Origin of the sequence: Actinoplanes sp. NPDC026619 (genome assembly GCF_040638295.1) — a bacterium.
Classification (GTDB): Bacteria; Actinomycetota; Actinomycetes; order Mycobacteriales; family Micromonosporaceae; genus Actinoplanes.
In genome coordinates this window covers 56200-113870 of the sequence record NZ_JBEZYA010000009.1, presented here as the reverse complement: position 1 = coordinate 113870, position 57671 = coordinate 56200, and the positions used below count along the sequence as shown (strand labels likewise).

The 57671-nt window shown below is 68.5% G+C and carries 47 protein-coding genes and 1 tRNA gene (1 of these 48 running past the window's edge); 36 read left to right on the top strand and 12 right to left on the bottom strand.

Going from position 1 to position 57671, the window contains the following annotated elements:
* Positions 1-226: 226 nt before the first annotated feature.
* Together AB0E90_RS21045 and AB0E90_RS21040 are read left to right on the top strand one after the other, a co-directional pair.
* On the top strand, positions 227-2251 hold the full coding sequence (locus tag AB0E90_RS21045) for an L-lactate permease (RefSeq protein WP_360407870.1): 2025 nt from the start codon (positions 227-229) through the stop codon (positions 2249-2251).
* 21 nt (positions 2252-2272) lie between these two features.
* Positions 2273-3046, top strand: a complete 774-nt coding sequence (locus AB0E90_RS21040; RefSeq protein ID WP_360407867.1) for a hypothetical protein — start codon at positions 2273-2275, stop codon at positions 3044-3046.
* A gap of 2 nt (positions 3047-3048) precedes the next feature.
* Here the strand turns inward: AB0E90_RS21040 and AB0E90_RS21035 are convergent, their stop codons facing one another.
* Both AB0E90_RS21035 and AB0E90_RS21030 read right to left on the bottom strand, forming a co-directional pair.
* Positions 3049-3786, bottom strand: a complete 738-nt coding sequence (locus AB0E90_RS21035; protein WP_360407864.1) for a hypothetical protein — start codon at positions 3784-3786, stop codon at positions 3049-3051.
* Between the two features lie 78 nt (positions 3787-3864).
* Positions 3865-6753, bottom strand: coding sequence for a beta-galactosidase (locus AB0E90_RS21030; protein WP_360407861.1), 2889 nt, complete (start codon positions 6751-6753; stop codon positions 3865-3867).
* Positions 6754-6873: 120 nt separating this feature from the next.
* Between AB0E90_RS21030 and AB0E90_RS21025 the strand changes: the two genes are divergently transcribed.
* The 5 genes from AB0E90_RS21025 (at position 6874) to AB0E90_RS21005 (ending at position 12732) form a co-directional block, all read left to right on the top strand.
* Positions 6874-7722: a serine protease gene (locus tag AB0E90_RS21025; RefSeq protein WP_360407858.1), complete on the top strand. Its 849-nt coding sequence runs from the start codon at positions 6874-6876 to the stop codon at positions 7720-7722.
* A gap of 182 nt (positions 7723-7904) precedes the next feature.
* Positions 7905-8363: a hypothetical protein gene (locus tag AB0E90_RS21020; protein ID WP_360407855.1), complete on the top strand. Its 459-nt coding sequence runs from the start codon at positions 7905-7907 to the stop codon at positions 8361-8363.
* 181 nt (positions 8364-8544) lie between these two features.
* The gene (locus AB0E90_RS21015; protein ID WP_360407852.1) at positions 8545-10566 is read left to right on the top strand and encodes a cellulose binding domain-containing protein; all 2022 of its coding nucleotides are present in this window, start codon (positions 8545-8547) and stop codon (positions 10564-10566) included.
* A gap of 59 nt (positions 10567-10625) precedes the next feature.
* Entirely contained in the window at positions 10626-11234 is a 609-nt protein-coding gene (locus AB0E90_RS21010) for a CPBP family glutamic-type intramembrane protease (RefSeq protein WP_360407849.1), read from the top strand.
* A 454-nt stretch (positions 11235-11688) separates the two neighbouring features.
* The gene (locus AB0E90_RS21005) at positions 11689-12732 is read left to right on the top strand and encodes a helix-turn-helix domain-containing protein (protein WP_360407846.1); all 1044 of its coding nucleotides are present in this window, start codon (positions 11689-11691) and stop codon (positions 12730-12732) included.
* Here AB0E90_RS21005 and AB0E90_RS21000 read toward each other — a convergent pair.
* From AB0E90_RS21000 to AB0E90_RS20990, 3 genes are all read right to left on the bottom strand, one after another.
* On the bottom strand, positions 12729-13718 hold the full coding sequence (locus tag AB0E90_RS21000) for a fatty acid desaturase (RefSeq protein WP_360407843.1): 990 nt from the start codon (positions 13716-13718) through the stop codon (positions 12729-12731). The genes AB0E90_RS21005 and AB0E90_RS21000 overlap by 4 nt on opposite strands.
* Positions 13719-13823: 105 nt before the next feature.
* Positions 13824-15281: an RICIN domain-containing protein gene (locus AB0E90_RS20995; protein WP_360407840.1), complete on the bottom strand. Its 1458-nt coding sequence runs from the start codon at positions 15279-15281 to the stop codon at positions 13824-13826.
* Positions 15282-15337: 56 nt separating this feature from the next.
* Entirely contained in the window at positions 15338-16756 is a 1419-nt protein-coding gene (locus AB0E90_RS20990) for a pectinesterase family protein (protein WP_360407837.1), read from the bottom strand.
* Between the two features lie 283 nt (positions 16757-17039).
* Here AB0E90_RS20990 and AB0E90_RS20985 point away from each other — a divergent pair, with 283 nt between their 5' ends.
* From AB0E90_RS20985 to AB0E90_RS20965, 5 genes are all read left to right on the top strand, one after another.
* Positions 17040-19067: a sigma-70 family RNA polymerase sigma factor gene (locus tag AB0E90_RS20985; protein WP_360407834.1), complete on the top strand. Its 2028-nt coding sequence runs from the start codon at positions 17040-17042 to the stop codon at positions 19065-19067.
* A 111-nt stretch (positions 19068-19178) separates the two neighbouring features.
* Entirely contained in the window at positions 19179-19751 is a 573-nt protein-coding gene (locus tag AB0E90_RS20980; RefSeq protein WP_360407831.1) for a DUF4956 domain-containing protein, read from the top strand.
* Positions 19748-20476, top strand: a complete 729-nt coding sequence (locus tag AB0E90_RS20975; RefSeq protein ID WP_360407828.1) for a polyphosphate polymerase domain-containing protein — start codon at positions 19748-19750, stop codon at positions 20474-20476. Before AB0E90_RS20980 ends, AB0E90_RS20975 begins: the two co-directional genes overlap by 4 nt.
* An 81-nt stretch (positions 20477-20557) precedes the next feature.
* On the top strand, positions 20558-22282 hold the full coding sequence (locus tag AB0E90_RS20970; protein ID WP_360407825.1) for a carbohydrate-binding domain-containing protein: 1725 nt from the start codon (positions 20558-20560) through the stop codon (positions 22280-22282).
* A 140-nt stretch (positions 22283-22422) separates the two neighbouring features.
* Entirely contained in the window at positions 22423-23301 is an 879-nt protein-coding gene (locus tag AB0E90_RS20965; protein ID WP_360407822.1) for a fructosamine kinase family protein, read from the top strand.
* Between the two features lie 361 nt (positions 23302-23662).
* Here AB0E90_RS20965 and AB0E90_RS20960 read toward each other — a convergent pair whose 3' ends face one another.
* Positions 23663-24367 (bottom strand): alpha/beta hydrolase, encoded by a 705-nt coding sequence (locus AB0E90_RS20960; RefSeq protein WP_360407819.1) that lies wholly within the window; start codon positions 24365-24367, stop codon positions 23663-23665.
* Between the two features lie 506 nt (positions 24368-24873).
* On the opposite strand from AB0E90_RS20960, the gene AB0E90_RS20955 reads away from it, so the two are divergent.
* A complete protein-coding gene (locus tag AB0E90_RS20955) occupies positions 24874-25689 on the top strand; it encodes a hypothetical protein (RefSeq protein WP_360407816.1) in 816 nt (271 codons plus the stop codon).
* Between the two features lie 1297 nt (positions 25690-26986).
* Here the strand turns inward: AB0E90_RS20955 and AB0E90_RS20950 are convergent.
* Together AB0E90_RS20950 and AB0E90_RS20945 are read right to left on the bottom strand one after the other, a co-directional pair.
* On the bottom strand, positions 26987-27538 hold the full coding sequence (locus tag AB0E90_RS20950; protein WP_360407813.1) for a cysteine hydrolase: 552 nt from the start codon (positions 27536-27538) through the stop codon (positions 26987-26989).
* Positions 27535-28713: a hypothetical protein gene (locus AB0E90_RS20945; RefSeq protein ID WP_360407810.1), complete on the bottom strand. Its 1179-nt coding sequence runs from the start codon at positions 28711-28713 to the stop codon at positions 27535-27537. Before AB0E90_RS20945 ends, AB0E90_RS20950 begins: the two co-directional genes overlap by 4 nt.
* 711 nt (positions 28714-29424) lie before the next feature.
* Between AB0E90_RS20945 and AB0E90_RS20940 the strand changes: the two genes are divergently transcribed.
* The 22 genes from AB0E90_RS20940 (at position 29425) to AB0E90_RS20835 (ending at position 48828) form a co-directional block, all read left to right on the top strand.
* Positions 29425-29793, top strand: coding sequence for a DUF6284 family protein (locus tag AB0E90_RS20940; protein ID WP_360407807.1), 369 nt, complete (start codon positions 29425-29427; stop codon positions 29791-29793).
* A 123-nt stretch (positions 29794-29916) separates the two neighbouring features.
* Positions 29917-31029 carry a hypothetical protein gene (locus AB0E90_RS20935; protein WP_360407804.1) on the top strand — a complete coding sequence of 371 codons (1113 nt, stop codon included), beginning with the start codon at positions 29917-29919 and terminating at the stop codon, positions 31027-31029.
* A gap of 90 nt (positions 31030-31119) precedes the next feature.
* Positions 31120-31299, top strand: a complete 180-nt coding sequence (locus AB0E90_RS20930) for a hypothetical protein (protein ID WP_360407801.1) — start codon at positions 31120-31122, stop codon at positions 31297-31299.
* Between the two features lie 12 nt (positions 31300-31311).
* Positions 31312-31500, top strand: coding sequence for a hypothetical protein (locus AB0E90_RS20925; protein ID WP_360407798.1), 189 nt, complete (start codon positions 31312-31314; stop codon positions 31498-31500).
* 10 nt (positions 31501-31510) lie between these two features.
* Entirely contained in the window at positions 31511-31963 is a 453-nt protein-coding gene (locus tag AB0E90_RS20920; protein ID WP_360407795.1) for a DUF3307 domain-containing protein, read from the top strand.
* A 77-nt stretch (positions 31964-32040) separates the two neighbouring features.
* Positions 32041-32250, top strand: coding sequence for a hypothetical protein (locus AB0E90_RS20915; protein ID WP_360407792.1), 210 nt, complete (start codon positions 32041-32043; stop codon positions 32248-32250).
* 12 nt (positions 32251-32262) lie between these two features.
* Complete coding sequence (locus AB0E90_RS20910) at positions 32263-32928, top strand: DUF4097 family beta strand repeat-containing protein (RefSeq protein WP_360407789.1); 666 nt, start codon at positions 32263-32265, stop codon at positions 32926-32928.
* 14 nt (positions 32929-32942) lie between these two features.
* Positions 32943-34637 (top strand): TraM recognition domain-containing protein, encoded by a 1695-nt coding sequence (locus tag AB0E90_RS20905; protein ID WP_360407786.1) that lies wholly within the window; start codon positions 32943-32945, stop codon positions 34635-34637.
* Positions 34638-34659: 22 nt separating this feature from the next.
* Positions 34660-34872, top strand: coding sequence for a hypothetical protein (locus AB0E90_RS20900; protein WP_360407783.1), 213 nt, complete (start codon positions 34660-34662; stop codon positions 34870-34872).
* A gap of 14 nt (positions 34873-34886) precedes the next feature.
* Complete coding sequence (locus AB0E90_RS20895) at positions 34887-35510, top strand: hypothetical protein (protein ID WP_360407780.1); 624 nt, start codon at positions 34887-34889, stop codon at positions 35508-35510.
* A gap of 88 nt (positions 35511-35598) precedes the next feature.
* A complete protein-coding gene (locus AB0E90_RS20890; protein ID WP_360407777.1) occupies positions 35599-36054 on the top strand; it encodes a hypothetical protein in 456 nt (151 codons plus the stop codon).
* Between the two features lie 3 nt (positions 36055-36057).
* Complete coding sequence (locus AB0E90_RS20885) at positions 36058-38244, top strand: cell division protein FtsK (RefSeq protein WP_360407774.1); 2187 nt, start codon at positions 36058-36060, stop codon at positions 38242-38244.
* 136 nt (positions 38245-38380) lie between these two features.
* The gene (locus AB0E90_RS20880) at positions 38381-38701 is read left to right on the top strand and encodes a hypothetical protein (protein ID WP_360407771.1); all 321 of its coding nucleotides are present in this window, start codon (positions 38381-38383) and stop codon (positions 38699-38701) included.
* Positions 38702-38728: 27 nt separating this feature from the next.
* Positions 38729-39004, top strand: coding sequence for a hypothetical protein (locus AB0E90_RS20875; RefSeq protein WP_360407768.1), 276 nt, complete (start codon positions 38729-38731; stop codon positions 39002-39004).
* Between the two features lie 133 nt (positions 39005-39137).
* Positions 39138-39518 (top strand): hypothetical protein, encoded by a 381-nt coding sequence (locus tag AB0E90_RS20870; RefSeq protein ID WP_360407765.1) that lies wholly within the window; start codon positions 39138-39140, stop codon positions 39516-39518.
* Positions 39515-39832 (top strand): hypothetical protein, encoded by a 318-nt coding sequence (locus AB0E90_RS20865; protein WP_360407762.1) that lies wholly within the window; start codon positions 39515-39517, stop codon positions 39830-39832. Before AB0E90_RS20870 ends, AB0E90_RS20865 begins: the two co-directional genes overlap by 4 nt.
* On the top strand, positions 39826-41619 hold the full coding sequence (locus AB0E90_RS20860) for a DNA cytosine methyltransferase (protein WP_360407759.1): 1794 nt from the start codon (positions 39826-39828) through the stop codon (positions 41617-41619). The genes AB0E90_RS20865 and AB0E90_RS20860 overlap by 7 nt, the downstream gene beginning before the upstream one ends.
* 457 nt (positions 41620-42076) lie before the next feature.
* The gene (locus AB0E90_RS20855; protein WP_360407756.1) at positions 42077-43033 is read left to right on the top strand and encodes a bifunctional DNA primase/polymerase; all 957 of its coding nucleotides are present in this window, start codon (positions 42077-42079) and stop codon (positions 43031-43033) included.
* Positions 43030-44613: a hypothetical protein gene (locus AB0E90_RS20850; protein WP_360407753.1), complete on the top strand. Its 1584-nt coding sequence runs from the start codon at positions 43030-43032 to the stop codon at positions 44611-44613. The genes AB0E90_RS20855 and AB0E90_RS20850 overlap by 4 nt, the downstream gene beginning before the upstream one ends.
* 478 nt (positions 44614-45091) lie before the next feature.
* Positions 45092-45439, top strand: a complete 348-nt coding sequence (locus tag AB0E90_RS20845; protein WP_360407750.1) for a helix-turn-helix domain-containing protein — start codon at positions 45092-45094, stop codon at positions 45437-45439.
* A gap of 33 nt (positions 45440-45472) precedes the next feature.
* On the top strand, positions 45473-46945 hold the full coding sequence (locus AB0E90_RS20840) for a hypothetical protein (RefSeq protein WP_360407747.1): 1473 nt from the start codon (positions 45473-45475) through the stop codon (positions 46943-46945).
* A 1118-nt stretch (positions 46946-48063) separates the two neighbouring features.
* A complete protein-coding gene (locus AB0E90_RS20835; RefSeq protein WP_360407744.1) occupies positions 48064-48828 on the top strand; it encodes a DNA-processing protein DprA in 765 nt (254 codons plus the stop codon).
* A 341-nt stretch (positions 48829-49169) separates the two neighbouring features.
* Here the strand turns inward: AB0E90_RS20835 and AB0E90_RS20830 are convergent.
* The 4 genes from AB0E90_RS20830 to AB0E90_RS20815 all read right to left on the bottom strand — a co-directional run bounded on the left by AB0E90_RS20830 (position 49170) and on the right by AB0E90_RS20815 (position 57305).
* A tRNA-His gene (locus AB0E90_RS20830) sits at positions 49170-49245 on the bottom strand.
* Between the two features lie 100 nt (positions 49246-49345).
* Entirely contained in the window at positions 49346-49936 is a 591-nt protein-coding gene (gene orn, locus AB0E90_RS20825; protein ID WP_360407741.1) for an oligoribonuclease, read from the bottom strand.
* A gap of 277 nt (positions 49937-50213) precedes the next feature.
* Positions 50214-55508 (bottom strand): hypothetical protein, encoded by a 5295-nt coding sequence (locus AB0E90_RS20820; RefSeq protein WP_360407738.1) that lies wholly within the window; start codon positions 55506-55508, stop codon positions 50214-50216.
* A 144-nt stretch (positions 55509-55652) separates the two neighbouring features.
* Entirely contained in the window at positions 55653-57305 is a 1653-nt protein-coding gene (locus AB0E90_RS20815; RefSeq protein ID WP_360407735.1) for a copper resistance protein CopC, read from the bottom strand.
* 114 nt (positions 57306-57419) lie between these two features.
* On the opposite strand from AB0E90_RS20815, the gene AB0E90_RS20810 reads away from it, so the two are divergent.
* Positions 57420-57671, top strand: the 5' end (the start) of a protein-coding gene (locus tag AB0E90_RS20810; RefSeq protein ID WP_360407732.1) for a sigma-70 family RNA polymerase sigma factor. 285 nt of this gene lie beyond the right edge of the window; the window shows 252 of its 537 coding nt (coding positions 1-252); it begins with the start codon at positions 57420-57422; the stop codon falls past the right edge of the window.

Here is a 57671-nt window from a genome sequence, read left to right as displayed (position 1 = left end):
CCGCGAGCGGAGGGCCCGAAATCCTGAAAGTTGGTGTCTCGGCGCGAGCGGAGGGCCCGAAATCCTGGGAGTTGGTGTCTCGGGCACGAGTCGAGGCCCCGCAATTCCGGAAATAGGGATGGAACTGCCGACGGGCGACTCTGATGCTCCAGGGCCTGACCCCTTACCTATGACGCCGGTCACAGGTAGATTCCGGGAAAGAGATCGATAGATCTGGATGGTCAACATGGTGGATCAGTTCCGCATCGTGACCGACCCGGTGGCCGACTCGATCGGGGCCTCCGCGATCTTCGCGGCGCTCCCCCTGCTCACTCTCTTCGTGCTGCTCGGCGCGCTGCGCATGCGTGCCTGGCTCGCCGGGGTCATCTCGCTCGTGGTCGCGCTCGTGGTGGCGATCGTCGTCTACTCGATGCCGGTCGGCCAGTCGCTGCTGTCGGCCACCGAGGGCGCGGCGTTCGGGTTCTTCCCGATCCTGTGGATCGTGCTCAACGCGATCTGGGTCTACAACCTGACCGTGGTCAGCGGCCACTTCGACGTGCTGCGCCGGTCGATGGCCCGGGTCAGCCCGGACATGCGCATCCAGGCGATCATCGTGGCGTTCTGCTTCGGCGCGCTGCTCGAGGCGCTCGCCGGCTTCGGCACACCGGTCGCGGTGACCGTGGTCATGCTGATGGCGCTGGGCTTCCCGCCGATCCGGGCCGCCGCCGTGGCGCTGATCGCCAACACCGCCCCGGTCGCGTTCGGTGCGCTCGCCACCCCGATCACCACGCTCGGCACGGTCGCGTCCGGCGCCGGTGACGATCCACGCCTCAACGCCGACACGCTCGGCGCGATGGTCGGCCGGCAGACCCCGCTGCTGGCGGTGATCGTCCCGCTGATCCTGGTCGCGGTGATCGACGGCCGCCGCGGCATGCGCCAGACCTGGCCGGCCGCCGCGGTCGCCGGCGTGGTGTTCGCGGTGGCGCAGTTCCTGGCCTCCAACTACATCTCGGTCGCGCTCACCGACATCATCGCCTCACTGTTCGCCGCGGCCGCGGTCGTCCTGCTCCTGCGCGTCTGGCAGCCCGCCGAGATCCCGCCGCTCCACGCGGAGGCGACCGCCGAAGAACGAGGCGCCGCAACCGCCGACACCGGAGCAGCCAGCAACGCGAGGGCCGGCAGCGCCGAAACCACCAACGCGAAGGCCGGCAGCGCAGGAGCCGACGCAAGAACCGGCAGCGCAGGAGCCGACGCAAGAACCGGCAGCGCAGGAGCCGACGCAAGAACCGGCAGCGCAGGAGCCGGCGCAAGAACCGGCAGCGCAGGAGCCGGCGCGGAAGCGGCAGGCGGCGCGAGCTCTGGTGCGGCGCCCGGTGACGACGCGACCGGCAGTGCGGCGCCCGGCCGCGCTCGGAAAGCCACGGTTGGGAGCCGCAGTGCCGGCGGGCGCGATGAGCCTGTGACGGCTGGGTCGGCGCGGAGCGCCGGGGGCGGCCGGGAGGCGTACACCGTCAAGGAGAGTGACCGGCCCGCTGAGATCGCCCGTGCGTACGCCCCGTATTTGATCATTATTGCGATCTTCTCGGTGGCGAGCATCGGGCCGATCAAGAGCGCGCTCGCCAAGGAACCCTGGACGACCGTGTTCGCGTGGCCGGGGCTGCACGTGGTGGGCGCCAGCGGGAAGCCGCTCTCGTCGCTCAACTTCACGTTCGGCTGGCTGCCGGCGGCGGGCACGCTAATGATCTTCGCGGGGATCATCACGGCGATCGTGCTGCGGGTCGGCGCAGGCCGGGCAGTGCGGGCCTACGGGGAGACCTACTGGAGCCTGCGGCACGCGATCGTCACCGTGATGGCGGTGCTGGCGCTCGCCTACGTGATGAACCAGTCGGGGCAGACCAACACGCTCGGCGAGTTCCTCGCGGCGACCGGCGGCTTCTTCGTCTTCCTGTCGTCGATCCTCGGCTGGATCGGGGTCGCCGTGACCGGGTCGGACACGTCGTCGAACGCGCTCTTCGGCGCCCTGCAGGTGCAGACCGCGACGAAGGCCGGCCTCGACCCGGTGCTGCTGGCCGCGGCCAACTCGTCCGGCGGCGTGCTCGGCAAGATGATCAGCCCGCAGAACCTGGCGATCGCGGCGGCCGCGGTCGGCATGTCCGGCAAGGAGGGTGACATCTTCCGCCGGGTGATCGGCTGGAGCATCGTGCTGGTGCTGATCATGTGCGTGCTGGTGACGTTGCAGGGCACCCCGGTTCTGGGCTGGATGGTGCCGTAACCGAGCCACTACGGTGAGAGAGTGCTGACTCCTCGCGATCGCACCCTTCTCGCGCCCCACCTGGCCCTGCTGCGGGCCGCCCGGTCCGAGCTGGCGGCGGCCCGGCTGGCGCTGGCCGACGCCGAGCAGCAGGCCGGCGACTCCCGCTCCGGCACCGACTGGCGCGACCGCGTGCTGGGCGGGTTGTTAAGCGTCGACGAGGGCCGCTCGCGGCGGTTCCGGGCGGCCCGGCGGGCCGGTAAGACGGCGCAGTCGCAGGTGGAGGAGGCCTCGAAACGCTACGCGAAGTACGCCACCCGGATGGACGAGCTGCTCGAGCCCATCCTCCGCCGCGATGACCAGTTCTTCCGGCGGGTGCTGGCCGCGATCAATGAGTGTGACAAGGCGCTGCGCTCCTGCGAGCTGGTGCGCGAGCAGATCGGCTCGGCGCTGGCCAGGCCGGCTCAGAGCGCCCGCCGGCCGAGCGGCGAGAAGGACACCGCGACCTGGCACGAGGCCGAGTTCGCCCGCCGGCGGTTCGACGAGCTGGCCGCCGAGGTGCAGCAATCGGTGCCCCGGCTGCGCCGCTCGATCGCCCAGGCCGCCCGGACGGTCGCCGAGGTGACCGGCGGCCGGCGGCCGGTCGAGCCCCGGCTGGACTCGGGCGCGCTCAACCGGCGCGGGCGGGCGGCCGAGCAGCCGTTACGCGGGTTGCAGCGCCAGCTCGAAACCGCGATCAAGGAGATCACCTCGTGGCGGGTCCGAGCCGACGCCGCTCGCACCGCGGCCCTGCGGACCGCGGAGGAAAGCCTGTAGATCTAGACGAACGTGCAGTTGTTGGCGTCGTCGCATTGCCCCCGCGGCGATGCGATCGTCGAGAAGATGCCCGGGGTGAACCAGCCCGGGTTCGTGAGCAGGAAGGTCACGGACGATTCGAAGCTGCCGGCCCCCCAGGAGAAGAAGGTGGCGTCGCCGGTGACGTCGGCTCCGTAGGTCAGCTTCTGAGTCGGGAATTCCAGACCGTCCAGATCGCAGTTTCCGTCGCAGAAGGCCAGGCCCCAGACGCCGGTACCGACGGCGGAGCCGGTCTGCCCGTACGACCGGATGATCACGTGCTGTTGCCAGGCATCGTCGCCGGTGGCCGGGCTGGAAAGGTTGAAGACCAGGAAGCCCATGGTGCCGACCACCTGCGCGGTGGTGGTGTCGTAGACCTTCAGGAACCAGTCCTGGATGGAACACGCCTGGGTCTCGGTGGCCCACCAGCCGGTGAAGGCCCGGCGGAGGCACCATTTCGGCAGCCCGTCCGGCGCCTTCGACACCAGGCTCACGATGGCCCTGGCCGTCGGGTGGGCACGCAGCTCGGCGCATTCGACGTCGGGAACGCCCGCGGCCGCCAGCTTCGGCAGCTTCGCGACCGCGGAGGCGCAGTCGGTCTGCTGGGGTGGCGTCGCGGTGATGGTTGCCGGTGGCGGGGTGGCGGCCGACGCCGGTGGCGCGCCGCCGAGGACGGCGACGGCCACGGCGACGGCGGCCAGCAATCGTTGAGAAGTTCGCATGAGTTAAGGCCTACCAAAGGAACGAGTTGATCTCTGCCCCGCTGCCAGGCCTTATCTCATTTGGACATATCGCCGCAGCTAGCGGCGGGTGACCGACACCGCGGTCAGCTTCACTCCCTCGAGGGTGTCGGCGGCGCCGCCGTCGCTGGTCACGGCGAGGGCCAGAGTGTTGTGGCCGTGCGGGTCGAGCACGCCGTTGGGCAGTGCGAACGTGTGCTGCGGGCCCACGTCGGCGATGTACTGGCCGAGGTTCCAGCCGTTCAGGAACACCAGCACGCGGTAGTGGCCGCCGGATCGGGGAACCGACGGATCGCCGATGGTCAGGCCGATCGACGCGTCCAGTTCGGCCGGGATCCGCAGGTCGAACGCGGTGCGGTACCACGAGGTGCCGGCCACCGCGGTGGTGTCCGGGACGGTCCGGGTAGTCCACGAGCGGTCCTTGAAGCCGGGCAGGTGCCAGCCGTTGCGCTCGCCGTACAGGCCGCCGTTGTTCAGCGGTCCCCGCACCGGATCGGTCAGCGCGCCGCCCTGGATGCGCCAGGTCGCCCCGGCCAGCGAGGCGCCGATCAGGCCGCGGCCCTCCTTGTGCGCGTCGTTGACGCCACCGTCCTCATTGTGCGAGTCGTTGCGCACCATCACCGACAGCACGTGATCGCCGTCGCCCTGCAGTTCGGCCGGGACGGCGAACGTCGCGGTGCCCCGGGTCGGCGGCGACGCCAGCCCGGTCGGCAACACGTTCTGCCCCAGGTAGACGCCGTCCAGCCAGGCCTGCAGCAGGCCGGCGCCGCCACCGCCGTAATCCAGCGACAGCGACGACGGCAGCGAGCCGGTGACATGCCCCCGATACCAGACGTCGCCGTGGTGGAAGCCATAGTCGTCGGCGGTCAGCACCGGCTGCCCGGCGGGTGGCTTCGTGGTGCTGTTGGTGCTGGTCAGGTCGGCGACGCGCCACGCACTGTCGTCGAAACCGGCGGTCGCCTCCGGCGATTCCGCCGAGTATTTCCAGGTGGTCAGCGCGGGCAGGGAGATCTGCCGCGGCCCGTCCAGCTTGCGTACGGCGAGAAGACTCCCCGACGACGTGGGCCGCGCCGCGATCGGCGCGCCGTTCCAGGTGACCACCCGGGACAGCGGCGGCCCCCACACCTCGAGCGCGGACGCGGCCGTGGTGTCGCCGGTCAGCTGGAGCACGCCGCCGTGCGATCGGGCCGACCGGACCAGTTGCGGCCCGCGCACCAGGGTCGAGTCGACCCGCCAGAACGTGGCCGCGGTCGCCTCGTCGGCGATCAGCAAGGTCAGTGGCGCCCGGCCGGCCGCGGTCACCCGTACCCGAATCAATCCGGAATGAGCGTAAGAAATCCGCAGATCTCCCGTGGCCGGGTCGTAGGCGGCGTCAGCCGCTCCTTCCAGCACCTTCACCGTGGGCGCGGACGGATAGCGCAGCACGGTCTCGCCGCTCTCCCCGGCCCGGCCGTGCAGCAGGGCGACGCCGTTCAGGTGGGTCTCGATCTCCGAGGTCGAGTAGACGAGGTGGTTGCCCTCCAGGTCGTAGTTGGCGACCAGCGTCTTCGCGTCCTGACCGGTCAGCCGCAGCGGCACGGTGTAGTCACCGATCGGGAACGTGAAGCTGTCGTCGGTGGTGGCGCTGGACGGGTTGTGCACGGCGAAGTAGAGGTTCGTGCCGGTGTCCGGGTTGACGGTGTGCTCGATCCGGACGGCCGCCGACGAGGCCGCGACGTCGGCGCCCTTCTCCACCTTGGTCAGCGGCTTGACCGTCTGCACGAAGTAGCCGAGCTCCCGCAACGCCTCGGTCTTCGCCTTGAGCTCGCGGAACTCGCCGATGGCCGCGCCGTAGTCGTAGGAGCTGTAGACGACCGGCGCCGGCAGCCAGCCCCACGAGGTGCCGCCGACCGTCATGTAGAAGTTCTGCACGGTGATCCGGTTGGCGATGTTGGCGCCGTAGAAGACCCGCTCGTAGCCGTTGCCCTGGCGGACCCCGGTGCACGGATAGGTGCCGACGCTCCCCCAGTAGTCGAACCAGCCCCCGCCGAACTCGGCCACGAAGCCGGGGGTGTTCGGCGAGGCGGTGGCGCCGCCCTTGGCCCCGCCGGCGCCCTGGATGCCCCAGTCGGGGGCGGCGCTGGGCGAGCCGACCGAGCCGTCGGTGTGGCAGGTGCCGCCGGGATAGCCGTCGAACGCGTACATGTCGACCGGGCCGGGGACGGTTCCGGGCACGCCGGACGACGCGGGCACCCAGTAGCCGTTGCGCCCCTTGTCGTTGTGGAAGATCGGCACCGAGATGCCGTCGGCGCGGGCCTTGTCGTACAGGTGCTGCAGGTAATTCCGTTGGGTCGTGCCGGTGGCGGCAAGCTCGTTCTCGACCTGGTAGAGGATGACCGACCCGGTGCCGTTGGTCAGCTGATGCTTGGCCAGGATCGCGTCGATAGCGGTCTGCCACTCGTCGGTGGCGGCCAGGTAGTCGGGCGCGTCGGTGCGGGCCTTGCCGGCCTGGGTGGACAGCCACGCGGGGAAGCCGCCGCCGTCGACCTCGGCGTTGATGTACGGGCCGGGGCGCGCGATCACGTACAGCCCGACCTGCTCGGCGATGGTGAGCAGGCGGTCCATGTCGCGGACGCCGGTGAAGTCGTAGACCCCGGGCGCCGGCGAGTGGTAGGCCCAGTTGAAGTAGAAGGAGACCGTGTTGAAGCCGGTGGCCTTCATCTTCTCCAGGGTGTCGCGCCAGAGTTCGGCGCTCGGGATGCGGAAGGGGTGCATCTCGCCGGACCAGATGAAGGTCCGCTCCCCTCCGATGATCATCGAGTACTGATCGAAGGAGACGGTTTTCGCATGGCTTTGCGGCGGGGAGACCGGCTTGGTGGTAGCCGACGCCGGTGTCGGCGCGGTGGTGGCGAGGAGCATGCCGAGCAGCAGAGCGAGGACGCGTCGGAAGCTCGTTCCATCGAAGCGCATCGACACATGCTAGGTGATTGACATCGGTAAATCTCGATGCAAAGGTACGGACACCCCTGGTGTCAGCGTGTCGCCGACCCGTCACGCGCGCCCTACCCCGAAGAGCAGAAGGAACCCTTCATGCGCCTACGACGGGCCATCGCACTCAGTGCTGCCGCCATCGCGGCCGCCACCGGCATCCTCGCCGGACCCGCCTCAGCGGCTCAGGCCGCCCCCGCCCCCACCATCGCGGCCACCACCCTCGCCAACACGATCAAGCTGAGCAACTGCTCGGCCTCGCTGGTGCGCTTCCCCACCTCGGTCAGCACCGACCGGGCGATGATGCTCACCAACGGACACTGCTACGAGGGCGGCATGCCCGGCGCCGGCGTCGTGATCCAGAACAAGACCAGCACGCGCAGCGGCTCGCTGCTCAACTCGGCCGGCACCGCGCTCGGCACGGTCCGTGCCGACCGGGTCATCTACGCCACGATGACCGGCACCGACGTGACGCTCTACCGGCTCAGCTCGACGTTTGCGACGCTGTCCAGCCGGTACGGGGCCACTCCGTACACGATCTCGAGCAGCCGGCCGGCCGCCGGTTCCAGCATCGACATTCCCTCCAGCTACTGGAAGGAGATCTGGAACTGCAAGATCAATAGCTTCGTGTACCAGCTGCGCGAGGGCGACTGGACCTGGTCCGACTCGATCAAGTACGACGCGAACTGCGACACGATCCACGGCACCTCGGGTTCGCCGATCGTGGACGCGACCAGCGGTCAGATCGTCGGCATCAACAACACCGGCAACGACGACGGCGCGAGCTGCACGCTGAACAACCCGTGCGAGGTGGACGCCAACGGCACCACCCACGTTTACCAGGGGCAGAGCTACGGCGAGCAGACGTACTGGTTCACCACCTGCGTCAACGCGAGCCGCACCATTGATCTGACCGTGTCGGGTTGCCTGCTGGCCAAACCGACAAGCTGACTCGTACGAACGGTGGAATCACCGCAGGTCCGGCGGCACTTTGCCGCCGGACCACATTTTTATGAATCGAAATAGTCACTTGATCGAATCACCTATTCGGGTGTGCGTTTTATTCCGGACAAATGCCGTGAATTACCTATGATCTTCACATCGGCAAAACCCGGATACGAAGAGGTGGATCGATGAATAAAGCAGCACGCATGATCGCGATGTCGGGAATGGCCGCGGTTGCCGCACTGGCTTTCAGCGCCGGCCCGGCCGCTGCCGCGTCGGCCTCGGCGGCCTCGCCGGCCCCGTCCGCGAGCAAGTCCACGACCTCGGCCGCGGAGAAGCAGTCCTACCGCGCCCGGGTCGTCAACTACTACCGCAGCCCGATCGCCTGCAACAAGGCCGGCCGCTTCGGCGAGTGGCGCAACAGCTGGGACGACTACACCTGCTACCGCGTGCCGTTCGGCTTCAAGCGCGGCTGGTGGGCACTGTCGGTGCGCTGGGACAACCACGGCTTCCCGGGCCACGGCCACGGACCGGGCTTCCCGGGCGGCCCGGGTCACGGCCCCGGCTTCCCCGGCGGCCCGGGTCACGGCCCCGGCTTCCCGGGCGGCCCGGGTCACCCCGGCCCGCACTTCCCGGCCAAGAAGTAATGCATCTCTGAAAGCAGTAATGGCCGAGGGCCGCATCCCATCCGGGGTGCGGCCCTCACCGTATTTCAAACATCGAATTCCCGGGATCACCGGAATTGCCCGCGCCATTGACAGCTTTCGTTGTCAAACGCAGAATGGGAGCGCTCCCATATCCTCTTAGCATTCACCCACCTGGAGAGCCATGCAGTCCGCGATTCCCCGTCGCGCGGCACTGGGCGCAGCCCTGCTCGCCGCAACCGCCCTGGTCGCGCCACCGGCGCAGGGCGCCTTCGCCGCCACCACACCGGTCAGCGTCACCGTCAACGCCCGCGCCGGATTGGCCACCGTCCCGGCCACCGCGCTCGGCGTCAACGACGCCATCTGGGACTCCCAGCTGGGCACGAACGCCGTGGCCGACCTGCTCGGCGACGCCGGCGTCAACATGATCCGCTACCCCGGCGGCTCCTACGCCGACATCTACCACTGGGAAACGCACACCGCACCCGGCGGTTATGTCGCCCCGAACACCGACTTCGACACCTTCATCGCGTCGGCCAAGCGCACCGGCGCCGAGCCGATGATCATCGCCAACTACGGCACCGGCTCGGCATCGGAGGCGGCCGCCTGGGTCCGGTACGCCAACGTGACCAAGGGCTACGCGGCCAAATACTGGACGATCGGCAACGAGAACTACGGCAACGGGCGCTACGGATCGGCCTGGGAGGCCGACGACCACACCGACCTGAGCCCCACCCAGTACGCGAACGAGGTGGTCGCCTACGCCGACGCGATGAAGGCGGTCGACCCGACGATCAAGGTGGGCGCGGTGCTCACCACCCCGGCGAACTGGCCGGACGGGATCGTCGCCGCCGGCGACAGCGCCACCTGGAACCAGACCGTACTGGCCATCGCCGGCCCGCACATCGATTTCGCCGACGTGCACTGGTACCCGGGCGGCAGCACCGCGGCCGAGGCGATCGGCAAGACCCAGTACCTCGACGACACGGTCTACGCGCTGCGGCAGCAGATCGATTCCTTTGCCGGCCCGAACGCCGCCAAGATCGGGATCAGCCTCACCGAGCTGAACGTCGGGGTCGGCCAGAACACCCAGCCCGGCGCGATCTTCCTGGCCGACGCGTACTCCAGCCTCATCGCCAACGGCGTCTTCACGGTGCAGTGGTGGAACGTCCACAACGGCATCGGCACCCCCTCCACGGTGGCCGGCCAGCAGGACTACAACGACTTCGGGCTGCTCTCCAGCGGCACCTGCACGGCCGACAACTCGGTCTGCGAGCCGGCGCTCAACACACCGTTCGCGCCGTACCACGCGCTGAAGCTGCTCTCGTCGTTCCTGCACCCGGGCGACCAGATGATCCGCGCCGCCACCTCCGATCCGCTGATCACCGCACACGCGGCCCGCCGGCCCAACGGCGATCTGTCGGTCCTGCTGATCAACAAGGACCCGTCCTCGGCCCACGACGTGGCGCTGAACTACAGCGGTTACACCCCGTCGTCGGCGGCCCCGACCGTACTCACCTACGGCAACGGCGACACGGCCGCGCACGCGGGATCGGCGAGCACGCTCCCGGCGTACTCGCTGACGCTGTTGACCCTTCATCCGTCCGCCGCGGCGACCGCGCCGCAAGCGCCGTCGCAGCTCGCCGCCTCGGCGGTCACCGACCGCACCGCGACGATCAGCTGGACCGGGAACGCCGCAAAGTTCGAGATCTATCGCGCCAACGGCGCGGTGAGCGAACAGCTCGGCGAAACCACCGGCAAGTCCTTCACGGTACGTAACCTGCAGCCCGGCACTCGTTACACGGTCAACGTGCTGGCCCGCGACGCGGCCGGCAACCAGTCGTGGTCGTCGGCGCCGCTCACCTTCACCACCGGCGCGCCCACGACCAGCAGTTGCTCGGTGAAGTTCGCCGACACCAACGACTGGGCCAGCGGCTACGTCGGGCAGATCGACATCACCAACACCGGCGCGGCCCCGCTGAACGGCTGGACCCTCGCCTACACCTGGCCCACCTCGTGGCAGAGCGTCAGCAGCGGCTGGAGCGCCACCTGGACCCAGACCGGCGCCGACGTGCGCGTGACCAGCGACGCAACGCTGGCCGCAAACGGCGGCGCAACCTCGGTCGGCTTCGTCGGCGCCTACAGCGGCCCGAACATCCTGCCGACCGCCTTCACCCTGAACGGCACGGTCTGCTCTCTCACCTGATCACCGGCGGTAACCCGGGCTCCCCGCCCGGGTTACCCACGCCGGTTACCGTCCGGCCGATGCGGCTCCTCGAGTACGTGTTGGTCTTCTTCGGACTCGTCGGCCTCTACATCGCGATCCACGTGCCCGGCGGCCCGATCCCGGTGTTACTGCTGGCCGCCGGGTTGATCGTCGTTTATCTGCGGCGCGCCGGCGTCCGCCTTCTTCGCGCCGGCGCGCTGCGGGCGTTGCCCGGGGTGCTCCTTCTGTGGGCGGTCGTCTCGGTGCTGGCCGTGGTCGCGGTCGCGGCGTTCGACCGCGACCACCTGTTCGACCTGCCACGCCGGGAGCCACTGCTCTGGCTCCTGATCATCGTGTTCTATCCGCTCGTCTCGGTGTACCCGCAGGAGCTGCTGTTCCGCGCGTTCCTGCTGCGCCGCTACGAGCCCGTCTTCGGGACCGGCCCGGCCGCCGCCGCGGCGAGCGCGGCCGCATTCGGCTTCGCCCACCTGCTGTTCGGCAACGTGCTCGCGGTGCTCGCCACGATCGCGGGCGGCTGGCTGTTCGCCCGCCGCTACCAGCGCACCGGCTCCCTGCTCGTGGTGTCGGTCGAGCACGCCCTCTACGGCATAACCATCTTCACGGTCGGGCTGGGCCAATACTTCTATCACGGGGCGGCCTCTCTCTAGAGAGATCCTTCGCTGTCCGAGCCGCCCTGCTTCGGAAAACGGGCCGCGTTGGTTTCTCCGAGCCGTGAGCGCAAGCATTTCGGCGACGGCCAAAAGCCTCGCCGGCGCGGGCCATCGTGGACTTCAATGCGATTGCTGGCCGGCCGGCGGCGGACACCGACCGGTCGATGATGATATTGAGACGCCGAGTCGGGAGACAGACATGAACGCGCGTGGCCTACGGCCCATCCACATCTGGACGGTTCTCGCCCTTTCCGTCGCGACGTCGATCAGCCTGCACAAACACCGACGCTATCCGGGGCGGCACCGCAGAAAGTAATTCGATCAAGCCGGAGCGCTACCCAAAAGCTCGCCGCTTCCAGATGACGAGAGATCAGTGACGCCCGAAAGGCTTTCGCCAATGCGTGGCCGGGAACGAGGATCGGCCTTCTCAACGGTTTACGAGGTGGGACCCATGGCAGTCGCCCGCATGCATCTGACGCCGCAGGACATCGGCAAGATCCGTTTGTTGCCTGAGCCGAACCCGGTCATGGAGATCATGGCGAGCACCATCCTGCTCCGCGAGACCACGACCGACCCGTTCCTGCAGGGCTGGCGCACACGCTCGTCCCGGGCGTTGGGCCGGGCGGCCGCCCCGATCATGAACGTGATGGGCACCCGGCTTTTCACGGACACGGACGTCATCACTCGCCACGCCCTGCACACGGAAAGCATCGATTCGGTGCTGGATGCGTTCTTGGCGACGCCCCGGTCGACGATGGACCGCGATTTGGCCTTTCTCGCGCAGAACGGTGGAGAACCGGCACGAATCGAGAGTGAACTGCGAGGCGGCCCGAGAGACGCGATGGCGACCATCGCCAAAACCCTGACGATCTATCATCGCAACGTGGTCGCGCCCCAATGGGACCTGAACGTGCGCCACAGCTATCTCGGCTTTGTCGAGCAGCGGCGGAGACTCGCCAAGAACGGGGTCGACTGGTTGCTGCGGAATCTGCATCCGCTCATCACCTGGGAACCGCCATTCCTGACGCTACATATGGCATGCGGCCTGGACCCGCGTCAATGGGGGCCGTGCCCCATTCATAATCCGACCACCGGCACCTCGGCTTTCTCCGTCAACGGTCGGGGCCTCGTGCTCGTCCCCTCGTTCTTCGCCCGTGACCCGATGATCTGGGTCGCCGAATTCGACGACGAGCCGGCCGTCGTCCTCTATCCGGTGGCCGCCGATTGGACCGCTCTGGGCAATGGCACTCAACGGTCCTTCGTCGAGCTTGCGCCCGTGATGGGGCGCGCCCGGGCCGCCATCCTCCAGGTTCTGGCGGCAGGACCGTGCACGACCACCGACCTCGCCCGGACGATCCAGGTCTCCGTGGCGTCGGCGAGTGAGCACTGCGCGGCCCTGCGACGCGCCAGTCTGGTGCTGAGCATCCGCAACGGCATGAGCGTCAACCACTCGCTCACCGAAATGGGAGCCGCGCTGCTGAGTGGAATGATCTAGAGCCGCGACCATCGACCTGCCGGACTCGGCGTCGAGCTCGTCCGCGGTTCGTCCACTGCCGGCAGGCTGGTTCTGAGCCGCGGCGAATCCGCCGGGATCGGCCCGCGGATCTGCCGGGCCACCGCGCGCCACCAGCCCATCTCGAAGCGGCCGCCGTCCGCCTCGAAGGCGCCGCGTAGGTCGGGCCAGGCCAGGCCCGGGTGTTTGTGGTGGACGCCGTGCAGGTTGAAGGCCAGCACGAACGACTCGAGCGTGCGGGGCAGGTGCAGGTTCATTGCCTCGAGTGGCTCGTCCAGGGCTGTCTCGTAGTGGTAGGCGTTGTCGGCGACCGACACCAGGACGGCCCGGGCGGCGAGTGCCATGAGCAACATCCACCAGTGCGGGCCGTACGCGGTGAGCGCGCCCGCATAGGCGAGCACGATCAGGATCGCGTCGAGGCGGAACCGGCCGAGCTTGCGGCCGGTGATCGCGTCGAACAGCAGCGCGGTCACGGTGTCGGGGGTGTCCAGCAGGTGGCGCAGCCGGTGCCAGAGCCGCCGCGGCGCGAGGGCCAGGATCACCGAGGCGGCTTCGGCCAGGTAAAGGCCGCCGAACAACCGCAGGTAGTAGCCGGGTGCGCGGGCCGCCCAGGTGGTTTTCGCCGGCTCGTACACCTCGGTGCGCTCCCTCGGCGTACGGGAAAAGCGGTGGTGCAGTAGGTGTCCGGATTTCAAGAGGATGAATGGCGCGCCGTAACCAATGCCGAGGGCGCGGCCGAGGCGATCGTTCCAGGTGCGGTCGCGCAGCAGCGAGCCGTGGATCGACTCGTGCAGGATCGACCAGAACGGCGTGCTGGTCAGCACCAGAGGGACCAGCAGCCAGCCGTACGCGTTGCTGCGCGGCAGCAACACCAGCGGGATGACGAACAGTTGCAGGCTGAGAGAGCCGAGGGCGCCGGCGACCAGGACGGTCGAGGTCGTCGTTGCGCCAGATGTTCGTGATGGCACGGGCGGAAAGCTAGACCCGGTGTCCGACCAGGACGTGTACGGAGTGCGACGCCGGCCGGAGCTTTTCCGCTCCGGCCGGCGTCTCCCCTCATCCCCGAGTAACAGCTACATGGCGATGTTCGCCTGCGGGCCCGAATACGTCTTGACCAGCGACGGCACGTCGGCCGCCGGGTCCAGGGTGTACGAGTAGAAGCTGCTCGGCGTGAATGCGGAGCCGCCGCTCACCTGCTTGCCGGTGCAGCTCACGGCGATGCTGCCGGACTGTTTGAGCTGGCCCTTGGTGGTGTCGTCGATGTTCCACGGGTTGTTGACGTGGTCGAAGTAGCTGTTCTCCAGCACCATCTTCGTGCTGCCGCGCGACAGGTTGCCGTACGAGGTGATGTTCTGCAGGTAGTTGTTGTAGAGGTGCGCGTAGAGGACGTTGTCGGTGCTGGGGTTGCGCTGCGTCGAGGCCTGGGTCCAGTTGTGGTGGATGGTCATCCGGGCGGTGACGTTGTCGGTCCAGCCGATGCCGTACGTCTTGTTGTGCGCCCCGAAGATGTTCCAGGACGTGGTGACGTACGTGGTGTCCTTGCGGCTGTCGATCATGCCGTCGTTGATGTTCTGGAACTTGTTGTGGTCGATCCAGACGTGGTCGGCGGTGTCCATCTGGATGCCGTCGTAGTCGTACGTCTTGTCGTCCGGGTCGTCCTCGGTCATCGCGGTGTCGCCGATGGTCAGGTTCCGGATGATCACGTTGTGGATGCCGGTGCCGAGGAAGATGCCGCCGGCCTTGATCCGCCCGGTGGCGCCGACCCCGATCAGGGTCTTGTTGCTGGTCACCGGGATCTCGTAGCCGTAGGTCGGCACGGTGATCGTCCCGCTGATCCTGATCACGTAGGCAGCGCTGGCCGTCGCGTACTTCAGCAGGTCGGCGTAGGTCGTGACGGTGACCGTCGTGCCGCCGGCGCCGCCGGTCGTGCCGCCGCCGGTCGAGGCGAAGCCGTCGGCCGTGTTGGACCAGGTGCGGCCGCCGGTCGATCCGCCGGCGGAGACCGCGTTGAAGGCCCACTGCTTGTTGGTGTTGGCCGTGCAGGTCTCCTGGATGATCGCCGCGCCGCTCGCCGTCGAGGCGGCGGCGTCACTCAGGCACAGGCCACTGTTGACGTTGATCACCTGGAACGTGTTGGTGCCGCTCGCGACCAGCGTGAACAGCTGGTTGGACTGAGAGGAAACGCACGTGTACTGCTGCAGCTGCACACCTGAGGTCTTCGACGCGGCCGGCACGTCGATGCACTTGCCGCTGTTGACGTTGACCAGTTGGTACTGCGAGCTGGTCACCGCGGTCAGCTTGAACTGCTGCCAGGCCGCGCCGTCGGTGCAACCCCACTGCTGAAGCAGCGCACTGTTGTCCTTGGAGCCGGCGGTGACGTCGATGCACTTGGCGCTCTTGGTGACCGCGAGCTGGTAGGTGCCGCCCGCCGCGGGCAGCGTGGCCGCCTCGGAAGGCATCATCGAGACCGCGACCAGCACGGCCGGAACGGCGACGGCCGCGACCGCCCCGAAGATCAGTTTCTTTCTCACTGAGTCACCTTTCGTTCGCGACTGCGGGGCTCGCAAAACCGGCTCACTCCTCGCGCTCACAGTGGGTTCCATCCATCCGTGCCGGCAAGGTACTTCTGCGGGGTGTAGCTGGCGGCCGTCGAGTCGGACATCTGCGGCCGGTTGCTGTTGGTGGTCGCGCCCGAGCCGGTGTTCTTGTATTCGTAGAAGCGCGCGTTCTTCCACGAGTTGCTGGACATGTCGATCCACGGCTGGGCGGTGGCGAGCGCGGCGCTCAGCGACGACTCGCGGTAGAGCACCTGCGCGTCCGCGCCCCACGGGCGGCCCAGCTGGGTCTTGCCGGAGGCGGCGCCGGTGATCGTGCTCTTGTAGAACAGGAAGCCGTACGCGTTGGCCGCATCGGTCTTCGCCGCCGTGATCGGGCCGCCGGTCGAGCGCTTCTCGTAGATCGACGAGGCGTTGAACACCGCGGTGCCGCCGCCGAAGATGAAGTCGACGGTGCCTTCGACGTACGAGCCGGTGTAGTACGACCGGCCGGCGTTGACCAGCAGCGTGTCCTGGGCGCCGAGGAAGCGCACGTTGTTGAAGACCGACTTGTCGGCGTTGACGTTGGCGGCCACCGCCTGGCTGCCCTCGCCGTAGTCGTTGGACATGCTCAGGTTGGTGGCAGCGAAGTCGTGGCCGTTGACGAAGACCGTGGCGCTGCCGGACGTGCCGTAACCGCCGGCCGAGCTGTGGTTGTTCACGATCACGGTCTGGGCCGCCGATGATCCGAGACCCTGCAATGTCACGTACGGCTTGTTGGCCGGGATGGTGACGATCTCGCGGTAGGTCCCGGCCTTGATCGTGATGGTCCGGCGGGTGGTGTTGTTCGCCGGCACGGCGTCGATGGCGGCCTGGACCGTCTTGTACTGCCCGGTGCCGTCGGCGGCGACCGTGGCAGCGGTGGTCGAGCCGCCGTCGACGGCATTGAACGCCCACTGCTTGTTCGAGTTGGAGGTGCAGGTCTCTTGGATGATCGCGGCCCCGGACGCGGTGGATGCGCCCTGGTCGGAGAGGCAGAGACCGCTGTTCACGTTGACGATCTGGAACGTGTTGGTGCCGTTGGCGGTCAGCGTGAACAGCTGGTTGGACTGCGACGACACGCACGTGTACTGCTGCACCTGAACGCCCGAGGTCTTGGACGCTGCCGGGATGTCGATGCACTTACCACTGTTGACGTTGACCAGCTGATACTGCGAGCTCGACACCGCCGTCAGCTTGAACTGCTGCCAGGCCGCGCCGGTCGTGCAACCCCACTGCTGAAGCAGCGCGCTGTTGTCCTTCGAACCGGCGGTGACGTCGATGCACTTGCCGCTCTTGGCGACCGCCAGCTGATAGGTGCTGCCCGCGGCCGGAAGGGTCGCCGCCGAGGACGGCAGGGCGGCATAGACGATGGCGGCCGTGGGGACGCCGATTGCCAGCGCGGCTACCAATATCCGTCGTTTTGTGGACAACAGTCCGTTCCTCTCGCCTAAATGGTGACAGACCGTATGGGAGCGCTCCCAATCCGTCACCATGCGTGTTGCCACCTGGGGGAAGGCGACACCCAGGTAGATGCGAGGCGGGCCGGGCGACAACAAAAACCGCGAAAACTTCTTGGTTGTCGCTCCCGGGATCGGCGTGTAACTATGGCGCCGTCTTCCGTTGTCGCAGTTCATGCCACTCCCCTGCGTTCGCTGTAGCGACAACTGTCTATGTCGTGGGTCGCCTCGACCGCGTCCACGAGAGGAAGGGCGCATGGTGACTCAGAGTCAGATCGCTCCCGAGGTTGCCCGGCTCGTCCGGGATGCGCAGGACGGCAGTGGCGGTGCTCTCGACGAGCTGATCGCGCTCCACATGCCGCTCGTCTACAACATCATCGGGCGGGCGCTGGCCGGTCACCCCGACGTCGACGACCTCGTGCAGGAGACCATGCTGCGGGCCGTCCGCGGCCTGTCCGGGCTGCGCGACCCGGACCGCTTCCGCTCCTGGCTGGTGTCCATCGCGTACCGGCAGATCCAGCTCTATCTGCGCTCCCGCAAGGCAACCCGGATGCGCCGGGTGAACGAGCCGATCGAGGTGGCCGACCCGCGCGGCGACTTCGCCGACCGCGCCGCGGCCGAGATGGTCGTCGCCGACCAGCGGCGGGAGCTGGCCGAGGCGGCCCGGTGGCTCGACGACGGCGATCGCCGGCTGCTCGGGCTGTGGTGGCAGGAGGCCAGCGGCGAGCTCACCCGCACCGAACTCGCCGAGGCCCTGGAGGTGCAGCCCAAGCACGCGGCCGTCCGGGTGCAGCGGATGAAGGCGCAGCTCGACGCGGCCCGCGGGGTGGTGCGGGCGCTGCGCGCCCGGCCGCGCTGCCCGGAACTCACCGATCAGCTGCGCCGGTGGAACGGGGTGGCCGATCCACTGTGGCGCAAGCGGTTCGTGCGGCACATCCGCGAATGCCCGATGTGCGAACCGCGCCGTTCGGGCCTGGTCGCGCCGGAGGAGCTGCTGCTCGGCATGGGTGCGCTGCCGGTGCCGGTCGGCCTGCTGGCCGGCCTCAAGGCGACCGCGCTGCCGGCCAAGTTCTCGCTGCTCGGGCTGCTGCAGCACAAGACCCTGACGGTGGCGACGGCCACCACCGTGGCCGTCGGCGGCGGTCTCGCGTACGCGGTCTATCACGAGGCCCTGCCGCCCGGCGACGACACGGTGACGGTAAGCCCGACGCTGACCCGGTCGGCCGAGCCGGGGACCGCCCGGCGGGTGCAGACGACGCCACCCGCACCCGCCCCCACCAGCGCCGTCGCCGCCGTGCCGGTAGCCGACATCTTCGTCGCGCCCGGCGGCTCCGACTCCGGCAACGGCAGCGTCAAGAAGCCGTACGCCACCCTGGCCAAGGCCGTCGCCGCGGTCAAGCCGGGGCAGACCATCGCGGTGCGCGGCGGCACCTATCGGCCGGCCGCGGCGATCTCGATCGAGGTCAGTGGCACGGCGGCCAAGCGGATCGTGCTCACCAACTACGGGAACGAGAAGCCGGTCATCGACGTGTCCGGCATCCCGGCCAACCAGTGGGCGATCACCCAGTCGGCGGCGTTCTGGACGGTGCAGGGGCTCGAGGTGACCGGGGCGCGCAGTCACGCGTACGTCTGCCTGGCCTGTCATGACGTGGTTTTCCGGCGACTGTCGATGCACGACAACGCCGGCGCGGGTCTGATGTTGCGCAACCCGGGCACGGCGAACAACCAGGTGCTGGACAGCGACTTCAGCAACTCCAGCTCCGGGTTGAGCATCCAGTTCGGCGCGGGCGCCGGCAACCTGGTGCGAGGCAATCGGGCGTACGGCAACCGGGCCGCCGGATTCGACCTCGGCGGGTTCACCGACCCGGTGGCGATCGAGTACAACTGGTCCTTCCGCAACCAGACCGGGTTCGCGCTGGCCGGCAGCGACGTGGCCGCCGCGCACAAGCTGCGGCACAACGCGTCCTGGAGCAACAGCGGGAGCGGTTTCACCGACGACGGCGCGACCGGGGCAGTCCAAATGAGTAATAACACCGCCTGGCACAACGGCGGCAGTGGATTCGCTTTCCCGAACTCGCCCGTTCTGCTGCGGTCCAACGCGGCCGCCGACAACCCGGTGACCGTGTCCGCGAATGCCCAGCTCAGCCGCAACGACTGGGCCTTCGTCTTCGGCTCGACCGACCCGAAAACCGCCGAGGGCCCGCGCCCGCCGAGCGGCCTGCTGCCGCAGTCCGTCTTCCTGGTCACCGGCAACGGTGTGGGTGCATCGATGGGCGGCTATTGATTCACAGGTGATTCTTAGGTTGTTTCGAGCATCTTCGACCTAACCTGACTATCGACGTTCATCGATAGTTCACCCGTTGTTTGAAGCGGGATTAGCAGGAGGTCGCCCAAGATGCACCGGCTCGCACTGTTCGCGATCGATCTCGTAGCGGTGTCGATACTGGTCTTCGGCCTCTACTTCCCCCGGCACCGGCGCCGGGATCTGGTTGTGGCCTACCTCGGCGTCAACGTCGGCGTGCTCGCCGTCACCGGCGCACTCAGCGAAAGCACGGTCGGCGCCGGCCTCGGACTTGGCCTCTTCGGCGTCCTCTCGATCATCCGGCTCCGCTCCACCGAGGTCGACCAGCGCGAGGTCGCCTACTACTTCTCGGCGCTCGCCCTGGGCATCCTCGGGCCGCTGAACTCCGGACCGTTCTGGCTGAGCCCGGCGCTGATGTCGCTGATTTTGACGGTTATGTACTTCGGTGACCATCCTAAGCTGTTCCGCACCTATCGCCGCCAGACGCTGGTGCTCGACTCGGCGATCACCGACCACGTCGCGCTGATCGCCCAGCTCGAACAGCTCCTCGGCGCCCGGGTGCACTCCGCCGTCGTGGAGCGGGTCGACCTGGTCAACGAGACCACGATCGTCGACGTTCGTTACTCGCACGCCTCCCGGGACCGCGCGGTGGTGGCGGCCCGATGAGCGCGCTCGCCACGCTCGAGCCGATCTCACTGGACGAGCTGCTCGAGAAAGCCTCGCTGCAGACCCGGGTGGACCGCAAATACGTGCTGCCCCTGAGCGAGGCGCTCGACCTGCCGGCCCGGCTCGGCGGCCAGGCCCGGGTCCTGGAGATCGACGGGCAACGGACCTTCCGCTACCGGTCCACCTACTTCGACACCCACGATCTGATCAGCTTCCGGCTCGCCGCCCACCGTCGGCGCCGCCGGTTCAAGGTGCGCACCCGCACCTATCTCGACTCGGCACTGTGCTGGCTGGAGGTGAAGACCGAGGGGTACCGCGGCGGGACCGTCAAGGACCGGCTGCCGTACCAGACGTGCGACCACGAGACCGTGACACCCGGTCGCTGGTTCGTGGACGACATCCTCGGCACCTCCGTCGGATCACTCACCCCCGTGCTGACCACCAACTATCGGCGAGCCACCCTGCACGTCTTCGCCGACGACTCCCGGGTCACCATCGACACGTCACTGAGCTGGACGGACCCGTCCGGCTTCGGGCTGCACCTGCCCCAGCTGGCGATCGTCGAGACCAAGACCCGGTCGGCCGCGTCCCCGGTCGACCGGCTGCTCTGGGCCGACGGCCGCCGTCCGGTCCGCATCTCGAAGTACGCGACGGGCCTCGCCGCCCTGCGCCCGGAACTCCCGGCCAACCGCTGGGGCCGGACGCTGCGCCGCTACTTCGTCTGACACTCCCCATCACGGCACCACGAGCGACGCGAACACCCGCGCCGCCAGACACCCATACCCCAACGATCGGACAAAACCCCCATGTCACGCACCCCACTGCGCAGACGCGCGGTAGCCCCCGCCGTCCTCACCGCGACCGCCCTGGCCATCTGGGCGGGCGGCACGGCCATCGCGGGCGCCGCACCGGTCACGACGCTGGCTGCGGGCCCCGCCGCCGCCACCGCGCTCGCGGCCAACCAGGCCAGTCACGACAGCACGGCCGATCACACCTGGAACGAGTCGGACGTCGCCACGGTCACCCTGACCGGCACCGGCGCCACCTCGACCAGCTCGAACGTGACCGTCTCGGGCAGCACTGTCACGGTCGGCGCGGCCGGCACCTACCGGTTCTCGGGCTCGCTCACCAACGGGCAGATCGTGGTGAACAGCACCGGCACCGGCATCGTACGGCTGATCCTCAACGGTGTGACCGTCACCAACAGCACCGCGGCCGCGGTCAACGTGATCGCCGCCGACGAGGTGATGGTGTTCCTGCAGGCCGGCTCCACCAACCGGCTCACCGACGGGTCCACCAACGCGAACGCGGCCCTCGACTCGGCCGCCGACCTCACCATCGACGGCACCGGCACGCTGGCCGTCACCGGCAACGGCAACGACGGCATCTCCAGCGCCGATGGCCTGGTCATCACCGGTGGCACGATCACCGTCACGGCCAAGGACGACGCCATTCGCGGCCAGGACTACGCGATCGTCACCGGTGGCACGATCACCGCGACCGGCGGCGGGGACGGCATCAAGTCGGACAACGACGAGGACACCACCCGCGGGTACGTCTCGCTGGCCGGCGGCACCGTCAACCTGACCTCGACCGGCGACGCGGTCCAGGCCTCGACCGACGTGATCATCTCGGGCGGCGTGCTGACCACCAAGTCCGGTGGCGGCAGCACGGTCACTCCCGGTGACACGTCGACGAAGGGTCTCAAGGCCGGCGTGCTCGTCGTGATCAGCGAGGGCACCAACACCATCGACGCCTCCGACGACGGCATCAACTCCGACGCCGCGGTCACCGTGGACGGCGGCACCACCAAGATCGCAAGCGCCGACGACGGCGTGCACGGCGAGACCACCGTCACGGTCAGTGCCGGCACGGTCAACGTCACCAAGTCGTACGAGGGTGTCGAGGGCCTGAAGATCTACGTCAGTGGCGGCAGCGTGAGCTCCACCGCGACCGACGACGCGTTCAACGCCTCCGACCCGACGTACGGCGAGATGCAGAACTCGCCGAACGCGCTCATCTCGATCACCGGTGGCACGGTGATCGTCAGCGGCGGCACCGACGGTCTCGACTCCAACGGCGCCCTGGCCATCGGCGGCGGCAACGTGATCGTCGCCGGGTCGCCCACCCGTGGCGGCGGCGAGGGCGGTCTGGACTCGAACGGCGCGCTGACCATCACGGCCGGCACGCTGGTCTCCTCCGGCCTGAGCGCCAGCACGAGCACGCTGCCCACCTCCGGTCAGGGCTGGGTGTCGGTGACCTTCAGCGCCAACCAGGCGGCCGGCACCGTGGTGCACCTGGCCACGACCTCGGGCACGCAGATCGCGTCGTACCAGTCGTCGAAGATCTTCAAGGGCATCATCTTCTCGTCCAGCCAGATCACGCGCGGCACCACCTACGCGATCTACACCGGCGGCACCGTCTCCGGCACCGCGGTCGGCGGCGGGCTCTACACCGGAGGCACGCTCTCCGGCACCCAGTCCACCACCGTCACGGCGGGCACGCAGACCTCCAGCGGCGGCCCGCGCTAGTTGCGGTTTTCCCGGGGCCGGGCAGCCTCAGAACGGCCAGCGCTGCTCGGCCCCGGCCCGCACCAGCGGAATCATGGCGAGCAGTCGGGAGCGGCGGCTGCTGCGGTTGGGGGGTTCCCACCGCGTACATTCGCTGGGTTATGCGTGAGTTTCTCGCCTTGATCGAGCCGGTCGTGGCCTCGCATCTCGGTGTGCCGTGGCGCGCCACCGGTTTCACCGATCTCGGCGACCGCGCCTCGCATCGCTGCGGTATCTTCCGCGGCTCGCCGATCGACGTTTTCGCGAAGCTCAACACCGGCGGCGAAACCGCTCCCGAGCTGCGCGGTCTGTCACTTCTCCGGTGCCACGGGGTGCCGGTTCCGACGCCGATCGGAGAGGTCCCGGTGGCTGGCGGCACCCTGCTGCTGCAAATCGCCATTCCGGAGATCTCCGAGCGCACTCCCGCGCAGTGGGCCGCCATCGGGCGCGTGCTGGGCACGCTTCATCGGGTGTACGGCGAAAGCTTCGGTCTCGATTTCGACGGCTTCTTCGGGCCGCTTCCACAGGACAATCGACCGTGCCCGGATTGGCCGTCGTTCTACGCCTCCCGCCGCCTGTTGCCGCTGCTGCGGATGGCCGTTGATGCCGGACATCTGGATTCGGCGCTATCCGCCGGAGTGTCCCGGGTGATCGACCGCCTGCCGTTGTTGTGCGGGCCAGAAATGCGCCCGGCACTGCTGCACGGCGACGCCCAGCAGAACAATTTCCTGACCGCCCCCGACGGCGCCTACCTGCTCGACGTGTCGCCCTATTACGGCCATCCCGAGGTGGACCTGGCGCTGCTGGATTACTTCGCGCCGGTACCGCCGACCGTTTTCGACGCTTACCGTTCGGTGACGCCGATCGATCCGGATTTCCCGTCACGCCGCGAATTGTGGCGCCTGCACGGATACCTGGCGGTGATCGCCGTCGACGGCGCGTCCGATTTCGGGCGACCCTTCCTCGCGCGCGTCGCCGACGTGATCCGCCGCTACGGCTAGTTACTTCAGGGTGGCCAGCACCAGGTCGACGGCGCGCGGGATCGCGGCGCGGGACGAGTCGTCGTCGTCCTTGACGTCGAAGCTGTGGTGACCGTCCGGAACCGGAGGTCCGCCGGAAGCGGGCCACCGTGCACGAACAGCACCGCGGGCCGCGGCGTCGTCACGTCGTCGGGCGGAAAGAGATCGACAGAACCGTGCCGCTCGTCGTCGCGGATCGTGACGGCAGGACTAACGGCTTGAGGATATCCATGGCTCGGAGGCCATCGACGATGATCGGCGGCCGCGATCGGGTATCAGACCCCTCCGACGCTCGATGAAAGGCCAACATCCCTGAAAAAGGGCACCCGCGAGGCGTCGTTGATCACTTCATGGTGGCAAGCACCAGATCGACGGCGCGCTGGATCGCGGCGCGGGAGGCGTCCTCGTCGTCCTTGATGTCGAAACTGTGCTGGCCGTTCGGCACCTCGACGATGTCGAGCCGGGTCTTCGCGGCGTCGACGAACGCCCGCACGGTCTCCTGCACCGCCGGGTCCTCGCGGCCGACCCTGGTGAGCACGATCGGCAGGTCGCCGGCCCCGGTCACCGCCTCGGCGGGCAGGAAGCGCGGGTCACTCGGCCAGCCCGGCAACGGCGCCAGCAGCGGGTAGCTGAAGGCGACGCAGCGCAGCCAGGCCGGCGGCTCGCGCAGGTAGTCGGCGCTGAGCGGGGAGCCGCCGGAGAAGAACCAGAGGGCGATGCGGTTGCCGTCGACCCGCGGGTCGGCCCGGATCAACTCCACCGCGGCCCGCACGTCACCAGCCGGCGTCGCATAATCGGCGGGCGTCCGCAGGCCGTGGTCGACGGTGGCGCCGACAACGCCACGGCCGGCAACCAGCGAGCCGTAGGCCTGGAACATCGGCCACTCCCGCGGCGTCGGCTTCATTTCGGCCGGGAGCGGTCCGCCGTGCACGAACAACACCGCCGGCCGCGGGGTCGTCACGTCGTCGGGTGGATAGAGGTCCACGGTGCCGTGCCGTTCCGCTTCACGATTCGTGACCGGCAGGACGAGCGGCTTGAGGATATCCATGGTCCGGAGGCTATCGATGACGATCGGCGACCGCGATCGGGTATCAGACGACGTAAGGCCCGGTCGAATGACCGGGCCTTACGTTCCGTCTTACCTATGGGGTGACCGACGGGACTTGAACCCGCGACCCCCGGGACCACAACCAAGGTTACGGCGGCCCGGAAACGCCGCGTGCTCAACGTTTGCACAGGTAAAGGGCAACAGCATCCCAGTCGATCAAGTCGGATGACCGCGCTTGGGAGCGAATACGGCTCCCCCACCCGCTCCCACTTTCGCTCCCCACTTGCGAGGCAGTAGACGACTGCTGCGGCCGGCCCACCCCACCGGCTACCGAGTGCGGCGGGTTGTCTCCAAACCGTCTCCAGCCACGCTCGCCGCGCTGTCTCCGGGCAACGGGACCAACGGACTCGGAGGCCCCGGTGTCTAAAGAGGGGGTATGGCGCGCGACCGGTCCCGTCCAAAAAGACCACGCGCCCAGCATGCCGACGCAAGTAAAGTGCTCCGCCATGGAGCCCACTGACGCCCTCCGCTCGATTGAGGTTGCCCTCCGACTTCTCATCGTTGAAGTGCTTGGCGACTTTTGGCAAGAATGCAAAGGCAGCCCAGATATGGATAACATAAAATCACGACGAGAGGAGGAGGCTAAGCGCCGCGACGGCGTCTCCGTATCACGCAGTCTTATCGACTACACGGAAACATATCATCTGACCAACATCATCGAAAAGAACTGGGATAAATTTCAACCAGCCTTAACCGACAGGAACAGGACGTTTGCGTACTTCGGCATAATTGCCGACGTCAGAAACAGTATTGCGCATAGTAGAGAACTAGTACCCTTCGAGCGCGATTTAATATCCGGGGTCGCGGGACAGCTGCGTAACCAGATTTCCAAATTTCGCAGCGAGCGGGCCTCCGCAGGTCGCTACTACCCCTTAATTGAGACGGTGCGCGACGACCGTGGAAATGAGGGCGCCGACATGACACTGGGAAGCCTGACAAGCATTATGCGACTCAGCGTCGGCGAAACCATATCGTTCGAAGGCTCCGCGGTCAGCGCAAGGGGCAAATCGCTGAGATGGTACTTTTGCAGAGGATTCAGTCACCCAATGAATGGTCCAACCTCAAAAAGTACGGTAGAACTCGCCGAAGGTACGTCTGTTCAATTTAGCTATACCGTATCCGAAGAGGACGTGGGAGAAAGCTTTTACTTGTACCTTATGCTCGTCGGCGAATCGCGCTATCACCGCGAAATGCGCAACATTAATCCTTTCGACGACTATCGAGCATTTGTGTACTCGATCAACCCACCAGATGACGAATGAAAATTCGCCCTCGCACGGGCAGTCGACAGCATCATTTCCTTCGGTACTACCGCGCCGAACCACTAGACGCCCCACGCCATCGCAACCAAGACGGCTCTGCGGGCTCGGCATTCATTCGCATCGACAGGCGGACGCTCTGCGCTTCATGCGTCCTCGACAGCATTTGGCGCTGGAGACTGAGCACCTTCAAGCTCCCGCCAAGCACCAGGGCCGGCGGCCTCCGTCAGCCTCTTGACCATGGCCAGCGCGTCTTCTTCCGATGCATAGTCCCAGCGCAACACCTTGCCGGTGTCGGCATCCACCCTGACGGGCCGTTACGCGATAGCTGACCGTAAGCCATATGTCTCGCCTCACGAGTCGTCCCCACGCACCGTTCCACCATCGAGCTACCAGCGCCATGACGATCAGGGTAGTAGCACAAGTGTTCGATTGCGTTGGCAATGTCGTCGACAGGATTGATCGTGGTCGCTTAGGGTGCCAGCGTGATCACAATTGTCGATGCCCTGCGACATCGGTGGGCCACGGTCAGGCGCTGTTACGAGGGCTGGGAGAGCCGCCGCGTGGCGAGGCTCAGCCGCTGGTCGAGCCGCCGCCGCTGGGCGTTGCTGGTCTTTCTGCCAACAGCCCTGCTGTGCTGCGGCGGCACAACACTGGGCATCCCGATCGCCTGGGTGGCGCGACAGACGATCGACGCAGGGCGAGGGGCGCCCTCCCCCGATGCGGCGGCCAACGAGTACCTGATGCGGCTCTCGTACGGCAACGACGCTGGACTCCTGCCGTTGCTCGACGACGACCGACAAAACAACCTAGTCAGTCAGTGGCGCAACTACCGTGCCGCGATGCTCTCGGCCGACCCTCCCCCGTTCCGACTCGATTTCGGCTCACTCGACGTCGGTCCGTCGACCGGCGGCCGAGCCGATGTGCGCATCGAGGTTCAAGCAGTGTGGTGGAGCACTGACGCGAACGGGCGGGTAGGCGGATACACCAGCTCTCCCCGTGCTTGGATCATCGAGGCTCGCGACGATGACGGTTGGCGGGTTTCGCGGGTAAGCGCGCCGCCGTGGTGTGGGCCTGACGGCTACGTAGAAGAATGTGGCGCTGTCTCGCCATCGCCCACTACGGCGGCCTCCATCCCGTCACCTTCACCGTCAACCGATCTTTTTAAGAACCCCCGCGAGATGCTTCGCTGCGGTCTCCGCGACCCATTCCGCGAGATGCACTCATGCCCGCCGACCAGCTCGCCCGGGCCGACCGCCAGCGCCAACTAGCGCCGTTCATCGCGGTCACGGAATTCACGTCAGACGGTTGCTGCCCCATTCGGCAGAGGAGCGTCCGCGACACCGATAATCTGCCCTTGACCGATAAAACGGCGAATGACGAGCATCCCAGCGTCATGGGCTTCCTGACCGGCATGACTGGCTGACGCCTCCGTTATGACCCAAGGGGTTAGGTCTCGCTCGAAAGCGTCGACGGCAGTCTTCAGGACGCAGCTTTCGGTTGCGATCCCGCAAATGTAGATATCTTTCCATCCTTTCTCACGAACAAGGCTTATGCCTTCTTGCGAGAACAGGCTGTAAATCTTCTTGTCAAGGACAAAAGAATTCCGCGCCAACGGTACGAGTTCAGGGACAATGTCGATTTCGGGCGAGTTCTGCAGTTTCTCCCAATGAATCATGCGCTCGAACGGGCTGCCCGGATAGTTGAGGTAGCGCGTAAATACGACGTCTCCACCCTCAGCCTGCCATCGTTCCACCAGATCAGCGATGATCGGGACAACGGGCGCAGAAGATGGTCGGATGAAACCATTTTGGACGTCGACAACTACGAGCACCGATGACTTCGGGATCATCTGCCATTCCCTCCGACGACCTCACGCAGCGTTTCAATTACTTGAGCCAGGTTGCTTTCAAGCTCGCAAGTGGCAAGGATCGCGTTCCGCATCGAACGATGCTGTTCGTTTTCCTGAGGCCTAGCGTTGGTGATGCGTGAGCGCGCGCCCCGCACGAACCGCCAGCCAAATTCTTCCGGCACGATGGGATCGACATCGCGCTCGACCATCCGGTTTAGGTGGTCTGAGTAGGACCACAGGGCCTGGACGGCGAGTTCGCAGTGCACCAAATCATCCTCGGCTAGGGCTCGTTGTTTTGCCATCGGAAAGTATACGACGCCGGACCATGAGGCGTACCCGATAGAGATACCCTTAATGCCGAACGACACCATATCAGCATGCTCGAAACCTTCAGCCAAAAGACTCCGCTCGACCAGCTCGGCATGCGGGAGTGAGTTCTCCGGATCTACATCGCGCTCCAGGAGCACCTTAGGAATGGCAAGGATCCGCAAGGCCGTGTCGAGCATTTCCCCGCTCCACGGAGCCTTATCAACCCAATACGCGCTGAGGATGTATGAGGCTTCAGTGTCATCGTGCCCGACAAGTTCGCGCATCTTTCTTGTAGCCCAGCCCATGTTGTCCTTGTAGGACTGGATGCGCCAGACACTAAGCGCCGCAATGTTGGGCAGCGCGAGATCTTCGACTAGATGAAGAATCACGATTCCGAACGGCCAAACATGTAGATCGCACTGCCCATTGATCACTTCTACCGGGACAACCTTGCAATCGAGCCAGTGCCTCACGTCGCCGATTGCCAACGGATCAGACCGGAGCCGAGCCGCAGCCTCGACTCCGACAAATGCGGGGATGAACTTATGCGACCTGACGATCAGGTTACGTTCATTTGCTGTCTCAGTGTCAACTGAGCCGAATAGCTCATGAGGGGTTGCCTCGTATGCGAGGCAGTAAAGCTTGCGGTACGTCTCGTCACGAACTTGCACGCGACCGGTCTCGTGGCGATACAGAGACTTTTCGAGCGACTCGATATCGGGGCACCCTGGCAGGTTGTCACGCCAGATGCGGTGCAGCTCGCGCGCCGCACGCCGCCGTGACGTCCAACCGCGCGCCTCCCGCTTGGCAGCCAACACCAGGTTCGGTTGCAGTTGCCGGCTGTCCGCGTTCCTGTCCGTGGACATGTCCCCTGTCCCTCCCTGTCCGGGTCTGTCGACTGCCGCCGGGGGCCATGCAACGGCCAGTGTGGATGCATGACCAAGACGACGGGTAACGCTCAGGTGGTGACCGCTCGCTTCGGCCCCGGTGGCGCTGGGGGGACACCGTTCTCCCGCGCCAACTTCCTGACGTATGCGGCAGTGAATGGCGAGAGCCGCTCAACTTCGGATGGTCCGATGCCAGCCCGTAGAGCCGCTAGAACCGCCTCGATCGCCTGGCGCCGAGCTTCCTCGTGTGCGGCTTCTGTTCGCTCGTAGCGACGCGTAGCCGCAGCTAGAGCGCTTTTCGCATCGGTCATAGGCAACACAGTACCGCTACCCACTTGCGCAACTCGCTGTCGTATCGCTACGGTGATGCGCAACAAGGAATCGCTACACAGATTCGGAACTTCGGATCGTGTGACTGCTCTGAACTGCCGGAAGGTCTCCGGCACGGCGGACGTGGCTTCGGCTGCACCGTTCGTGACCGGCCCGCCGTGCGCTTGTCCATTGAGAACTGAATACGTGACAACGGGGTTGCCCCGGGTGTCGGCCGTTGACTTTGTCCGGCCGCAAGACCTGTCCGCTCGGAGGCTCAACCGACGTCGCGACTTCCCTTGATTTTCGCTGGTCAGCGCGGCATTCGGCCGTGTTCGCGTGCTGGATGCCGCGCTGGCTCGTCCTTCGGAGGAATCTCCCGTGAGGGATCTCGAATACGACATGGAGCCGACGCTCGCCGACCTGGCGGCGATCGAGCTTGAGGAACCACTGATCCGCGCTGAAACCGACTTGGTCGATGCCGAGGTCGGCATGCTGCATGCCGCTGACCGTGGCGGTCCGACGAAGCTGGACCGGCGCCGGTTGCGCCGGGCGAACCGGCGGGTCCTGTATGTGGCGCTGACGTTGGCCTTCGGGCGTCGGCACGAGTTGTGCCGGCCCTTCCAGGAGGACGAAGTCGGCATGTCGAACTGCCGCTGGGGCTGCAAGGTCTACCGCTGCGCTGAATGCGGCGAGGAACAGTTGCGGCACTCGGCGATCTACGGCTGCCGCACGCCGCTGGCGGCCTGAAGGCTGCATGGCCCCGTGCTTGGCCTGCTTCTTCGTGTGCCCCTTTCACTTCCCAAGCCGCCGAGCTGTTCGTCCCCCGGCGTGCGTGACTGCCCCTTGCCCCGTCCCTGAGAGGACAAGCCCATGACCGCCGCGACCGCTGTCCGCAGCGCCTACCCGCCCGCAATCGCCGACCTGATGCCCAAGGCGATCGAGTTGACCAAGGCCCGTGACGGCGAGCTGCCGTCCCGCAACCGCCTCATGAAGGACCTGCACATCGGCTCCGACAAGGCCAAGGCCGTGCTGGACGAGCTGGTCAAGTTGGCCGAGCGGGACCAAAACATCAAGGACCTGCACACCGTGATGGTGCGCCGGGGCACTACCGCCCCGCGAATTCCGCTCCACCTGGTCCCGGCCAAGCCGGCCGAACCCGAACCACCCGTCGAGCCGGAAGTTCTACCGCCGGACCCCGCGAACTCCACGCCTCCCGCCGGAATTTTTCCGGCCACGCCGCTCCCGTCGACTGTCGGGCCGGCGGTCCCCGGCATGACGGCGGATGCGATCGCGCCGAGCCAGACGCGCGGCACCGGCCCGTTCTACCTGGTTGCGCTGGTCTGCTCCGGGCTGAGCCTGGACACCGCGTTCCGGTTCTTTGGCGAGCACATGGGCATCACCGGCCTGATCGCCGGTTTCCCGGCCGAACGTGCCGCGTTATGCGGAGTGGGCGAGCTGACCCTGATCGCCTGCGGGTACGCGATGCGGCACAACGTGCGCCGCGACGGCAAGGCGGGTGCCGCTCAACTGGTGGCCCTGATGCTGTGTACCGCGGCGTCATTCATGGCGGTCGCTCTCGATGGGCCGGTGACCGGTCTGCTGCGGGCGTTCTTCGGCCCGATCCTCGCCCTGATCACTTTGCACCTGGCCCTCGGGATCGAGGTGCACGTGCGGCACGGCAAGAGCACCGGTGCCCTGGCCCGGATCGGCCGCGAGCTGCGGGAGCGGCTGCTGTCGCGGATCGGCCTGGCCGACGACGACCGGCCGGCGCTGACCCGCTCTCGCGATCGCGCCGCCGACCGTGCGGCCCGCCTGGCCGCCGGGCAGACCGTGCTGTTGCGCCGCTTCCGGCTGGCCCGCGCGGTCCGTCAGTCCGGCGCCGCACTCGATCCGCGTGCCCGTGCGCGGCTTCTCGCTCAGCTCAACGCGCAGCGGACCATCGGTGACCTGACCAGCATGTCTGCAACGTCGCCCTGGAAGTAGCTCCGCCCGGTCGCACGGCTCAACCGACCAAAGCAGCGCCGTGCGACCGGTCTCCCATCCAGTCGCCAGGACCTTCAGGAGGTCACCAGTATGCGCGTACACGAACCCGAACCCGTCAAGCTGGTCAGGCTCGCCGGCGAACGCGCCGACCGGCGCCGTGAGGCGATCACCGAGGACTCGCAGAGGGCGCGTGCCGTTGCCGGGCCGCGGGATCAGCGGTCGATCGGTGTGACGCGTCGTCCGGTCCGTGACGACGCCGACGAGATGTGACGGCGGCCCGCGATGAGGCGCCGACACCGACTGACCCCGGAGGCTGCGGCGGTGCTCGCCGCGGTCGCTTCCGAGTCGCTGCCCTACACCGACCCCCGGGCCGGCTATCCCGCCGCGGCGACCTACCGGTCCACACGCACCCCGAACCCTTCACCCGCACCGTCCACCGGCCAGCGCCGGGCCGACGGCGACGAGATCTGAGCGGCGGCCGATGATGACCCCCGCTCCGGCGTGCTTCGCCGCCGTGTTCGCCGCACTGTTCGTCGCGCATCAGGTCGCCGACCACTGGGTGCAGACCGACCACCAGGCCGCCTGCAAGGGCGGCCCTGGCTGGGAGGCCCGCCGGGCCTGCGCCGCGCACATCGTCACCTACACCGCGACCGCCGTGGTCGCTCTGCTCGCCATGGCCGCGGCCACTGGCCTGCCGCTGAGCGCGGGCCGGGCCGCTGCCGGGCTGGCGGTCAGCGCGGTGACGCACTACGTCGCCGACCGGCGTACGCCGCTCAAGTGGCTCGCCGAGCTGTGCGGTTCCTCCCGGTTCTACACCCTCGGCGCGTGCCGGACCGGCCGCGACGACAACCCGTCGCTGGGCACCGGCGCGTACGCGCTTGATCAGTCCTTTCACTACGCGTGGTTGTTCGTCGCCGCGCTGATCATCGCCTGATCCGTCGCGCCTGCTGATGGGTGCGACGCGTCCGCCTCCTGCACAACCTCAATCCCTTTGCGAAGGGCGGAGCGTCCATGACTTCCCGCAACTGGGATCGGTCCCCCGAGACACCTGTTGAGAAGCGGTTTCACGACCTGCGAGGGGCCGGCTACACCGGCCCGTTCGACTGGGACACCGGGCAGCCCTGCACGGATCCCGAGACCTTGGCCATTTTCGGTGCCCTCGATCGGGCGACCGAGCGAGCGCTAGCGGCCGAGGCCGACGGCACGGCCGACGAGTTCTGAGACGAGGAACCTATGACCACGGTGGAGCACACCGCCCGACAGACCGGGCCGATCACGCTGCACATCGACACCCAGGCCGCAGACGTACAGGTCGTCGCTGACCCGCGCGTGACCGGCACGATCTTCGAACTGTCCACACCGGATACAGACGGCGCGGCGGTCGATGCGATCCGCACGGCCCGGTTCCGCGACGACGGCGCCGACGTCTACCTGACGGTGCGCAGCGAGGGCACCACGATCAACGGCCCCGTCCAGTTCGGCAACGGCAACGTCCAGATCAACGGCATGACCATGACCAACGGGCGGATCGTCGTCAACGGCATGGTGGTCAACGGCACCAACTTCGGTTCTGGTCCCATCACCGTGCGGGCGATCACCGAACCCGGCTCGGCCGTGGACGTCAAGACGATGTCCGGCGACGTGGTCACGAAGAACGTCGCCGCGGTCCGGGCACGCACGATGTCCGGCGAGATCCGGGCCGAGGGGCTGAGCGCCGATTCGGCCCTGAAGTCGATGTCCGGGGACATCAGGGTCAGCGGTACCGGCGACGGCGCTGCGCCGCTCGTCACGGCGACGACGATGTCCGGTGACGTCTACGGCGTCGGCGTCGATCTGGCCGGTAAGAGCATGTCCGGCCGGGTGTGGCAGCGGCGGGCCTCCGCCGTTGACGAGTGGTGAGCGGAGCGATTCCGATGACGCTCACCGCGAAGACCCTGGTCCGCTGTGCGGGTGCCGGGCTGCTGCTGATCGGCGCCGGCTGGATGCTGGCCGGGCATCCCGGCCACCGGCTGCACGGCACCGTCTTGATGCTGGCCGGGCTCGGCGTGGCCGTGGTTCCGGCCTGGGTGGGGATGGGCCGCACCGGCTCGAATGCCCTGATCGGCCGTTGGGACCGGCACGGCCGCCGGCATTCCGGCACCGCGTCGCGCTGGGACATCTGGCGCACGTCGTCGGCGTGGGCGATGCGGCGCAAGGCCGCCGTGATCCGCCCCTCCCTCGCCGGGATGCCGTGGTGGCGCCGCTGGCGGGCACCGTTGCTCACGTTCGCCGTGCCGCTGGCCAAGTCCGGTCGGCAGACGGTGTGGACCTCCGGTGAGGAATCCACGCTGCGCATCGGCATCCCCGGCACCGGCAAGACCGCCGAGTTGGCCAACCGGGTGATCGACGCGCCGGGCGGCGTGGTGGTCACCTCCACCGCCACCGACCTGTATGACCTGACCGCTCCGCTGCGGCGTAAGGCCGGGCCGGTGCAGGTGTTCAACCCGGGCGGGCTCGGCCGGCTCCGGTCGTCGCTGCGCTGGTCTCCGCTGTCCGGGTGCACCGAGCCTGCGACCGCTGCCCGGCGGGCGGCGGACCTGATCGGCCCGCTCGAGTCCCAGGGCGCTGAGGGTGCCCGGTGGGCGGCGCAGGCCCGCCGCGTGCTGGCGGTATGGCTGCACGCCGCCGCGCTGGGTGGCTTCCGGATGGCCGACGTGCAGGCGTGGTGCACCGACCCGGACACCGCCCGGGAATCGATCCTGACCGCGCTGAAGACCTCCCCGCAGGCCACCGCGATGCAACAGGCGGCGGCGCAATCGGTCGACATGTCCGCCCGGACCCGGGACGGAGTGATGCTGGCGATGGCGCCGGCGCTGGCCTGGACCACGCTCCCGTCGGCGGCTGAGGTGGGCGACCCGGAGCCGGACGCGCAGGTGTTCACGGTGGCCGAGCTGACCGACCGGCGCGGGGCACTGTATCTGCTCGGCGACGACGACGGCACGGTCGGCCCGCTGGTTGCCGCCCTGGTCGCGGAGATCGCTAATCAGGCCCGCCACGAGGCCGCCGTACGGCCGGGCGGCCGGCTCGATCCGGGTTTAACGATGGCGCTGGATGAGGTCGCCCTGGTCTGCCCGACCCCGCTCGACAAGTGGATGGCTGAGCTGCGGAAACGCTCGATCACCATTCACGCCGCGTGCCAGGGCCTCGGGCAGTTGCGGGAGCGGTGGGGCGCCGACGGCGCGTCGATGATCCTCAACTCCGCCGCGGCGGTGCTGGTCTACGGCGGCTGCAAGGACGCCACCGACCTACGCGCGTTCGCCGAGCTCACCGGCGAACGAGAGGAGACCACCGACACGCGCGACAGCGACGGGCGGATCACCTCCACCACGACCCGGCGGGTGCCGGTCGTCTCCCCGGCGCAGCTGGCCGGGCTGCCCAACTTCCAAGCCCTGCTGATCCGCCGGGGCATGCGTGTCGCCCTGGTCAGCACACCGATCGTGTGGAAACGCCGCGACCTGCGGCGCGCCGCGAAACCCGCCAAGACCCGCCCGGCGTTCTCGCTGCGCTTCACGCGCTCCCCGAAGCGCCGCCCGGCCACCGACGCCAGGCCCGCCCAAACCGCCGCTTGACCTGCAAGGAGAGCCCCCTGCAATGAGCCACCCGAACCCGTACGCCCACTTGAACCCCCGTCAGCTCGGCCTCGCCGACGAGTTCGAGATGGAGGCCGGCATCGATGGTGCTGACCTGCGAGACCTGCTCAGCACGGCCGCGCTGAGCCGCACCGACAAGGCCGCCCTTGCTCAGGCGTGGGGCGGTCCGGAGGCCGCCGCCGAGTACCAGTCCGACGACACCGACGAATTCTGAGGAGAGGTCAGCAGATGACCACCGAACCCGATCACGAGAGCTTCGACCCCGATCGTCACTCCGACACGTACGAGGCCCTCGCCCGCCGGTGCGAGGCCGGCGCCAAGGAGCTGGAGTACGAGGCCGCGCACGCGGCTGAGATCCTGCCGACCCGGGCCGGCGGCGACCGGATGGACCCGCAACAATGGGCCGCGCAGAAACTCACCGCCGCGCAGGCTGCCCGCGACTACGCCGTGGGCCTGCGTGCCGAGGCCGGCGAACACGACCCGCTCACCCCGATGGAGCCCGGCCGACTCGCGCAGGCGGAACAGGTGGCGTCCGCCGCGAACCTCGGCGGCATCCTCATCGACGGTCGCGGCCCGGCTGAACGCCAGGCGCAGTCCGACTCCGTCTTCGACGAGAACCACCGTCGGGCGTGGGAGGCCGGTGAGCATCCGTCGCAGATCAAGGCCGCCGAGATCGAAGCAACCGGCCGATTCACGCACGTCGCCGAGACGATCGACGGCCATGAGCAGGTGCCGTTCTGGCAACTCGGCGGCAACACCGACGAGGCCGCCCAGCGCCGCGCCGACGAGGGCGGGCACCGGTTCGAGCCGTTCGAAGGTCACCGCGGCGACGAGGCCGAGGACGAGTTCTAGGTCCGCCCGGCGGCACGGCCCTATGGCCTCAGAAACCGTGCCGTGCCGCCGGTCCTCCCACCTGCACACAGCAATGGAGAGGACCCCAATGGTCCCGCAGCCCGAATCCGACCCCTACACCCGCCCTGACGTCCTGACCACCGGCGTTGCCCCGATGAACCGCGTCGCGGACTGCGCCGCCGATCTGCTTCCCGAAGAGGTGGCCGACCACATCACCGAGCTGCTCACCGGGCTCGGCCGGTCCGCCAACGCGATCGCCGACCGGCTCGCCGAGTCCGGCATCACCGGCTACCGCGACGAAGCGGACCGCTGCCCGATCGCCCGCTACCTGCGCCACGCGGACCCGTCGCTGCGCTCGGTCGTCGTACTCGACGGCGTGATCGAGATCTGCACCGATCGCGACGTCGAAGTCACGGTTCCCGCGCCCGAACCGGTGCGCTACTTCGTCATCCGCTTCGACCTGAATCGCTATCCCCGGCTGGTCACATCCACCCAGCCCAACCCCCTCGCAGACCCGGGCACCACGATCCGGAAGGAGGAATAAGTCATGAGTCTCAACCCGGTGATCAAGCCGGACGACGCCACCGCCCGGCACGCTGCCGATGAGGACATCGATCCGGGTGCGGCCCGGATCGTGGACCTGGCCCGGCGACGGGCCGACCGGCGTGCTGCCGCTGACGGTCTCGCCGTGGCCGACGACACCGACGGTGAGACCGTCGCCGCCGACGGGGTGATCGAAGGCGTGGTGGTGGACCCGCCGGACCCGCCCGGCGATCCGCTGTCGTTCCTGGACCAGCGACGCCTGCCGGTCGTGCCGGTGTGGCTGGCCGACGCCGAGACCCGGCGCGACACGATGCGCCGGGCGGTGGCCGCCGCCGGCTATCACGCCGGGGTGCATCTGGTTCGGGTGCCGGTGTACGCGCTGCTGGTGGCCTGGTACGCGCCGAAGGGATTCGGGCGGCTGACCGGGCGGGTGCTCGGGTGGACCAGTGCCGAGGTCGGCAACTGGGGGCTGCGGCAGGATGCCGCGCTGCACAACGACGCCAAGACCTGGCTGGATCTGGATCGGCACCGGCAGCGGCAGGCGTCCTGGCGCTGGTGGGTCACCGGGGCCGGGCTGGTGGCCGCCGTCGTCGCCGTGCTGGTGTTGCTGTCGGGGCTGACGCCGTGGTGGATACGGTCGCTGGCGATCGCCACCGGGCTGATCGGGCTGGCCCGCTACGGCCGGCCGATGGACAAGCCGATCCTGGCCCGCACGGTGCTGCGGGCCAAGTACCGCAAGCTGACCGCGGAACTGACCCGCAAAGGCATCATGGCCACCGGCCTGGTCAAGCAGCCAGAAGACATCGTGTTCCCCGCCGGCGTCGGCGAGATCCGCCGGGAAGGCCCCGGCTACCTGGCCATCGCGGACCTGCCCGACGGGGTGATCGCGGTCGACGTGGTCGACAAGCGGGAACAGCTCGCCGGTGGGCTACGGCTGCCGCTGGATCAGGTCTGGCCCGAGACCATGCCGCGCGAGCACCCCGGCCGGCTGGCGCTGTGGGTGGCCGACAAGCCGGTCTCGGCGATGCGGCAACCCCCGTGGCCGCACCTGTCCGGCGGGAGCACGGACTACTTCAAGCAGTTCGTGTACGGGTTCGACCCCCGGATGCGCAAGGTCATGTACCGCATGGACGAGCGCAACAGCCTGTTCGCCGGGTTCCCGGGGTCGGGCAAGAGCCTGTCCGGCCGGGTGGTCTGCGCCGCCATGGCGCAAGACCCGATCGTGCAGTTCGCCATCTTCGACCTGGCCGGACGCGGCGACTACGACATGTTCGAGCCGCTGTGCGCGCCCGGCCTGTTCGGTTCCGGCGCCGACGAGGGCACCAAGCAGGCCGCCTACCGGATGCTGATGTGGCTGGTCAAGCAGTGCGACGACCGCGGCCCGATCATCAAGAAACTCGCTCAGCAAGGCCTCAACACCGAGAACAAGCTGAACCGGGCGATCGCAATGCGCGATCCGCGGGTCCGTCCGCTCGTGGCGCTGATCGACGAGATCCAGGAACTGATCAACGATCCTGAGCTGGGCAAAGCCGCGAAAGCGGCCCTGACCAGTGTGATCAAGCGCGGCCGGGCGCTGGGCATTCACGTGATCGTGGAGACCCAGCGCATCGACAAGGAGTCACTACCCAAGGGCGTGACCTCCAACATCGCCCTGCGGACCTGCCTGGCCGTGCCGTCGCACGTGGAGGTCGACCTCGCGCTGGGCACCGGATCGTTCCGGCAGGGCGCGCGCCCGACCCAGTTCGAGATCGGCGTGGACGCCGGCTGGGGTGTCCGCGTGGGCATGGGTCCGATGATCACCGTCCGGGCCGCGTACCTGGACCGGCGGGCTGTCGAGAAGATCTGCGCCAAAGCCCTCGCGGTGCGTGGCGGCATCCGCGAGGAAGTCGACCTTCCCCCGGCCCGTGACATCCTCGCCGACCTGCTCGAAGTATGGGTGGCCGGTGAACTTGGCCAACACTGGAAGACCCTCGCGCCCCGGCTGGCCGAGCGATTCCCCGACGCGTACGCGTCGCTCACCCAGGAAGCCCTGTCCGCGCTGGTCCGCGCACTGGGCATCGAGTCACGCAACGTGAAAGTCAAAGGCGTCACGCAGCGTGGCATCTACCACAAGCAGGTGATCGAAACGCTCGCCGAACGCGACGCCGACGGCAGCGACGACGACGCCGAGGAAACCCCGGACGAGGGGTAGCGGCACCGGTAGCGGGGCGGCAAAAGGTAGCGGCACCGCTACCGCCTCGCTACCGCACCCACCTGCCACAACATCCACACGTAGCGGTAGCGGCCGGGGTCGCTCACCGCCCGTCACCCTGCCCGGAGCGCCCCTGATGACCCACACCGTGGCCGCTACCAGCATCAACATGCCCGACAACAGCATTTTCCGACTTGCCCTAATAGCACTGATCGGCGTCGCGTTGTACGCAGCGTGGTGCTGGATCAAGCCCTTCACGCACTGTCCACGATGCGCCGGCAAGGGCATCAGCCCGAAGCGCCTCCGGGACCGGTGGCGCTACCGCGGCCGGCCACCCGCACCCCGCGCCGCCCGCGGCGCCCCGCAGTGCCCGCGCTGCCGGGGCACCGGGCTACGGCTCCGCCTCGGCCGCCGCATCGCCAACTTCCTCATCCGCCGCTACCGGCGTGCCCGCTGACCCCACGCCCCGGAAGGACTCATTCCCGTGAGCCTGTTTACTCGCCTTGCCGACCGCATCCACGCCCACGGCGACGACGCCGCCCGCGCCGCAGGGCTGACCGTCCAGCGACTGCCGGGCGGACGCCGCCGCATCGGCCACCCCGACATGCCCGCTCTGCTGGAAGCCCGGCGCGTCCGCGTCATCACCGAAGGGCTCGACGAAGCCGACCGGGCGATGTCCTTCGATCCCGGCACCCGCGCCGCTCTCGACGCCACCCGCGCCCGGCTGGCCGCTGCACGGCCGCTGTCGCGCGCGGCTTAAGGAACGACATCGGTCGCGAGTGCTGGACCGGGGCGACCACAACGCTCGGTCGCCCCGGTCTGCTTCGAGGCCGACCCACCCCGCCCGGACCTTGCCTGAGTCGGGCCCCTGCCCTCGATCGGAGATCCGCAGCATGACCACCACCATCAGCAGCGCCCAGGATGCGCGCCGGGAGGCCCTTGTTAACGGGCTGCACAGCCTGGCCGACTTCCTCGCCGCCAACCCGGACGCACCCACCCACGGCAGCGGCGAAGTCCACTACAGCGTGTTCGCCGACAGTGACCAGGCCGGCCTCGCCCGGTTGGCCGAGATCGCCGCCGCGATCGGCGTCGAGATCACCGACAACGGCTGCGGGCGGCCCGGCGCGGACACCACCCACTTCTACGCCCGCCGGCGCTTCGGCCCGGTCACCTACGAGGCCAGCTACATCACCGAGGCCCACATGGCCGACTACCAGGCACACATGTCCTACCGCGACTCCGTCCGCGCCGACCGGGCGGAGGTGTCCGCATGACCATCACCCACGCTCCGGCGGTGATCCCCGCCGCCGAACATCTGACCGGGTTCGTCGCCGTCGCGATCACCTTCCCCGCCGACCCTGCCGCGCACCGCATCGAGCGGGCATACCTGACGCCCGACGGCATCGCCCGCGGGCTCCCGACCCGCTTCGACGGCAAAGACCCGTTCACCGTCGAGATCCGCCCGGCATGCCGCCCGGACACCGACCCGGGCGGCCGTCACTACGAGCTGTCCGTGCCGTTCGCGCTCGCCCGCCACGCGGTGCCGTGCGACCGTCCGGAGTGCTTCGGCGGTGACCTCGGATGCTGACCGTGGCGGACTACTTCTGCGGCGCCGGCGGCTCATCGTCGGGCATGGAACAGATCCCCGGGGTGACGGTGCGCATCGCCGCGAACCACTGGGACCTGGCGATCGAGACCCACAACCGGAACTTCCAGCACGCCGACCACGACACGGCCAACATCGCCCAGATCGACCCGCGCAGGCACCCGAGAGTGGACGTGGCGTGGTTCAGCCCTGAGTGCACCAACTGGAGCATCGCCCGGGGCAAGAAGGTCGATTACGACGGCAAGCCGATGCAGCTCGAGCTCGGCGAGGAATACGCCGAGCCGCTGCCCGACGAGGCCGCGCACCGCTCCCGGATGCTCATGCAGGACGTGCCCCGGTTCACCGAGGTCCACCGATACCGGGCGGTGCTGGTGGAGAACGTCACCGACGTCCTGATGTGGGAGCACCTCGACGAGTGGCTGCTGCGCATGGACAAGCTCGGCTACGACCACCACATCCAGGTCCTCAACTCGGCGTTCGCGACCGCCCTCGGACCGGGCGCCCCGCAACTACGTGACCGCGTCTACTTCGTGTTCTGGCGCAAGGCGTACCAGCGGCCGGACTTCGCGAAGTGGTGCCGTCCCCGCGCGTGGTGCATGACCTGCGGTGACGTGCGCGGGGTGATGATGACCAAGCCGGGCCGGCGGCGGGCGATGCGTTACGGGCAGCAATATCACTTCGTCTGCCCGACCGCCGGGTGCCGGGGCGCGAAGGTCCACCCCTACGCCCTGCCTGCGGCGGCGGCGATCGATTGGTCGCTCCCGGCGCAGCGGATCGGCGACCGGGCCAAGCCGTTGCAGCCCAAGACCGTTGCCCGCATCGAGGCCGGGCTGCGCCGCTACACCCAGCCGATCACCCTGGAAGCGGCCGGGCACACGTTCGAACGCCGCCCCGGCGTCCGGACGTGGCCGGTCGGCCGGCCGTTGACGGCGTTGCACACCACCGCTTCGAAGGCGGTGGCGTGCCCGCCGATGCTGGTGCCGTCGGGCGGCACCTGGAACGACGACGCGCACCCGGTCGACACGCCGATGCGTGCCCGGACGACCCGGGAGACCGAAGGCGTGTTCTGCCCGCCGTTCCTCGCGCCGCTGCGGTCCGGCCGTGCCCGCACGTCACGGGCGACCGATCCGCTGGCGACGATCGTCGCGGACGGCGGTAACCATGCGCTGATCGAGCCGATGCTGGTACCGGTCGAAGGCCGCGACGGCAAGCAGGCACGGCCGGTGTCGCAGCCGCTGCGGGCACAGACGGCACGGCACGAGAACGCGCTGGTCATTCCGCTGCGCAACAACGGCGTGGCCAAGACGGCCACCGAGAACCCGCTGCTGACCTTCGCCGCTTCCGGCACCCATCAGGCGCTGCTGATGCGCAACAACAGCGGCGGCGCGGAAATGTCGACGCCGGCGGGCGAACCGCTGCGCACGCTGACCACCGCGGGGCATCAATCGCTGCTGCGCTGGGATCACGTGTTGTTCCCGTACGACGGCCGGTCGCTGCGCCCGCTGGATGTGCCGATGCCCGCGCAGACCACGGTGCAGGGTGACGGGCTGATCAGGGTTGTGCCGTCGGTCGACGACTGCACGTTCCGGATGCTGGCGGTCGACGAGATCCGGGCCGGCATGGCGTTCGCCGACGGCTACATCCTGCTCGGCACCAAGCGGGAGCAGGTACGGATGCTCGGCAACGCCGTCACCCCGCCCGCCGCCCGCGACCTGCTCGCCTCGGTCGTGGAAGCGATCACCGGCGACCAGTTCGACCTCGCAGCATGACCGGCGGCCCGGCCGCGCTGGTCTGCGCGGCCGGGTGCGGTATCCCGCTGCATCCGGCCGCCGCCGCGGGCGGGCACACCACGCACCCCGGATGCGACCCCGCCGCCCGGCCTACCGCCGGGCGGCGGGTGTTCCGGTGGGCGTGCCTGGCCTGCGATGCCAACGGCCCGGCCGACACGCTCCCGCACGCCGACCACCTCAGGTGGGTGCACGACGTGTTCGCCTGCCCCGCCGCGCCGGTGATCCTGACCCGCGACCTCAACCCACTGACCTCCCTCGGTCAACTCATGAAAGGGCTGACCGCCGGCCGCAACGGCGGCGCACCGCTGCGCGAGGCCCTGGCCAAGCTCGTCCACCGCGACGAACGCACGCTGCGGGCGAACCGCCGCCGTGACTTGACCGCCCGCTACCGCGCCCAGGCGCCGCCCTGGCCGCCTGCCGCTCGAGGAGGCTCCCCATGCTCGACCCCGGCCCGCTGCGGGCCGCCGCCCTCAGCCACGCCGCCCGCGGCTGGCACGTCTTCCCGCTCCGTCCCGACCACCGGCCACACGACCCCGAACAGGCCAAGCGGCCCGCCTTCCCCGACCACGCCGAGGACCGATGCCCCGGCACGGACCCGCGCTGCCGCGACGGGCACACCGGGTGGGAACCTCGCGCCACCTGCGACCCGGCCCGCATCCGCCGGGCGTGGCAGCGCACGCCGTACAACATCGGCACCGCCTGCGGCCCCTCCGGCCTTGTGGTGATCGACCTCGACATGCGCAAGCCCGGCGCCACCCCACCGCCCGGCGGCGAGGGCCACCGACACGGCCTGGCCGTGTTCACCGACCTGTGCAGCCAGCACGGGCAGCCGGTGCCCGACGACACGTACACCGTGGCAACCGGCAGCGGCGGCCGGCACCTGTACTTCACCCACCCGGCCGGACCGCCGCTGCGCAACACCCAAGGAACCCGGGGCGGCCTCGGGTGGCTGATCGACACCCGGGCGCACGGCGGCTACGTCGTCGCCCCGGGATCGACCGCAGGAGGCCGGCCGTACCGGGTGCTGCTCGAACGGCCGCCCGCCGTCCTCCCCGACTGGATCGCTGCCCTGCTCCGCCCGGCCGAGCCGACCGGGCCGCGCAAGGTACTGGGCGATTTCTCCGCATTTCGGCGGGGAGCGTACGTGCAGGGCGCGGTCCGCCGGACCCTCGACCACCTCGCCTCCGCACCCACCGGGGAGCGCAACAACGTGCTCCTCGGCGCCGCAGTGTCGCTCGGTCAGCTCGCCGCGGGAGGCGCGCTCTCGCGGGAGGAGGTGATCGAGGCACTGACCCCGACCGCGCTGGCGATCGGGCTCAGCGAAAGGGAGACCGCACGCACCATCCGCTCCGGGCTGCGCTACGGAGCCTGCAAACCAAGGAGGGTCGCATGAGTGACGCCGAGACTCCCGCGGCCCGGCCGCGGGTGAAAGTCGGCACTGGGCCGGAGACGATCCGCACCCTCAAGCGCAAACTGACCGGCGGACTACTACCCGACACGTATGTGTCCGCTGGAGCGCTCGTGCACATGGAGACCGTCTCGGGTGGTCTGGCAGGCGCCGCAGACGAGGACTCGCCGCTGCCGGTCGCCGCGAGCCCGCTGAACCCGGCCGGTCTCGCCGGGCTGCTGGCCGAACACGCCAACGTCTACCGCACCAAGTACCGCAAGAATGCAGCCGGGGAGATGGAGCCGTACGACGAGGAATGCACCCCGCCCCGCGACGTGCTCTCGGCGGTGCTCGCCGGCAAGACCTGGCCCGGCGTCCCGGCGCTGCGGGCGATCATCGGCGCCCCGGTGCTGCGCCGTGACGGCACGCTGTTGCAGACACCCGGCTATGACCCGGCCACGGGCCTCTACCTGGCCTCGAAAGTCGACCTGCCGCCCGTGCCCGACGCACCGACACCCGCACAGGTGGCCAAAGCACGGGCGTTCCTTCTCGGCCGGTTCCTGCGTGACTTCCCCTGGTCCTCGGCCGCCGACCGAGCCAACTACATCGCCCTGCTGGCCACGCCGATCCTGCGGCACTTCACCCGCAGCCTCACCCCGTTCGGGCTGATCGACGCGACCATGCCGGCCTCAGGCAAAAGCATCCTGACCGGCGGGCCGGGCATGCTCTACGGGCAGAAAATCCTCACCTGGCCCGAAGAGGACGGCGAACTCCGCAAGTCGATCACGGCCGTGTTCGCCGAACAGGTCGGCGTGGTCATCTGGGACAACCTGGCCGAAGGCACCGTCATCGACTCCGCCGTCCTCGCCCAGTTGATCACTCAGCGGGAATGGTCCGACCGTCAGCTGCAGACCTCCCGCAACGTCGCCTCCGTCAATGACCGGCTCTGGATGGCCACCGGCAACAACCTCCAGGTCGGCGGGGACATGGCGTCGCGCACCGTGCGAGTGCACCTCGATCCGAACATGCCGCACCCCGAGTCGCGTGATCAGTCCGAGTTCGGCATCCCGCACCTCGACCAGTGGATCACGATCCCCGGCAACCAACTGACCGTGCTGTGGCACCTACTCGTCATGGTTCTCGACTGGACGGGCGCCGGCGCACCCCGCTCCGGTGGGCTGTCGATGCGGCAGTTCACCCCGTGGGCGCAAGCCCTCGGCGGGTTCCTCACCCACCACGGCATCGACGGGTTCCTGACCAACATCGCCGACGTGCGCGACGTCGACGAGGACGCCACCCGCTGGCGGGGCTTCCTGTCGGCCTGGCACGAACGGCACGGCGACTCTCCGGTCACCGCCGCCGAGCTACGCCGCAGCGCCGAACCCCTGCAACTCGGCGGCGACCTGCACGACCCGTGGGACGGCCTGTTCATCACCAGCAGGAACGGCAAACTGCCCAACGCGATCGTTCTTGGTCGCATGCTCAAAGGCCAAAACGGCAGGTGGCGCGGCGAATACGTGATCCGTGCCGAACGCTCCGAACGCGGTGACCGGTCCGTGTTCCGCGTCGAGCACCACGACGGCTAACCCAAAACCGCTGAAACATCTCCGCATCTCCGCAAGCCACCAAAGAAAGGTTCCTCTAGCAGGCAAAACAGGCTGCGGAGATGAGCAACCACCGATCTCCGCACATCTCCGCATCTCCGCAACCCGGACCCACCCAAGATCATGCGGAGATGCGGAGATGTGCGGAGATCGGATTTCGGCATCTCCGCAGCACATAACCGCAGCTCAGACACCTTGCTGCGGAGATGCGGAGATGTTTCAGCCATCCCAGGCCGAATCGAAACCGCGCGGAACCCCGACCGCCTGAGAACCACACAGAGATATTGGTGCATCCACTCATACCAACCCCGCCCCGATCTTGGCCCTACGGCGCTCTCAGCGAGCCGCCCAGAGCTTTCTGCCGACCGGTGCCCCGAGAGGTGCCGTGAAGACCGTCGCGTGCAGAACGGGCGCACAGAGTCGTTCTGCACGGCCCCAGGCTCATTCCACAGGAGGCTGCATGACCCCGCCAGCTGGGAACAGCGCCGGATTTATTCCCGAAGTCTTCACCATCGATGAGGCTGCCGAGATCCTCCGGGTAAAGAAAAGCTGGCTTGAGAAAAAGGCCGCTGCCCGCCGCATCCCGTTCACGATGCTCGGCGGCACATACCGCTTCTCCCCGGAACACCTGCGCCGCATCGTTGCCGCGTTCGAGGAAGCGCCCACGGTCGCTGCCGCGCCAACTTCGCAGGCCGCCCCCGCAATTCGTCGCAAGCGGCGAACCACCGTAGATATCGCCGACCCACGCGTCGTTCCCCTGCGGGCTCGATCCCCGCGTTCCCCTCGCCAAAAGCGGATCGCCGCCTAACTGGCTCGCACATTCCACAGGAGGACACTGTTCATGGCCTACGCCGAACGACGCGGCAACTTATGGCGCGCCCGCTGGAGAGGTCCAGACGGCACATTGGAGTCGCAACCAGGTTTCCAGACCGAGAAAGCAGCGCTGAAATACGGCCGGGACCAGGAAGCGGCGATCCGTGCTCACCGGTACGTCGACCCGCGCGGCGCTCGAATGGCACTGGAGGATTGGGTCAACGCCTGGTTCCCGGCGCTCGACCTAGAACCCAGCACGCTGGACAGCTACCGCTACCTGTTCGAGGTCTTCATCCTGCCCAAATTCGGTGACCACACGCTTATGTCCCTGACAGCTGAAAACATCTCGCGCTGGGAAAAGGGTCTGGTGACCGCCGGCTACGCCACGAAAACCGCCTCCAACGCACGGGGGGCACTTTCGGCGTCACTCGCCGATGCGGTCCCTCGCTACATTCCGCTCAATCCTGCCGCTAAGCGGAAAGGAAAAGGCAGGAAAGGCGCAAGCCGCGTCGAGCGTGTCGAGAAGGACGCCAAGGTCTGGGCATCCCCCTTGCAAGCCCTACTGATCGCCGAGCGAGCGGCCGTCATCACTGGCATGGACGCCACGTTCATCGCCGATATCACCATCGCGTACACCGGATGCCGATGGAGCGAGCTACTCGCCCTTTCACCGGAACTAATTCACGCCGACGCCGTCGACCTGCATTGGAAACTGTACGAACTCAACGGCCGCTTCTACCGGGGACGCCCGAAGGACGGCTCGATGCGGACGGTGGCAACGCCCCCGTTTCTCAACGCCCTCCTGCAGAAGCACGTCGCATCGGGCGTGCCGCTGAATTGCGCTTGCGCCGCGCGGATCCACGACAACGACGGTGTGCCGTGGTGCACCGGAGGGTCGTACGCGTTTCTCACCCGACAAGGCAGCCACTACCGCCGGTCGAACTTCAGTGAGCGGATTTTCCGGCCGGCCGCCGACGGGTGGTATCCCCAGCGCTCCCCTAATCGTCAACGGATGCCGGTGCTGGTCGATCACGGACATCCATGGCCTGGCAAGCCGCTCCCGCCCTGGCCTCCGGCCGAGGCCGGGAAGGAGTTCACGGCTCCGCAGGGACGCGGCCGGCCTCGCGTCACCGACGGCGTGCGCCTGGCCTCATGGCTGCCGGTACTGCCCGGCCTGACCCCGCACGGACAACGCCACGGCTACGAGACCTGGTTGGACGAAGACGGAATCCCGTATGTCGCTCAGTCACAGCAGATGGGGCACGAGGTGCCGGGCATGCGGGGAATCTACAGCCACGTCACCGAACGGATGCTGAGCGAGATCCGCGAGGCGCTAGAGCGACGCTGGCTGGCCTCCCTGCGTGCCCGTGCAGCCCTCTCCCCCACCTCGGCGGTACCTGTGCTGAATGCGGCCCTGATGGCACTCCCGGGTTCACGCCCGGCGCTTCCCGCTAGGACCTCAGCTCACCATCACCCCCGAAGGGGTGACCCCAGCGCTTGACTCCTCAGCCCTCATCTATTTCGCATAAGACCCATACGGAGCTGCGGGGCGAAAACTTGTCGTACCCACGCTTTACAGTCCAGACACGGTCCTATTCGAGACCCTCAATAGATACAGAGGCAGTTGCGGCGGCATTGGTTTAGCCCGGGGAGGCGCGATGATCTTTACGTGGCCAGCATTCGACCGAGACAGTCGGGCAAACCGACTGAAGACGTTCGAATTCGAGGACGTAGCAGGTAAGGCACTGCCTGGCCCTCGATGGCTGGACCTGTGCGGACCTGACGAGGTCGCGTGGCAGATTGATCGCGCCTTCCCTGGCATCCGCGGGACCGTCGTACCGGATGAACGTCGGGACGACTGGACACATCGATTCCTCATCGGAGGGCCGACGCCGGCCGGACTGCCAGGTTTGCTGACGTATCTGCAACGCTGGCTAACCCTCACCAAGACCGAATTTCTCGACCTCGCCTTAGCTACGAACTGGTATAAAACGCCCGTTGAGGGCGTTGACTCGAAGGACTGGCCGAACACCGCCGCCGGGCAACTCGTATCTCAGGCAAAGTACTGGAAAACCAGACCGGACATTCAACGGGACGCGGCAGGCAAATTGATTCGAGGGCTAGCCGGACTCATTTCGAGTCACCCCCTGTACGTCACAGCCCACTCTGTGATTTCCGTCCCCGGCAGCGCCGGAGATGGGTCTAGCCTCGGAGAAGCCCTCGCCAGGGGCGTTGCCCAGCTCACGTCTAAACCGTTTGTCCAGACACAGGGCGCGCCCCGTGCGAGCAGCCAAGCCAAGGAGGTTGGCTCCGCGAACCTCATGGGAACACTTCGGGTTCCATCGACACTCCAAGGCACAGTAATTATCGTTGACGATGTATATCGGACTGGTGGCTCTATGCGAGCAACCGCTCACGCAGCGCGACAGGTTGGCGCTCGTGAAGTTCTAGGATTCGCCGCCGTACGCACAATGAGGAAATAGAATGACTGATTCGGGAGATAGGAATAGGGCACTAGCAGAGGCCATAGTGGCATTTATAGATCCACGCACTCCCTCACGCATATTCGCGCTCCTTCGCGACGAAGGCCGCGAAGGCTTAACTCGTCGCTTAAACACAATGAGCAGTGGCGCCCGAGAAGACGTGTATGCCAAAGCCGCATCCATGGCGGAAAAGGGCATATATCCAATATTCTGGGGCGACAAAGACTATCCGAACCAACTCGGAAGCATTGCAACCTCTAGCCCCATTCTGTTCTGCTGGGGCGACCGTGACATATTGAAGATGCCCGGCATCGGAATGTGCGGCTCCCGTAAAGCGTCAGAGCTGGGCCTTAAAGCCGCCGGCCTCTGCGGGGAAGAAGCCCAGGCATCGGGGTTGATGGTGGTGTCCGGATACGCCAAGGGTGTCGACACTGAGACCCATCTAGCCGCGCTGAGAAGCGGCGGGAAGACTATCATTGTCCTGCCCGAGGGGTTCGATCACTTCCGTATCAAGCGAGACTTCCCTCGCGAGCTATTCCGCACACAAAACGTCCTTGTGCTGTCGCAGTTTGCACCCCGCCAGCCGTGGAGCGCATCAGGCGCAATGACGAGAAACCGGCTCATCTACGGTCTCGGGCTGGCACTCGTTGTCATTGAAGCGGGAGAAAAAGGTGGAACCCTAGCAGCCGGCGAAGGAGCTATTCAACACGGCCGCCCAGTCTTGGTCCTCGACTTCGATAACTCAACCCCGGCCGGAAATCGGATCTTGCTGCAGAAGGGAGGGACGCCAATTCCTAATCGCGGCCGTCTGCACGAGGCCATCGCTGAGCTTAAACGATCCAGCGCCGACGACCGCGCCAACCCGATGCAGTTAGATCTACTCCCTTCTACGACCACGTAAGTCGATGCTTAATGATCCCCGCCGGCTAACGTTGAAGCCGCGGATGACGGACGCGTGCCCCATTACCCCGGTACCCGGGTGTGCGCTGGCTTGATGCATGCGCCCGGAGAGCCCTGACTTGGTCGCCTCACCAGGACCTCTTCAGGCTACGTACGCGCGGTTCGACGGTGGCCCGCGACTCCCACAGCAAGGCTCGCAAGACAGGTTCCCGTAACGAGGGGATCAGGGACCAACGGATCGCCTCATCGAGACCCTGGCTCCCAATCTGCTCCCAGAATCGGACACTCAAGCAGCAAAGCGCCTGACCGCTACTCGGTCAGGCGCTTTCACCTGGACAAACTTGGGGTGACCGACGGGACTTGAACCCGCGACCCCCGGGACCACAACCCGGTGCTCTACCAGCTGAGCTACGACCACCATGCGCACCAGAACCAAAACCCGTGGTGCCGGACAATCATAGCCGAACCCCGGCGGCTGCCGTCGAGCGGGTTCCGAGCACGGTCGGGTGACCCTTGATCTAAAGCTGCGCGGCGATCGCTTTCGCGGTCTCGACGTCCGGCCCCGGCAGCGGGACGAAGACGGTGCGGCGGTAATACTCCAGCTCGCGGATGCTCTCCCGGATGTCGGCGAGGGCGCGGTGGGCGAGGCCCTTCGGCGGCTGGCCGAAGTAAACCCTCGGGTACCACCGGCGGCAGAGCTCCTTGATCGAGGAGACGTCGATCATGCGGTAGTGCAGGAACGAGTCGAGCGCCGGCATGTCGCGGGCCAGGAAACCCCGGTCGGTCGCGATGGAGTTGCCGCACAGCGGGGCGGTGCGCGGGTTCGGCACGAACTCCCGCACATAGGCCAGCACCTGCTCCTCGGCCTCGGCCATGGTGATCGCCGAGACCCGCACCTCCTCGGTCAGGCCGGACTTGGCGTGCATGTCACGCACGACCGGGGGCATGGCGTCGAGCGCCGCGTCATCGGCGTGGATGACCAGGTCGACGCCCTCACCCAACACATTGAGGTCGGGATCGGTGACCAGCGCCGCGACCTCGATGAGCTTGTCCTTGCCCAGGTCGAGACCGGTCATCTCACAATCGATCCAAACCAGAAGATCAGCCACCCGGACAGCGTACGCCCGAGTAGAGCACAACGCTGTCACGTCTTGGCGGGCCAGTCCTCCGGGACGACCGGACACGCGGATGCGTTTAGTCCGCTTTCGGGGAGAGACTTCCCAGTTTGTCGGTTGACGGGCTAAACTGGTCTTAATGGACGAAGCCCCCCTTCGGTTACTCCGTTCCCCCGGTAAAGGGCCTTCCACGTCGGCAGCGTGGAGGGCCCTTTCGGTTGGGCCCGAAAAAGAAAAAGGCCGCCCGGGGCGGCCCTTCCTCGTCGGTCCCTCAGTCGTCGTTCGGCATTCCCGGTGGGGTACGGCGCCGGCGCACCGGCTCCGGGGCAGCCGGCTCGATCGTCGCCGGATTGGTGATGGTGCGGCGACGGCGACGCTGAGCGGATGCGGCCAGCAGCTCGGCGGCCTCGGCCCGGTAGCTGGAGATGCCGGTCGCCGAGGCAGCGGCCTTCGTCGGCGAGGCGGGCTTGGCCTGCTTCGCCGGCGCCACCGGCGCGGAAGCGGCCGGCGTGCTCCCCACCGGCCTCGCAACGGAGCTGCCAGCCGCCGACCTCGCGGCGGAGCTGCCAGCGATCGGCCTCGCGGCAGAGTTGCCTGCGGCCGCGGGCCTGGCCGCAGAGTTGCCCGCAGCCGACGGCTTGGCGGCAGGGTTGGCCAGCCTGGCGGAATTGGCTGCGGCCGGCCTCGTGGCGGAATTGCCCGCCGCCGGCCTCGCGGTCGAACTGCCTGCCGCCGGCCTCGCCGTCGTAGAGCCGGTGGCCGGCTTGACCGTCGTTGGCCGCGTCGTGGCCGAGGATGCCCCAGACGCTGCCGCGGGTTTGCCTGCTGCCGCGGACTTGCTCGCCGCCGCCGACTTCGTGACTGCCTTCGCCGCCTTGGCCGGAGCGGCCGGGGCCGTCGAGGACGACTTGGCCGTCTTGGCCACCTCGGCCGTGGCAGCGGCGCCCTTCGCCTTGGCCGTCTTGGCCGTCTTCGCAGCGCGGGCCCGGGTGGTCTTGGCCGGCTTCAGCTCGAAGTCACCGGGCTCGAAGCCGTCAGACTGGATGTTGCTGGGCTGAACGTTGCCGGGCTCCAAGTCATCGGGCTCGACGCCCCCGGCCTCGACGTCCCCGGCCTCGACGTCCCCGGCCTCGACGTCCGCGGCCGGCTCGGCCGCCTGGGCTCGGGCTTGGGCAGCTGCGCGGGCGGCCACCGTCTCGGCGGCCTTCCGCCAAGCGGCGGGTGCCGGACGCCCGGCCAAGCCGGGCAACCGGCTGGTGAAATTGGACCCAGGGGCTCCGTCGGCGTCCGGCTGACCGGCCGGGGAATCAACAGATTTGAGTACGCCACCAGGCGCCGGCATCGGCCGCTGGGTCAACGGGAAGTCGGCGGTCGGAATCCGCTCGACCTCGTCTCGTGCCCGGCCGGGCGACGGCCGGCGGCGCCGTTCGACCGGCCCCGTCTCGTCCCCCGCAGGCGGCGTCGAGCGCGGCTCGGATCCTGGGCCGTCCGGAGTCGGCATCGGCCGCTGAGCCAGACGGCCATCGGTCGTGGGCCTCGGGTTCATCGCGCTGAGGTCGGCCGTCGCAGTTGCGGCGGCGTTCTGCTCGTCGCGCACGGCCGCCGAGCCCACTGAGACGCGCGCGTCCGCGGCGGTGCCGGCGATCCGCTCTCCCCGCGCCATCGCGTGCATGACCGCCGGGACGTCCGCCCCGCCGGCCGCGATGCGCCCCGGCCGCTGCTCGCCTGCCGCAGCACTGTCGGATCCGGACGCCGCAGTCGCGGTGGCGTTCGCCGCCGCGGGCGTCACCGCCGGAGCCTGCTCCGGACTGGACGGCTGAGCCGGCGCCGCCGGCCGCAGCGGAACCGAACCAACCGTCCGTTCCCCCGCCTGCGCCGCCCCGGGCGCACCAGCGGCTTCCCGCACAGCTCCCCCGTCAGGCACCGCATGCCGAACCGGCCCACCGACCCGGCCGTCCCCACCCGCAGACCTGTCTGCGCCGGGGGTCGCGTCCCCGCCAGGCACTCCGTCGGCGTCAAGGGCTGTGTGGGCGTCACAGGCCACGTTGGTGTCACGCGCCGCAGTGGAGTCGCGCGCTACGTTGGCGTCGCGCGCTGCGATCGCGTCACGCGCCCCAGCGGAGTCACGCGCCGCGACGGCGTCACGCCCTGCGATCGCGTCACGGGCCACGTTCACGTCACGCGCCCCGGCGGCGTCACGCGCCGAGACGGCGTCACGCCCTGCGACCGCGTCTCGGGACGCGATGGTGGCGGATCGGGACGCGATGGCCGCGGATTGGTAGGCGGCGGCATCTGTAGGTGCCTTGGTCGGTTCGGCGGAGCGCGAACCGATTGGCGCGTTGCCGGACGGCCGCCCGGTCGTGCTGTTCGGAGAACGCTGGCCAGTCACCGCGTCCTTGGCTCGCGAGCCGGACTCAGCGTTCACCGGCCGAGGGCCGGCCGGTTCCTGAGCGATCGCGTTGGGGGCGGCACCGGAGGCGCCGATCACCGAAGTTAGCTTGGGAGCGGACACCGGAGTGCGGTCGTCGCGACCGGGCTCGGTGCCCGCCCCCGCGGCCTGCCGCGCCCCACTGGCGGTCAGGGGCGGCTCGGCGCCGGCGTTCGCGGTCGTCGCGCGAGCGGACGACACGGCGGTGCCGGCCGGTGTGGCTTCGGCGTGTGACCGGCCCGGGTTTGCGGTGGCACTGCGGCCGCCGGCCAAGGCCGGATCAGTCACGGAAGTGGGAGCGGATCCCGCCGCTCGCCCGCCATGCACGCTAGCTGCGGCCGACTCGGTCCGACCACCGGACAGACCGAGTTCTCCGTCACCAGCCCCCCGCTCGACAGCCGCGATGGACGGCCGCCCCAGCCCCGCCACCTGAGGAAACTTGGGTGTCGCGCCGGAATCGGCCGGGCGAGCGCCACCGCTGGTGGCGTGCGTCGCAGAGCCGTCTGCGGCATCTGCCCGGACGGCGGCATCGGTAACCGAGGCGCGCCCGGCGGCTTGCGACGTCCTGTCGCCGCCGGCACGCTGCGCGTTCTGCGGTACGGATTCTCCGCCGACCCGGACGCCGTTGACGGCTGCGGCATGCCGCGATTCGGACTCGGCATCCATCCGAACGCCGTGCCCACCGACGCGCACGCCGTCAGCAGCCACGCCAAGCCGCGACTCGGACTCGCCATCCACTCGAACGTCATGCCCACCAACCCGGACACCGTCAGCAGGCGCGCCAAGCCGCGACTCGGACTCGGCATCCACCCGGACGCCGTGCCCACCAACCCGGACGCCGTCAGCAGCCGCGCTATGCCGCGACTCTGACTCGCCATCCACCCGAACGCCGTGCCCACCAACCCGGACGCCGTCAGCGGCCGCGGCGTGCCGTGACTCGGTGGCGGAGCGGGGCTGGGTTGCGGCCGGGGCTGGGGTGGTTGGCGCGGATGGGGACGGGATCCGCGATCCCTGGGTTGCGGTGGGGGAGTTCTCGGCTGCGCGGGCTCCAGCGGGCTGCTGGCGGCCGACTCGGGAGGCGTCCGCGCGGGTCAGGCCGGTAGCCGCCCAGTCGGTGGCCCTCGGGCCGGTGACGACCGAGACTCGCTGGCCGGCCGTTCGTGGGTCGCGGGCGGACATGCTTTCCCGGCCGGTCGGCGACGGCGATGCCGCCGACATGGACTCGGCGCGCTCGTGGGCGCCGCGGGCGGCGCGGGCGTCGGCGGCGCCGGCCGCATAGGCCGCGGCAACGGCGGCATCACCGGACGGTGCCGGCGCTGGGCCACCGCTCGGCGCCGGCTTGCCGCCCCGCGGCTCGCCTCGGCGGGACGGGGTCATCGGCATGGCCTTCGCGCCGCCGGACGAATCGATTGCCGCGGAATCGCCATCTTCCGAGGCCATTGCACCCGCGGCCGTCGCACCCGCGGCCGTCGCACCCGCGGCCGTCGCACCCGCGGCCGTCGCACCCGCGGCCGTCGCACCGTTCTCCGGTGACCTCGCGGAGGTCTCGGCAGATGTCTCGGCTCCGGTCGCGGCGGCGGCCTTCTTGCGGGCCGCCTCGGCCATGCGTGCGGCCGCCGTCGCCTCGGTTTCGCGGGCTCGCTCGGCGGCGGTTTCGGCCACCCACGCGCCGACGGCCGAGGCCTGGAACAGCGGCAGGTCGCTGGGGCCCGCCTCGCGCTTGCGGGAGATCCGCTCCCCGCGCCGCCCGAACAGCGGGTCGGCGGAGGCCGGGGAGTCGCCGAGCGGCAGCGCGCCGCCGGACGTCGGCTTGATGAAGTTGAGCGGTTCGCCCGGGGCCGGCGCCGGCCCGCGGCCCGGAATGGCGGTGGCCGCCGCGTACGCGACCGGGTCGGGCGCACCCGATCCGGCGGCCGGCCCGGTCGGACCTCCGGGCCGGCCGCCCACGGAAACCGGAGCAGCGAAAGCCGAGACTCCGGCACCGGGGACTGTGGAGGCCGGCATTGCAGAAGCAGGAGCGGCTGAGACCGGGATCCCGGACGACGGAATCCCCGAGGCAGGGACAGCCGACATCGGAACTCCGGAGTCGGCGACCGCGAAGCCCGGAACCGACGACATCGAAACCGCGGAGGCCGAAACACCAGGACCCGAACCAGCGGACATCGGGAGCCCGGCGGACGGAACGCCGGACGATGGAACGCCAGATGCGGGAATCGCCGACACCGGAATGCCAGGGATTGAGGACGCAGTAGGAACCGGTGAGACCGGGACCGGGAGTGCGGTCGGGCCGGTCAGGGCGGGCTTTCCGGACGGTGGCCAGGTCAGCTGCGGGGAAGAAGCGGTCAGCGCCGCCTTTTCCGCGTCGGCGAGGGTTCGCGGGCGGTGGGCGCCGGCGCGGGCCGGGCCCACGCCGAGCGGCAGTGGGGCGCCGATCGCGGCCATCAGGTCCGGGACCTGGCTGGGCTCGACGACGTAGACGATCTCGCGGCGGCGGGCCGGCCAGCAGAGGGTGATCAGGCCGGCCATCGCCAGCAGGGTGCCGAGGGTTAGCAGGCCCCACGTGCTGGAGTTGATCCAGCTGGGGCGCAGTTCGGCCGAGGAGGTCAGCTGGAGTCCGGCTTTCGCGCCGGGGCTCATGATGACCAGGCTGTACGGGCCGCCGGTGACCTCGCCGGGCGACCACGCCAGGTGGCCGTCGGCGCTGCTGCGCAGCCAGAACGACACGCGCGTGGGCAGGCCGCGGGGTGCGTACCGGCCGCCGACCGGGGTGGTCGCGACCGGCAGCGCGCCGGTGCCGATGTCCACCGTGCGGACCAGCGAGTAGGGCACGCCTCGCAAATACTGCTCGACCGTGGCGCTCGGGGCCAGGCCGATGAAGGCGGGGCCGTCCTCGGTGCCGGCGTTGATGCGCAGCTGGGTGTCGCCGATGCGGGTGAAGGGCGCGTCGGTGCGGAGCAGCCGGTCCACGTCGGGGACGACATACGCGTACCCCGGTGTGGCCAGACGCTGCAGCTCGCCGCTGAACGCGCCGCCCTGGTCGCGGTGCTGCATCGCCGTCCACAGCGCCGCGCCGGCCAGCAGCGACGGCAGTCCGATCGTCAGCATCAGCATTCCGAGGATGGTGCGGAGCCACCGCATCAATTTCTCCCCCTTCTCAGGCCGTACTCGGCGACCATACAGATCCAAATAACCCCAAAGTGGTCAAATAGCTGCTAACACCCTGATAGATATGACAACGGCCCGACTCCCCTTCGGGAGCCGGGCCGCATGGAGCAAAAAAGGTCAGGAAATGTTCGCGGTCATCGTCAGTGTCTGCTGGTCGATGTCGCTCGTTCTGGCGGTGAACTTGAACGTCCACTGGCCGGCCGACGGCAATGCGATGTCGCCGACCGCGTGGAAGTCGGTGATCCGCAGCAGCGGGATCTGAATCGGCTCGATCCCCTTCGACGCCAGCGCCGCCGTGCCAGTCCACTCGACCACCGTGAGCGGCTTGTTGTCGGGGGTGTACGCGTACAGGTGGATCGAGTTGTTGCCGACCGTGGCCGGGAAGATGTCCACCTGCATCGCCATCGTGCTGCTGGTCAGCGTCTGGGTCACGGTCGAGCTGGTGGCGGCGGCGGTCTCGGCGGCCTGGGCCGTGCGCGGTGGGGCGATCTGCACCAGCGCGGCCGTCACCCCCAGCACCACCGCGGTGATCGCCAGCTCGGCGCCGACGATGCGCCGCAGCCCGCGTGGCGACGCCTCGGCCTGCCGGGAGCGCACCAGCCGCCGGGAGAACCAGGCGACGCCCAGCACGCACGCGGCGAGGGCCACCTTGACCAGGATCAGCCGGCCGTAGGTGCTGTTGACCAGGCCGTCCAGTGATGCCACCTCGATCAGCGCCTGCACCGTGCCGGCCAGGATCAGCGCGGTCACGGCGGTGGCCGCCCAGCGCGACCAGATCGGCAGGATCGCCGACAGCTCCCGCTCGTTGGCCTGGCGCAGCAGGAACACGCCCAGCATGACCAGGCCGCCCAGCCACACCGACATGGCGGCCAGGTGGATCGCGTCGATCACCACCGAGACGCCGGCCACCGGGGAGGCGGTCGGGTGGCCGGTGAGCGGCCAGGTGGCCAGTGCCGCCACCCCGAGCACGCCGAGCAGCGCCAGGTCGGTCTTCGACTCGCCCTTGCCGGAGAGCAGCGGGCGCAGCAGCAGCGCGGCCGCGCAGAGCACGCCGATGCGCACCAGCATCACCGCGCCGAACGTGCTGCCCAGCACGTCGCGCAGATCGCCGACCCGGACGTCGAACAGGCTGGTGCCGATCGAATAGGGCACCTGGAGCCAGATCGCCATCAGCGTGCTGAACCCGACCAGGCCCAGCCCGGTCCAGACGAGCCGGGCGGGACCCCGCCGGGACAGGCGGTGCGGCCACAGCAGGGCGAGCACGAGCGCCGGGCCGACCAGGAGCACGAGTCCCGCGTACCCCAAATATTTGCCGACCGGGATCAGCGCCCGGACCACCGGGTTGACCTTGCTGTCGTCGATCGCCGCCGTCGGCGGCGTGGAGGCCGCGCCCACCGAGTAGGTGATGCTGCCGCCGACCGGGTGGCTGTCGGCGGAGATCACCCGGTAGCTCACCAGATAGGTGCCCCGGCCGCCGCCGGCGCGCAGCGGGATGGTCAGGGTGCCGCCGTTCACCGTCGGCTCGCCCTGGTCGGCGCGCGACCCGTCCGGGCCGAGCACCTGCACCTTGCCGGTGACCAGCTGCACCGACTCGGTGAAGGTCAGCGTCACCTTGTTGGGCGCGTCGGGCACGATCGTGCCGTTGCCGGGGTCGCTGGCGACCAGCGCGGCATGCGCGCTCGCCGGTGCGGCCGGCCCCAGGAGCACGCAGAACAGCCCGATCAGCAGGCCGAAACCACCCGCCAGGGCTCGGCGACGATCAAAGGTCATGCGCGCCATGCTCCCCGATCCGGTCGGAATCTCCCACCGGCGGGTAGTCGCCGGTGTGATCGACATGGTTCCAGAGGGTTCCGACAATTCTTAGCTCGCGTACCATGGCCGACCATGACGGAGGGTGAAAACACCACCGAACTGGCCCTGCGAGCCGGCACGGGAGACGCGGCCGCACAGAGCGGGTTCGTCCGCGCCACCCAGGCCGAGGTGTGGCGGTTCGTCGCCGCCCTGGTCGACCCGGCCTCCGCCGACGATCTCACCCAGGAGACCTACCTGCGGGCGTTCAAGTCGCTGCCCGCCTTCGAGGGCCGCTCCAGCGCACGCACCTGGCTGCTCGGCATCGCCCGGCGCACCTGCGCCGAC

Bases quoted from the DNA above. Each gene is read 5' to 3' on its own strand.
- AB0E90_RS20970 (WP_360407825.1), top strand. From the start codon at position 20,558: ATGTCACGCACCCCACTGCGCAGACGCGCGGTAGCCCCCGCCGTCCTC.
- AB0E90_RS20975 (WP_360407828.1), top strand. From the start codon at position 19,748: ATGAGCGCGCTCGCCACGCTCGAGCCGATCTCACTGGACGAGCTGCTC.
- AB0E90_RS20845 (WP_360407750.1), top strand. From the start codon at position 45,092: ATGACCCCGCCAGCTGGGAACAGCGCCGGATTTATTCCCGAAGTCTTC.
- AB0E90_RS21015 (WP_360407852.1), top strand. From the start codon at position 8,545: ATGCAGTCCGCGATTCCCCGTCGCGCGGCACTGGGCGCAGCCCTGCTC.
- AB0E90_RS20950 (WP_360407813.1), bottom strand. From the start codon at position 27,538: ATGATCCCGAAGTCATCGGTGCTCGTAGTTGTCGACGTCCAAAATGGT.
- AB0E90_RS20925 (WP_360407798.1), top strand. From the start codon at position 31,312: ATGAGGCGCCGACACCGACTGACCCCGGAGGCTGCGGCGGTGCTCGCC.
- AB0E90_RS20895 (WP_360407780.1), top strand. From the start codon at position 34,887: ATGACCACCGAACCCGATCACGAGAGCTTCGACCCCGATCGTCACTCC.
- AB0E90_RS20905 (WP_360407786.1), top strand. From the start codon at position 32,943: ATGACGCTCACCGCGAAGACCCTGGTCCGCTGTGCGGGTGCCGGGCTG.
- AB0E90_RS20835 (WP_360407744.1), top strand. From the start codon at position 48,064: ATGAGCAGTGGCGCCCGAGAAGACGTGTATGCCAAAGCCGCATCCATG.
- AB0E90_RS20840 (WP_360407747.1), top strand. From the start codon at position 45,473: ATGGCCTACGCCGAACGACGCGGCAACTTATGGCGCGCCCGCTGGAGA.
- AB0E90_RS20890 (WP_360407777.1), top strand. From the start codon at position 35,599: ATGGTCCCGCAGCCCGAATCCGACCCCTACACCCGCCCTGACGTCCTG.
- AB0E90_RS20850 (WP_360407753.1), top strand. From the start codon at position 43,030: ATGAGTGACGCCGAGACTCCCGCGGCCCGGCCGCGGGTGAAAGTCGGC.
- AB0E90_RS21020 (WP_360407855.1), top strand. From the start codon at position 7,905: ATGAATAAAGCAGCACGCATGATCGCGATGTCGGGAATGGCCGCGGTT.
- AB0E90_RS20865 (WP_360407762.1), top strand. From the start codon at position 39,515: ATGACCATCACCCACGCTCCGGCGGTGATCCCCGCCGCCGAACATCTG.
- AB0E90_RS20820 (WP_360407738.1), bottom strand. From the start codon at position 55,508: ATGCGGTGGCTCCGCACCATCCTCGGAATGCTGATGCTGACGATCGGA.
- AB0E90_RS21025 (WP_360407858.1), top strand. From the start codon at position 6,874: ATGCGCCTACGACGGGCCATCGCACTCAGTGCTGCCGCCATCGCGGCC.
- AB0E90_RS20915 (WP_360407792.1), top strand. From the start codon at position 32,041: ATGACTTCCCGCAACTGGGATCGGTCCCCCGAGACACCTGTTGAGAAG.
- AB0E90_RS20960 (WP_360407819.1), bottom strand. From the start codon at position 24,367: ATGGATATCCTCAAGCCGCTCGTCCTGCCGGTCACGAATCGTGAAGCG.
- AB0E90_RS20930 (WP_360407801.1), top strand. From the start codon at position 31,120: ATGCGCGTACACGAACCCGAACCCGTCAAGCTGGTCAGGCTCGCCGGC.
- AB0E90_RS20965 (WP_360407822.1), top strand. From the start codon at position 22,423: ATGCGTGAGTTTCTCGCCTTGATCGAGCCGGTCGTGGCCTCGCATCTC.
- AB0E90_RS21045 (WP_360407870.1), top strand. From the start codon at position 227: ATGGTGGATCAGTTCCGCATCGTGACCGACCCGGTGGCCGACTCGATC.
- AB0E90_RS20920 (WP_360407795.1), top strand. From the start codon at position 31,511: ATGATGACCCCCGCTCCGGCGTGCTTCGCCGCCGTGTTCGCCGCACTG.
- AB0E90_RS20935 (WP_360407804.1), top strand. From the start codon at position 29,917: ATGACCGCCGCGACCGCTGTCCGCAGCGCCTACCCGCCCGCAATCGCC.
- AB0E90_RS20815 (WP_360407735.1), bottom strand. From the start codon at position 57,305: ATGACCTTTGATCGTCGCCGAGCCCTGGCGGGTGGTTTCGGCCTGCTG.
- AB0E90_RS20980 (WP_360407831.1), top strand. From the start codon at position 19,179: ATGCACCGGCTCGCACTGTTCGCGATCGATCTCGTAGCGGTGTCGATA.
- AB0E90_RS20880 (WP_360407771.1), top strand. From the start codon at position 38,381: ATGACCCACACCGTGGCCGCTACCAGCATCAACATGCCCGACAACAGC.
- AB0E90_RS20855 (WP_360407756.1), top strand. From the start codon at position 42,077: ATGCTCGACCCCGGCCCGCTGCGGGCCGCCGCCCTCAGCCACGCCGCC.
- AB0E90_RS20945 (WP_360407810.1), bottom strand. From the start codon at position 28,713: ATGTCCACGGACAGGAACGCGGACAGCCGGCAACTGCAACCGAACCTG.
- AB0E90_RS20870 (WP_360407765.1), top strand. From the start codon at position 39,138: ATGACCACCACCATCAGCAGCGCCCAGGATGCGCGCCGGGAGGCCCTT.
- AB0E90_RS20955 (WP_360407816.1), top strand. From the start codon at position 24,874: ATGGAGCCCACTGACGCCCTCCGCTCGATTGAGGTTGCCCTCCGACTT.
- AB0E90_RS20860 (WP_360407759.1), top strand. From the start codon at position 39,826: ATGCTGACCGTGGCGGACTACTTCTGCGGCGCCGGCGGCTCATCGTCG.
- AB0E90_RS21010 (WP_360407849.1), top strand. From the start codon at position 10,626: ATGCGGCTCCTCGAGTACGTGTTGGTCTTCTTCGGACTCGTCGGCCTC.
- AB0E90_RS20885 (WP_360407774.1), top strand. From the start codon at position 36,058: ATGAGTCTCAACCCGGTGATCAAGCCGGACGACGCCACCGCCCGGCAC.
- AB0E90_RS20900 (WP_360407783.1), top strand. From the start codon at position 34,660: ATGAGCCACCCGAACCCGTACGCCCACTTGAACCCCCGTCAGCTCGGC.
- AB0E90_RS21035 (WP_360407864.1), bottom strand. From the start codon at position 3,786: ATGCGAACTTCTCAACGATTGCTGGCCGCCGTCGCCGTGGCCGTCGCC.
- AB0E90_RS20910 (WP_360407789.1), top strand. From the start codon at position 32,263: ATGACCACGGTGGAGCACACCGCCCGACAGACCGGGCCGATCACGCTG.
- AB0E90_RS21005 (WP_360407846.1), top strand. From the start codon at position 11,689: ATGGCAGTCGCCCGCATGCATCTGACGCCGCAGGACATCGGCAAGATC.
- AB0E90_RS21030 (WP_360407861.1), bottom strand. From the start codon at position 6,753: ATGCGCTTCGATGGAACGAGCTTCCGACGCGTCCTCGCTCTGCTGCTC.
- AB0E90_RS20985 (WP_360407834.1), top strand. From the start codon at position 17,040: ATGGTGACTCAGAGTCAGATCGCTCCCGAGGTTGCCCGGCTCGTCCGG.